This window comes from Acinetobacter sp. YH16051 (assembly GCF_013417135.1).
GTDB lineage: Bacteria > Pseudomonadota > Gammaproteobacteria > Pseudomonadales > Moraxellaceae > Acinetobacter > Acinetobacter towneri.
Window position 1 is genome coordinate 227,905 of sequence record NZ_VPEN01000001.1, and the last position, 57,671, is coordinate 285,575.

General features: G+C 41.0%; 49 protein-coding genes and 1 tRNA gene (1 of these 50 running past the window's edge). 21 read left to right on the plus strand and 29 right to left on the minus strand.

Features of this window, described 5'->3' with window-relative positions:
• Nucleotides 1-10 precede the first annotated feature (10 nt).
• Together FTV41_RS01160 and FTV41_RS01165 are read right to left on the minus strand one after the other, a co-directional pair.
• The gene (locus tag FTV41_RS01160) at nucleotides 11-796 is read right to left on the minus strand and encodes a crotonase/enoyl-CoA hydratase family protein (protein WP_179995949.1); all 786 of its coding nucleotides are present in this window, start codon (nucleotides 794-796) and stop codon (nucleotides 11-13) included.
• A 196-nt stretch (nucleotides 797-992) separates the two neighbouring features.
• Nucleotides 993-3,809: an ATP-binding protein gene (locus FTV41_RS01165; protein ID WP_131260559.1), complete on the minus strand. Its 2,817-nt coding sequence runs from the start codon at nucleotides 3,807-3,809 to the stop codon at nucleotides 993-995.
• A 163-nt stretch (nucleotides 3,810-3,972) separates the two neighbouring features.
• Here FTV41_RS01165 and FTV41_RS01170 point away from each other — a divergent pair, with 163 nt between their 5' ends.
• The 6 genes from FTV41_RS01170 to FTV41_RS01195 all read left to right on the plus strand — a co-directional run bounded on the left by FTV41_RS01170 (nucleotide 3,973) and on the right by FTV41_RS01195 (nucleotide 11,614).
• Entirely contained in the window at nucleotides 3,973-5,034 is a 1,062-nt protein-coding gene (locus FTV41_RS01170; protein ID WP_179995950.1) for an RNA-guided endonuclease TnpB family protein, read from the plus strand.
• Between the two features lie 273 nt (nucleotides 5,035-5,307).
• Nucleotides 5,308-6,240, plus strand: coding sequence for a cysteine synthase CysM (gene cysM / locus FTV41_RS01175; RefSeq protein WP_179995951.1), 933 nt, complete (start codon nucleotides 5,308-5,310; stop codon nucleotides 6,238-6,240).
• Between the two features lie 35 nt (nucleotides 6,241-6,275).
• Complete coding sequence (locus FTV41_RS01180) at nucleotides 6,276-7,151, plus strand: 3'-5' exonuclease (protein ID WP_004974933.1); 876 nt, start codon at nucleotides 6,276-6,278, stop codon at nucleotides 7,149-7,151.
• Between the two features lie 6 nt (nucleotides 7,152-7,157).
• On the plus strand, nucleotides 7,158-8,549 hold the full coding sequence (rlmD, locus tag FTV41_RS01185) for a 23S rRNA (uracil(1939)-C(5))-methyltransferase RlmD (protein WP_179995952.1): 1,392 nt from the start codon (nucleotides 7,158-7,160) through the stop codon (nucleotides 8,547-8,549).
• A gap of 29 nt (nucleotides 8,550-8,578) precedes the next feature.
• The gene (locus FTV41_RS01190; protein WP_004974935.1) at nucleotides 8,579-10,885 is read left to right on the plus strand and encodes a bifunctional (p)ppGpp synthetase/guanosine-3',5'-bis(diphosphate) 3'-pyrophosphohydrolase; all 2,307 of its coding nucleotides are present in this window, start codon (nucleotides 8,579-8,581) and stop codon (nucleotides 10,883-10,885) included.
• Nucleotides 10,886-10,960: 75 nt separating this feature from the next.
• Nucleotides 10,961-11,614 (plus strand): 4'-phosphopantetheinyl transferase superfamily protein, encoded by a 654-nt coding sequence (locus FTV41_RS01195; protein ID WP_179995953.1) that lies wholly within the window; start codon nucleotides 10,961-10,963, stop codon nucleotides 11,612-11,614.
• Between the two features lie 90 nt (nucleotides 11,615-11,704).
• On the opposite strand, the gene secF is transcribed toward FTV41_RS01195, so the two are convergent.
• The 6 genes from secF to FTV41_RS01225 form a co-directional block, all read right to left on the minus strand.
• Nucleotides 11,705-12,682, minus strand: a complete 978-nt coding sequence (gene secF, locus FTV41_RS01200) for a protein translocase subunit SecF (RefSeq protein ID WP_171525035.1) — start codon at nucleotides 12,680-12,682, stop codon at nucleotides 11,705-11,707.
• Nucleotides 12,683-12,690: 8 nt separating this feature from the next.
• A complete protein-coding gene (gene secD / locus FTV41_RS01205) occupies nucleotides 12,691-14,586 on the minus strand; it encodes a protein translocase subunit SecD (RefSeq protein ID WP_179995954.1) in 1,896 nt (631 codons plus the stop codon).
• Nucleotides 14,587-14,637: 51 nt separating this feature from the next.
• A complete protein-coding gene (yajC, locus tag FTV41_RS01210; protein ID WP_004974939.1) occupies nucleotides 14,638-14,967 on the minus strand; it encodes a preprotein translocase subunit YajC in 330 nt (109 codons plus the stop codon).
• 103 nt (nucleotides 14,968-15,070) lie between these two features.
• Nucleotides 15,071-16,201 carry a tRNA guanosine(34) transglycosylase Tgt gene (gene tgt, locus FTV41_RS01215; RefSeq protein ID WP_004974942.1) on the minus strand — a complete coding sequence of 377 codons (1,131 nt, stop codon included), beginning with the start codon at nucleotides 16,199-16,201 and terminating at the stop codon, nucleotides 15,071-15,073.
• A gap of 291 nt (nucleotides 16,202-16,492) precedes the next feature.
• The gene (locus tag FTV41_RS01220) at nucleotides 16,493-17,551 is read right to left on the minus strand and encodes an RNA-guided endonuclease TnpB family protein (protein ID WP_179995955.1); all 1,059 of its coding nucleotides are present in this window, start codon (nucleotides 17,549-17,551) and stop codon (nucleotides 16,493-16,495) included.
• Nucleotides 17,552-17,625: 74 nt separating this feature from the next.
• Complete coding sequence (locus FTV41_RS01225) at nucleotides 17,626-18,381, minus strand: DUF4303 domain-containing protein (protein ID WP_179995956.1); 756 nt, start codon at nucleotides 18,379-18,381, stop codon at nucleotides 17,626-17,628.
• Nucleotides 18,382-18,557: 176 nt separating this feature from the next.
• Between FTV41_RS01225 and FTV41_RS01230 the strand changes: the two genes are divergently transcribed.
• Nucleotides 18,558-19,508, plus strand: a complete 951-nt coding sequence (locus FTV41_RS01230) for a sensor domain-containing diguanylate cyclase (protein WP_179995957.1) — start codon at nucleotides 18,558-18,560, stop codon at nucleotides 19,506-19,508.
• 80 nt (nucleotides 19,509-19,588) lie between these two features.
• Here FTV41_RS01230 and FTV41_RS01235 read toward each other — a convergent pair whose 3' ends face one another.
• From FTV41_RS01235 to queA, 3 genes are read right to left on the minus strand one after another with little or no spacing between them, the layout of a single operon-like run.
• Nucleotides 19,589-20,155, minus strand: coding sequence for a LemA family protein (locus FTV41_RS01235; protein ID WP_163141230.1), 567 nt, complete (start codon nucleotides 20,153-20,155; stop codon nucleotides 19,589-19,591).
• 22 nt (nucleotides 20,156-20,177) lie between these two features.
• A complete protein-coding gene (locus FTV41_RS01240) occupies nucleotides 20,178-21,206 on the minus strand; it encodes a hypothetical protein (protein ID WP_178867885.1) in 1,029 nt (342 codons plus the stop codon).
• Between the two features lie 25 nt (nucleotides 21,207-21,231).
• Nucleotides 21,232-22,269 carry a tRNA preQ1(34) S-adenosylmethionine ribosyltransferase-isomerase QueA gene (queA, locus tag FTV41_RS01245; RefSeq protein ID WP_179990699.1) on the minus strand — a complete coding sequence of 346 codons (1,038 nt, stop codon included), beginning with the start codon at nucleotides 22,267-22,269 and terminating at the stop codon, nucleotides 21,232-21,234.
• A 177-nt stretch (nucleotides 22,270-22,446) separates the two neighbouring features.
• On the opposite strand from queA, the gene FTV41_RS01250 reads away from it, so the two are divergent.
• A tRNA-Leu gene (locus tag FTV41_RS01250) sits at nucleotides 22,447-22,533 on the plus strand.
• A gap of 270 nt (nucleotides 22,534-22,803) precedes the next feature.
• On the opposite strand, the gene FTV41_RS01255 is transcribed toward FTV41_RS01250, so the two are convergent.
• Both FTV41_RS01255 and FTV41_RS01260 read right to left on the minus strand, forming a co-directional pair.
• Entirely contained in the window at nucleotides 22,804-23,106 is a 303-nt protein-coding gene (locus FTV41_RS01255) for an HNH endonuclease (protein ID WP_167846288.1), read from the minus strand.
• 191 nt (nucleotides 23,107-23,297) lie between these two features.
• On the minus strand, nucleotides 23,298-25,532 hold the full coding sequence (locus tag FTV41_RS01260) for an NADP-dependent isocitrate dehydrogenase (protein ID WP_179995958.1): 2,235 nt from the start codon (nucleotides 25,530-25,532) through the stop codon (nucleotides 23,298-23,300).
• An 809-nt stretch (nucleotides 25,533-26,341) separates the two neighbouring features.
• On the opposite strand from FTV41_RS01260, the gene FTV41_RS01265 reads away from it, so the two are divergent.
• A complete protein-coding gene (locus tag FTV41_RS01265) occupies nucleotides 26,342-27,610 on the plus strand; it encodes a sensor histidine kinase KdpD (protein WP_179995959.1) in 1,269 nt (422 codons plus the stop codon).
• A 96-nt stretch (nucleotides 27,611-27,706) separates the two neighbouring features.
• Here FTV41_RS01265 and FTV41_RS01270 read toward each other — a convergent pair whose 3' ends face one another.
• Genes FTV41_RS01270 through FTV41_RS01280 form a run of 3 tightly spaced genes read right to left on the minus strand, consistent with a single transcriptional unit; the run spans nucleotide 27,707 to nucleotide 32,475 of the window.
• Nucleotides 27,707-29,143: an efflux transporter outer membrane subunit gene (locus FTV41_RS01270; RefSeq protein WP_179995960.1), complete on the minus strand. Its 1,437-nt coding sequence runs from the start codon at nucleotides 29,141-29,143 to the stop codon at nucleotides 27,707-27,709.
• A 22-nt stretch (nucleotides 29,144-29,165) separates the two neighbouring features.
• Nucleotides 29,166-31,139: a MacB family efflux pump subunit gene (locus FTV41_RS01275; RefSeq protein ID WP_179995961.1), complete on the minus strand. Its 1,974-nt coding sequence runs from the start codon at nucleotides 31,137-31,139 to the stop codon at nucleotides 29,166-29,168.
• 1 nt (nucleotide 31,140) lies between these two features.
• The gene (locus FTV41_RS01280; protein WP_179995962.1) at nucleotides 31,141-32,475 is read right to left on the minus strand and encodes an efflux RND transporter periplasmic adaptor subunit; all 1,335 of its coding nucleotides are present in this window, start codon (nucleotides 32,473-32,475) and stop codon (nucleotides 31,141-31,143) included.
• Between the two features lie 413 nt (nucleotides 32,476-32,888).
• Between FTV41_RS01280 and FTV41_RS01285 the strand changes: the two genes are divergently transcribed.
• The gene (locus FTV41_RS01285; RefSeq protein ID WP_004974971.1) at nucleotides 32,889-33,338 is read left to right on the plus strand and encodes a bacteriohemerythrin; all 450 of its coding nucleotides are present in this window, start codon (nucleotides 32,889-32,891) and stop codon (nucleotides 33,336-33,338) included.
• Between the two features lie 50 nt (nucleotides 33,339-33,388).
• Here the strand turns inward: FTV41_RS01285 and holA are convergent, their stop codons facing one another.
• From holA to FTV41_RS01305, 4 genes are all read right to left on the minus strand, one after another.
• Nucleotides 33,389-34,387 carry a DNA polymerase III subunit delta gene (holA, locus tag FTV41_RS01290; RefSeq protein WP_179995963.1) on the minus strand — a complete coding sequence of 333 codons (999 nt, stop codon included), beginning with the start codon at nucleotides 34,385-34,387 and terminating at the stop codon, nucleotides 33,389-33,391.
• 21 nt (nucleotides 34,388-34,408) lie between these two features.
• Nucleotides 34,409-34,939 (minus strand): LPS assembly lipoprotein LptE, encoded by a 531-nt coding sequence (gene lptE, locus FTV41_RS01295; RefSeq protein WP_179995964.1) that lies wholly within the window; start codon nucleotides 34,937-34,939, stop codon nucleotides 34,409-34,411.
• A 196-nt stretch (nucleotides 34,940-35,135) separates the two neighbouring features.
• Nucleotides 35,136-37,757 (minus strand): leucine--tRNA ligase, encoded by a 2,622-nt coding sequence (leuS, locus tag FTV41_RS01300; protein WP_179995965.1) that lies wholly within the window; start codon nucleotides 37,755-37,757, stop codon nucleotides 35,136-35,138.
• Between the two features lie 130 nt (nucleotides 37,758-37,887).
• Nucleotides 37,888-38,259, minus strand: coding sequence for a DUF4124 domain-containing protein (locus tag FTV41_RS01305; protein WP_373682945.1), 372 nt, complete (start codon nucleotides 38,257-38,259; stop codon nucleotides 37,888-37,890).
• A gap of 730 nt (nucleotides 38,260-38,989) precedes the next feature.
• On the opposite strand from FTV41_RS01305, the gene FTV41_RS01310 reads away from it, so the two are divergent.
• The 3 genes from FTV41_RS01310 (at nucleotide 38,990) to ilvC (ending at nucleotide 42,349) form a co-directional block, all read left to right on the plus strand.
• The gene (locus FTV41_RS01310) at nucleotides 38,990-40,717 is read left to right on the plus strand and encodes an acetolactate synthase 3 large subunit (protein ID WP_096902629.1); all 1,728 of its coding nucleotides are present in this window, start codon (nucleotides 38,990-38,992) and stop codon (nucleotides 40,715-40,717) included.
• On the plus strand, nucleotides 40,714-41,205 hold the full coding sequence (gene ilvN / locus FTV41_RS01315; protein WP_004974986.1) for an acetolactate synthase small subunit: 492 nt from the start codon (nucleotides 40,714-40,716) through the stop codon (nucleotides 41,203-41,205). The genes FTV41_RS01310 and ilvN overlap by 4 nt, the downstream gene beginning before the upstream one ends.
• Before the next feature lie 127 nt (nucleotides 41,206-41,332).
• Entirely contained in the window at nucleotides 41,333-42,349 is a 1,017-nt protein-coding gene (gene ilvC / locus FTV41_RS01320; protein ID WP_004974988.1) for a ketol-acid reductoisomerase, read from the plus strand.
• Between the two features lie 221 nt (nucleotides 42,350-42,570).
• Here ilvC and FTV41_RS01325 read toward each other — a convergent pair whose 3' ends face one another.
• A complete protein-coding gene (locus FTV41_RS01325) occupies nucleotides 42,571-43,740 on the minus strand; it encodes a nucleotide sugar dehydrogenase (RefSeq protein ID WP_179990008.1) in 1,170 nt (389 codons plus the stop codon).
• A gap of 193 nt (nucleotides 43,741-43,933) precedes the next feature.
• Here FTV41_RS01325 and FTV41_RS01330 point away from each other — a divergent pair, with 193 nt between their 5' ends.
• The 8 genes from FTV41_RS01330 to rfbC all read left to right on the plus strand — a co-directional run bounded on the left by FTV41_RS01330 (nucleotide 43,934) and on the right by rfbC (nucleotide 50,925).
• Nucleotides 43,934-44,704 (plus strand): glycosyltransferase, encoded by a 771-nt coding sequence (locus FTV41_RS01330; protein ID WP_179990006.1) that lies wholly within the window; start codon nucleotides 43,934-43,936, stop codon nucleotides 44,702-44,704.
• A 16-nt stretch (nucleotides 44,705-44,720) separates the two neighbouring features.
• Nucleotides 44,721-45,464: a hypothetical protein gene (locus tag FTV41_RS01335; protein ID WP_179995966.1), complete on the plus strand. Its 744-nt coding sequence runs from the start codon at nucleotides 44,721-44,723 to the stop codon at nucleotides 45,462-45,464.
• Nucleotides 45,465-45,467: 3 nt separating this feature from the next.
• Nucleotides 45,468-46,283, plus strand: a complete 816-nt coding sequence (locus FTV41_RS01340; RefSeq protein WP_179995967.1) for a glycosyltransferase family 25 protein — start codon at nucleotides 45,468-45,470, stop codon at nucleotides 46,281-46,283.
• Nucleotides 46,284-46,402: 119 nt separating this feature from the next.
• Entirely contained in the window at nucleotides 46,403-47,473 is a 1,071-nt protein-coding gene (locus FTV41_RS01345) for a hypothetical protein (protein WP_168407034.1), read from the plus strand.
• A gap of 56 nt (nucleotides 47,474-47,529) precedes the next feature.
• On the plus strand, nucleotides 47,530-48,594 hold the full coding sequence (rfbB, locus tag FTV41_RS01350) for a dTDP-glucose 4,6-dehydratase (RefSeq protein ID WP_179995968.1): 1,065 nt from the start codon (nucleotides 47,530-47,532) through the stop codon (nucleotides 48,592-48,594).
• On the plus strand, nucleotides 48,594-49,487 hold the full coding sequence (gene rfbD, locus FTV41_RS01355; RefSeq protein WP_179995969.1) for a dTDP-4-dehydrorhamnose reductase: 894 nt from the start codon (nucleotides 48,594-48,596) through the stop codon (nucleotides 49,485-49,487). The genes rfbB and rfbD overlap by 1 nt, the downstream gene beginning before the upstream one ends.
• Nucleotides 49,484-50,368, plus strand: a complete 885-nt coding sequence (rfbA, locus tag FTV41_RS01360) for a glucose-1-phosphate thymidylyltransferase RfbA (protein ID WP_179995970.1) — start codon at nucleotides 49,484-49,486, stop codon at nucleotides 50,366-50,368. The genes rfbD and rfbA overlap by 4 nt, the downstream gene beginning before the upstream one ends.
• Entirely contained in the window at nucleotides 50,365-50,925 is a 561-nt protein-coding gene (gene rfbC / locus FTV41_RS01365) for a dTDP-4-dehydrorhamnose 3,5-epimerase (protein WP_179995971.1), read from the plus strand. Before rfbA ends, rfbC begins: the two co-directional genes overlap by 4 nt.
• An 18-nt stretch (nucleotides 50,926-50,943) precedes the next feature.
• Here the strand turns inward: rfbC and FTV41_RS01370 are convergent, their stop codons facing one another.
• The 8 genes from FTV41_RS01370 to FTV41_RS01405 form a co-directional block, all read right to left on the minus strand.
• A complete protein-coding gene (locus tag FTV41_RS01370; protein ID WP_179995972.1) occupies nucleotides 50,944-52,002 on the minus strand; it encodes a glycosyltransferase family A protein in 1,059 nt (352 codons plus the stop codon).
• On the minus strand, nucleotides 51,986-53,101 hold the full coding sequence (locus FTV41_RS01375; protein WP_179995973.1) for a DegT/DnrJ/EryC1/StrS aminotransferase family protein: 1,116 nt from the start codon (nucleotides 53,099-53,101) through the stop codon (nucleotides 51,986-51,988). Before FTV41_RS01375 ends, FTV41_RS01370 begins: the two co-directional genes overlap by 17 nt.
• Entirely contained in the window at nucleotides 53,094-53,564 is a 471-nt protein-coding gene (locus tag FTV41_RS15320) for an acyltransferase (protein ID WP_179995974.1), read from the minus strand. The genes FTV41_RS01375 and FTV41_RS15320 overlap by 8 nt, the downstream gene beginning before the upstream one ends.
• A 3-nt stretch (nucleotides 53,565-53,567) precedes the next feature.
• Complete coding sequence (locus FTV41_RS15325) at nucleotides 53,568-53,966, minus strand: FdtA/QdtA family cupin domain-containing protein (protein WP_179995975.1); 399 nt, start codon at nucleotides 53,964-53,966, stop codon at nucleotides 53,568-53,570.
• A gap of 36 nt (nucleotides 53,967-54,002) precedes the next feature.
• Nucleotides 54,003-54,878, minus strand: a complete 876-nt coding sequence (locus FTV41_RS01390) for a lysophospholipid acyltransferase family protein (RefSeq protein ID WP_179995976.1) — start codon at nucleotides 54,876-54,878, stop codon at nucleotides 54,003-54,005.
• A gap of 30 nt (nucleotides 54,879-54,908) precedes the next feature.
• Nucleotides 54,909-55,127: a hypothetical protein gene (locus FTV41_RS01395; protein WP_034686420.1), complete on the minus strand. Its 219-nt coding sequence runs from the start codon at nucleotides 55,125-55,127 to the stop codon at nucleotides 54,909-54,911.
• 114 nt (nucleotides 55,128-55,241) lie between these two features.
• Nucleotides 55,242-57,026, minus strand: a complete 1,785-nt coding sequence (gene aspS / locus FTV41_RS01400) for an aspartate--tRNA ligase (protein WP_179995977.1) — start codon at nucleotides 57,024-57,026, stop codon at nucleotides 55,242-55,244.
• Between the two features lie 193 nt (nucleotides 57,027-57,219).
• Nucleotides 57,220-57,671, minus strand: partial view of a DUF4184 family protein gene (locus FTV41_RS01405; protein WP_168418557.1) — the 3' portion only. It continues 313 nt past the right edge of the window; the window shows 452 of its 765 coding nt (coding positions 314-765); the start codon falls outside the window, past its right edge; its stop codon occupies nucleotides 57,220-57,222.

Below are 57,671 nucleotides of genomic sequence, written 5' to 3' on the forward strand. Positions count from 1 at the left end.
TTGAACTGAATCAAAACTGACGCGGTGCAAAGGTCACTTCAGGGTTCTTGTCCTTTTTACGTGCCAGTTGGCTATTTTTACCCAGCAATAATTTTAATTGCCAAATTTTTTCTAAACGTAAAGATTTATTTGGCGCATGTTCCATAGCATCCAGCACTTGTTTGGCTGCAGCCAATGCATCAGGAGAGCGTTGTGCAATTTCTTCAGCAAGGTCTTGTGCTTTTTGTAAAGGTGTTGCATCTAAATGCGTGACCAAGCCAATTTCTTTGGCATAGTTGGCATCAAAAATACGTGCAGTTAAGGTCAGTTCTTTGGCAAGGTCTAAACCAATTAAACCTTTTAATGAACGGCTTAGCCCCATATCAGGCACTAAGCCCCAACGGCTTTCCATAATCGACATTTGCGTGTCAGGATGCGCGATACGAATATCTGCAGCCAAAGCCAATTGCATCCCTGCGCCAAAACAATACCCTTCAATTGCAGCAATTACAGGTACAGGCAATTGTTGCCAAACGAGAAATGCTTTTTGAAACAGGCTTTGCCCTGGCTTAATTAATTCCCAAGCCGCAAATGCACGGTTTTGTGGATTGTTGAGGTCGGCCAAGTCAATGCCTGCACTAAATACCTTTGCTTCGCCTGTTAAAATTACACAACGTAAGCTGCGGTCTTTTTTAAGTTTTTCGGCAGTCCGCACCAATTCTTTAAGTAGGGCAAAACTCATGGCATTGCGTTTGTCTGGGCGGTTCAGGGAAACTGTGGCGATGCCATTATTTTTTTCGATACGAAGTAAGGTCATGATGTGAGCTCTTGTTTTTACTGGGCAAAGCATAACATGGGCAGCAGTGCGATAAATGACAGCAGAGTCACGGCAAAGCCTTGCGACCTTGCCTTTGATTACGTGACTTTTTTTTGTGAATAGTGCTGGGTGAGTCGTGCTTACAAACTGTATCTTCTCGTTGAGGCGTTCGCGGTGAATGTCACTTTGATGTTGGCTAACTCACCGCATTGTGTTTGGTAAAAATGTGTTCTGCCGCATGTTCAACTTGCTGTATACAGGTTTGTAATTCCTGATAACGGTTTAAGACCTCTTGCACAAACAGATCATCGGCTTTACGACGTTCTTTACGTAAGGTCGAAACAAACTGTTCAAATGAGCCTGTTACTTCTTGCAGGTTCGGTGTGCCAACATAGCGGGTCGCACCATACAGACGATGCAACACATGCTCGAGTTGTGGGAAATCTTCCAGTTCAATCAGCTGTTCAATTTCATGTAATTCTGTGGCAAAGCTATCCACTAGCATTTTCAGTAAATCCACTGCAAGGTCTTCTTTGTTGGCTGCCAGCATTAGGCTTTGTTGCCAATCCAACACCTGTGGATCTAGCGCTTCAATCACAATGGCTTTATCGACTGCAGGTGGCTTATTAAAACTTTGCGTGGTCCAATGGGTTAAAATTTGGATGATTTGTTCAATCTGAATCGGTTTGGTGACATAGTCATCCATACCGACTTTGAGTAATTTTTGCTTTTCATCGGCAAGAGCATGCGCGGTGAGGGCAATAATAGGTAAGCGTTTGTGATTTTCCAAAGTCGATTCTAAAGAACGAATCGCACGGGTGGTATCTACCCCCGACATCACAGGCATTTGAATATCCATAAAGATCAGGTCAAATGGTTGCTGTCCCTGCTCAATGCGTTGCTGCAAAATCCCCAAAGCTTCCTGACCACTTTGCGCTTTGGTAGTGGTCACATTCAGTTCGCCCAACAAGGCTTCGAGTACAATCAGGTTGGGTAGATGGTCATCCACCGCTAAAACGTGCAGGCCTTTACCATCAAATGATGCAGACTCCTGTTCATCAAAACTGTTTTCATTGTTGAGTAAGTCAATTAAGGCTGAACGACTGAGCGGTTGATACAAAGCGCGCGCACGATATTCATTTAACAGACTTGGGTCTAGCGCCATTTGATAGCCATACACTGCCAAGTTACCTTGATAACGGGTACGAATTTCTTTTAATAAAGCTTCGGTGTCGCCACTATGATCAACAATCAACCAAGTATTGTCTTGCAGGTCGGATACATCTTTTAAGCGGCTAAATAAATCTAAAATTGAAGCGGCTTCAATATGTCGCACCGCATAATTTTCAAGATAATGACGCAAGACATTCGCTGTGGCAGGGTGCGCCAAATACGACACCACCTGAATCTCTTTAAAGTTTGGATGCTGCTGTGCATGCGCTTCATCTACCGCAAACATGGCAGTAAACCAGAAGGTCGAGCCTTTTTCGGTTGGGGCGCGTTCCTGATTGTCTTCAAAGCCAATTTGACCTTGCATCAAATGCACCAACTGTTTGGAAATGGCCAAACCTAAACCTGTACCACCAAATTGACGCGTGACCGAAGTATCACCTTGAGAGAAAGACTCAAACAATTTTTTACGGTCTGTACCGCTTAAGCCAATGCCACTGTCTTGGACGCTAAAGTGAATTAAGCATTGTCCAATATCGTCATGTTCTACCCGCGCCCGTACAATAATTTCACCATCGGGGGTGAATTTAATCGCATTGGAAATTAAATTGGTTAAAATTTGCTTGAAACGTAAAGCATCGCCCAGCACATATTGCGGCACGTTATCGGCAAAATAAAAGGCCATGTTGATGTGTTTTTGCGCAGCCAAAGGCGAGAGCATATCCATCACATCAAAAATGGCTTCTTCTAAATCAAAGGGTGCGGTATCCAGTTCCAGTTTGCCTGCATCAATTTTAGAAAAATCCAATACGTCATTAATGAGTGCTAAAAGATGCGCCGATGATTTACGAATGGTCTGTAAATATAAATTCTGTTCATTGCTAAGATTTTCCTGACGCAATAACAGGTGAATAAAGCCATCAATACTGTTCAGTGGTGTTCTGAGTTCGTGACTGATGTTGGCTAAAAATACCGATTTAGACTGGTTGGCAGAAATCGCTTGGTCACGTGCCTGACGATAAGTGATGTTTTGCACTTCCAAAGTATCGAGGGTGCGGCGCAAGTCATCTTCGGTTTGTTCGGTATGTTCTTTGAGTTCTAAAAAGCTGAAATGCAGGCGTTTTACCACATTGGCAATATCCCGCTGCAGTAAGCGTAATTCGCCAGTACTGTTAATGACCATGTGTTGATCGAGCGTATCGGCATTCAGGCGTTGTAGCTGCATGCGAATTTCATACATGGGTGCAATCCAGCGTCGTGAATAGAAATTCAGACACAGCAATAACAACAACAGGGTCAGCAAGCCTGTGGCAATTAATACAATCATGACCCGATAACGGGCAATTTGTAATGGCTGATTGTCCAGTTCAATCAGCAACCATGCAGGACGGTTGATGTCTTGCTGAATTTGCATGCCATACACATGATTATTTTTATACAGAATTGGGCCAAAAAAATCGGCATTTTTAGGGAATTTGGGCCATTCGGCTTGGTCTTGAAAGCCCATGCTTAAACGGCGTGTACCAGAAGCATCAATCAGTGCAGTACGAATCAAGTGCTTTTCGTTCATCATGTTTTGCATAAAAGTACGTGCTTCTTCGTACTTCCACGGAAAGCTAGCCAGTTGATGCAAAGCTGCTTCAGATGGCAACTCAAAACGGGTCAAAATCGCAATTGCCATTTGTCGCTGCTGTGCTTTTGCGGCATTCGAGGTTTCAGATAAAACTAGCATCGTGCCGACGCATGCCAAAACCATAATTGGCACAAAAATAAGTGCAATCAGCTGTCCATAAGCATGATTTAAATGTAAGCGCTTAAATAACTTTTTATTGATATTTGACATGGTTAACGCAGTTTAATCCCTATGTTTGGCAGTTTAGCATGCTTTATCAAATGGAGCGTAAAACTCAGTCCTTCAGGTCAGAGATATAAGCGACACGACATGAAGTGTCGTTTGATTTAACTAAGGACTATTTTCCTTGAGTTTTGATTGTTAATATAAGTACATGAAAACCCTTAAATTACGTATAAAAGACAAACATTGCAAGGTGTTAGACCAACTAGCATCAGAAGTGAACTTCGTCTGGAATTATGTCAATGATTTAGGGTTTAGGCATTTGAAGCGGAAAGGTGAATTTCTCTCTGCTTTTGATATTGCCAAATATACGAAAGGCACATCCAAAGAATGTAATTTACATAGTCAAACCATTCAGGCTGTAACTGAAGAATTAGTCACCCGAAGAAAGCAATTTAAAAAGGCAAAGCTGAAATGGCGTGTCAGCAATAAAAAATCAGCAAGGCGCTCTTTGGGATGGGTTCCCTTTAAAAAGGTGGCTATCAAATATGCCAATGGATATGTCCAGTATGGAAAACACCAATTTAAGCTTTGGGATAGCTACGGTTTAAGCAAATACACGTTAAAAACAGGTTCATTTGTAGAGGATAGCCGTGGGCGTTGGTATGTATGTCTTGTTGTTGAATCGCCTAAGCAAGATAAATCGACAGCAACCAAAGCGATTGGTATTGATCTAGGCTTAAAAGATATTGCCACCTGTTCTGATGGCACTGTAATTTCAAATCCAAAATTCTATCGAAAATATGAGCAGACATTAGGTATTGCTCAGAGAGCCAGGAATAAGAAGCGTGTTCGTGCATTACACGCCAAGATTGCAAATAGTCGAAAAGATCATTTGCATAAAGCAAGCACCAAGCTTGTGAATGAAAATGCATTGATTATTGTAGGTGACTTGAGTGCTAAAAAATTAGTAAAAACCAAAATGGCAAAATCTGTTTTGGATACAGGATTTTCGGCACTAAAAACAATGCTCAAGTATAAATGCGAGAACGCAGGCGTATTGTTTGAAGAAGTCCAAGAAGCCTATACCACCCAAATCTGTTCGTGCTGCGGTGAGATCACCTCAAGTAGTCCCAAAGGTAGGACAGATCTTGGAATAAGAGAATGGGAGTGCATGAGCTGTGGTACAGTTCATGATCGAGATATAAACTCAGCTCTAAACATTCTTGCGCTTGGGCATAAGCGTCTAGCTGTAGGAATCACCCTCTTTTAAGGGGGGGGAGGATGTCAATTCTCCTGACTGTGTTTTCATCTGTTTGGTGCGAGTGGTTCAGCTGCATCTCGCAATCAATCGGTGTGCATTTTTTTGCATCCATCCCGCAAAAGACAATCTGAAATTGTGTTCATCTTGCCTAGAATTGTGTAGGCAGTAAGTGATGCATAAATTGTCGGCAGACTATTGCTGTTTTGATAAAAAGCCTGTGAAAAACGTGCAGGAAGGTGCAAATTTTCATACAATAAGCCCACCTTGATATTGGTGCAGACCATGCTTGATACCCAACCAGATTTCCAAAGTGATGAATTTTTGTTAGATCATTATGTGGGCAAAACCCCATTGGTGCGTTTACAGCGTTTGGCAAGTCATACGCAGGCAACGGTTTTGGCAAAACTGGAAGGCAATAACCCTGCGGGTTCTGTTAAAGATCGTCCTGCCTACAACATGATTATGCAGGCAGAAAAACGCGGTGAAATTCAACCAGGCGATACTTTAATTGAGGCAACCAGTGGCAATACCGGTATTGCTTTGGCGATGGTTGCAGCTATGCGTGGCTATAAAATGCAGCTGATCATGCCTGATAATATGAGCCAAGAACGTAAAGATGCCATGCGTGCCTATGGTGCAGAATTGATTGAAGTGACCAAAGCACAAGGTATGGAAGGCGCACGCGATTTGGCTTTGCAAATGCAGAGAGAAGGCAAAGGCTTGGTGCTGAACCAATTTGGGAATCCAGATAATGTTGAAGCACATTACCTGACCACAGGGCCTGAAATTTGGCAGCAAACGGGCGGTAAAATTAGCCACTTTGTCAGCTCTATGGGCACAACAGGCACCATTATGGGTGTGTCTAAATACTTAAAAGAACAAAACCCAGAGATTCAAATTATTGGTTTACAACCATCAGATGGTTCAAGCATTGCGGGGATTCGCCGTTGGCCTGAAGCATATTTACCAACCATTTTTGACCGCAGCCGTGTTGACCGCATTATTGATATTCCGCAAATTGAAGCAGAAAAAACCATGCGCAAATTGGCGCAAAAAGAAGGCATCAGCGCAGGCACATCATCGGGCGGCGCGGTATGGGCAGCTTTAAAAATTGCCGAAGAAAACCCAGAAGCAGTCGTCGTTTGTATTATCTGTGACCGTGGTGATCGTTATTTGTCGACAGGTTTATTCTCTGTTCAAGATGCTGAATCGTGATATTCATTTTTCTATCACCCATTGAGTAAGATTTTATGCGTTTACCTGTGCTGATTTTCGATATAGAAACCGTTACCGATTTGAAGTCAGGCGCGCATTTATATCAACTTGATTTACCCGAAGCAGAGCTTGAACAAGCGTTAATGAAGTTGCGTCGCCAAGAGGCGGGCACCGATTTTCAGCGTTTGCCTTTGCATGAAATTGTGTGTATTTCAGGCTTGTGGATTGATGAACACGGCATGAAGCTGTTTTCCTTTAGCCGTGAACACGACAGCGAAGCGACAATGCTGAAAAAGTTTTTGTCTATTTTTGATAAGCGTCATCCGACTTTGGTCAGTTGGAACGGTTCGCAGTTTGACTTGCCAGTGATTTTATTCCGCGCCATGTATCACGGGCTCTCTGCACCAAGTTTATTTGATCAGGGCGAGATTGATCAGCAAAAGCGCTATAACAATTATCAAAACCGTTACCATCAGCGTCATGTCGATTTAATGGATGTGATGGCAATGTTTAATGGTCGTCATTTTCAAAAGTTGGATGACATTGCGTATTTGCTAGGTTTTCCGGGTAAACGTGTAGATGCGGGCTATCATGTTCCTGCATTTATGCAAAGCGGCGAATGGTCAAGGCTGACGCGTTATTGTGAAGGCGATGTCTTAAATACTTGGTTGATTTATTTGCGTTGGCTGCTGCTCAAAGGGCAATTGCTGCTTGAAGAGCATACTTTATGGGTACAGCATACCATTCAATATTTGCATACTCAGCCGCAGCATGCAGACTTTTTAAGCGTGTGGCAGCACAGTTCGCAGCAAACTGAATTTACCCGTACAGATTTTCCTGAACAAAGTGTCACCACGCCTTCAAATGAATCCGTGATGCCTTTTCAATCTTCCCCATCTTCCGATATTTAGACTGATATGAAACATCGCAGTAAAAACCGTACCACGCAGCAGGCTGAATATTGCTTTCAGGTGGAATCGTTGTCACATGAAGGGCGCGGGATTGCACACTACACAGCTCAGTCGGGTCATCCAGCCGAGAAGCAGGGGAAAACAGTTTTTATAGAGGGCGCATTGCCTGGTGAAACAGTACGCGCCAAAATTACGCATAGTAACAAACGCTTAGAAGAAGCCGAGTGTCTAGAAGTGCTGGGTGAGCCTTCGACATTACGGGTTACGCCACAATGTCCACATTATCAGCGTTGCGGTGGTTGTAGCATGCAGCATATTCAGTTGGATGAGCAGATTCATCTCAAACAACAGGTGTTGCAGTCGCATCTGCAACATTTTGCGCAAATTCAGCCTGAAGAATGGTTAGCGCCTTTGCGTTCACAGCGTGAAGATTATCGCTGCAAAGCCCGTGTTGGGGTGCGTTATATTGCCAGTCAAGACAAATTGGTGGTCGGTTTTCGTGAGCGCAATAGCAATAAACTGACCTCAATTGACCGCTGTATGGTGTTGGATCAGGCATTTGGTTCGTTAACACGAATCAAGCAGCTACTCCAAAGTCTAACAGGCAAGGCCCATATTGGTCATATAGAATTGGCGATGGGAGATCAAGAGATTGCTTTGGTGGTGCGGCATACAGAACAACTATCTGCAGCCGATATCAACCAGTTACAGCAGTTTGCGCTACAGAAACACTGGCAATTGTATTTGCAGCCTGAAGGTCCAGACAGTTTGCATCGGGTTGATGATCCGCATGCAGCAATGCGTTTGCATTATCGTTTAGATGATTTTGATGTGAATTTTGGCTTTCATCCCCAAGACTTTACCCAAGTCAATTCTACAATTAATCCACAAATGGTTAAGCTGGCATGTGATTTGCTTAACTTAAAATCAGGTGATCGGGTACTTGATCTGTTTTGTGGATTAGGCAACTTTTCATTGCCGCTTGCACGTTGTGTAGGTGCAACAGGAAAGGTGGTTGCTGTAGAGGGTTCAGAGCAAATGGTGCAGCGTGGTGCAGAGAATGCACAACGTAATGATTTAGACAATGTTAAGTTTTATTCACAAGATTTAACAAAAGATTTTTCGCATCATTCTTGGGCAAATCAAGGATTTGAGGCATTATTAATTGACCCTCCGCGTTCAGGCGCAGAGGAAGTGATGTATTATGTGCCCAAATTTGGCGCAGATAGAATCGTTTATGTGTCTTGTAATCCAGCCACACTCGCAAGGGATGCAGGTGTATTGGTCAAGCAGGGCTATCAATTGAAAAAAGCAGGCGTGATGGATATGTTTCCGCATACGGGGCATGTCGAATCCATTGCCTTGTTTGAGAAAGAAAAGCAAATAAACGATTTATAATATGAAGTACATAGAGGTAGGAGAAGGGTATGGTCACAGTACGTGAACAACTTCCTGGACGTTTAAATGAACTGTCTGAGGAAACGACTGTAGAACATGCCGAGCAAGCCCGACAGGATTTAGCAGAATGGCTAGACCGAGTACGCGGGATTTACGATGGGGCGGCACTTGAACAATTAGAACGCGTTGCCAATTACACCCTGAAAAAAGAGCTGGAAACAGACGTCAGTCATCCATCGCATACCTTATATACAGGTATTGAGATGGCGAATATTTTAGCGCACTTGCATGTCGATGAAGACACTTTGTCTGCAGCCATGCTCTATCGTAGCGTGCGTGAAAATGTCATGCAGTTAGATGAAGTGCGTGAAGAATTTGGTGAAGCAGTTTATGGCTTGATCAAAGGCACCTTGTCGATGGGTAAGTTGTCTGAACTGATTGAGAAAAATAAGCGTTTAGAAGACCATTTTAATAATAACCAGCGTGAACATTTAACAGGCATTTATAAAATGCTGATTTCCATGACGGAAGATGTGCGCGTGGTGCTAATTAAACTGGCAGAACGTACCTATTCATTACGTGAGTTGGCAACCGCTTCCAAAGAACGTCAGGAGCGTGTGGCGCGAGAAATTTTAACCATTTACTCGCCATTGGCACACCGTTTAGGCATTGCCCAACTGAAATGGGAACTCGAAGATTTAGCCTTCCGTTATTTGGCGCCAGACCGTTATAAAGAAATTGCGACGTTACTGAATGAAAAGCGTTTGGAGCGTGAAAACTACATTCAGAACGTAATTGAGCAATTGCGTACAGAGCTGGGCAATAATGGTATTCATGCCGAAATTAGCGGGCGGGTGAAACACATTTATTCGATTTATCGAAAAATGAAGAGTAAAAACCTCAGCTTCGATCAGCTCTATGACATTCGTGCTGTACGTGTTTTGGTGAAAACCATTCCAGAGTGTTACCACTCTTTGGGCATCGTACATCAATTGTGGCGGCATATTCCGCACCAGTTTGATGATTACATTACCAATCCAAAAGCCAATGGTTATCGCTCATTGCATACTGCCGTAATTGCAGAAAACAAGTCGCTTGAAGTGCAAATTCGTACCCTAGATATGCACGAAGAAGCCGAGCTTGGGGTATGTTCACACTTTAATTATAAAGAAGGTTCTAAAGCCACAGACCATTCGTTTAATCATCGTTTACATTCTTTGCGTTCTGTTTTGGAGCATTATCAGGAACGTAACGATGCCAGCGCACATAAAGAAGATGATGATTCTGAAAATTTTGAACAAATCCAAGAGTTTGAAGATTTTGAGAAAATTTATGTGTTCAGCCGTGATGGTGATATTAAAGAATTGCCACGTGGCTCAACGGTGCTGGACTTTGCTTATCATGTGCATACCGAAGTCGGCAATAAATGCTATGCCGCACGGGTCAATCAGCGCTATGTGCCGCTCACCTATACTTTAAAAACAGGCGAGCAGGTCGAGATTTTGACCAAAAAAGACCGTGAACCGAACCGTGATTGGTTGGTGAATTCTTTAGGTTATATTAAAACAGCACGTGCGCGCGATAAGCTGCGTCATTGGTTTAGACAGCAAGACCGCAGTAAAAATCTGGAAGTCGGGCGTGAAGTGCTCAACAAAGAACTGTCACGTTTGGCGATTCATCCAAAAAGTATTGATTTAAATGATTATTGCAATCACTTTAACGTCAAAACAGGTGAAGACATTCTGATTGGTTTGGTGAATGGTGATATTAGCCTGCATGCCTTAATTAATCAGGTCAATCGTCACATGCACTTAGATCAGGATGAACCTGAACTGGTGTTGAAGCCAACCTTGAACCCACGTGCCAGCCATACCTTATCGGCACATGGCATTTTGATTGATGGTTTGGATAACGTTGAACTGCATATCGCACAATGCTGTCAGCCTGTGCATGGTGAAGCGATTGCGGGGTATATTACCCTGAACCGTGGTGTGAGTATTCACAAAGTGGCGTGTTCGGACTATGTGCGTATGATTGGCAACGAACCTGAACGTGCGGTAGAAGCCGATTGGGAAATGCAGCCAACCCGTGGTCAAAGCGTGCAAATTGTGGTGGAAGCCTATGACCGCCGTGGTTTGCTCAAAGACTTAACCCAAGTGATTTTTGCCGATCAAATTAACATTCGTCAGGTGAATACTATTTCTGAAAGTGATGGTATCGCCAATATGAAATTGTTAATTGAGGTTAAAGGCTTGGCGCAACTTTCTCGTTTGTTGGCACGTTTAGAGCAGCAACCAGGGATTATCAGCGCACGTCGTTTGGTGCAAGGCAGCTAAGCGAGCACGCTTTAAAAAACCAGCATGTTTGCTGGTTTTTTTCTATCGTATTTCAGCCAAAATGGAGAAGGGCGGATGAATAAAACACCTAAAAAAATTTGTGTGAATGTTAGCCGCATTCAGCAGATTTTTAGCCCCGATCCAAGCACTGCACGCAATGAACAGATTCAGCAACAAAAACAGGCGATTTATCGGCATCGGAATCAATTGTTGTCTGGATACTTAGAACACGATATTCAAAACAGCGATATTGAGCGTAACCTACATGGCAAACCATTTTTGACGGCATTCCCTCAATTGCAGTTTAACCATAGCCATAGCCGTCAACATTACGCTTTGGCAAGCAGCTTACAGGTACAAGATCTAGGTATAGATGTTGAAGACTTAGAACGTAAGGTACGTTTTGATGCTTTGGCACAGCATGCGTTTCATCCCAATGAACTCAAATACTGGCAAGATTTGGAACACGATGCTGACTATTGGTTTCGAGTTTGGACCACCAAAGAAGCTGTGCTAAAAGCTTCGGGTTTAGGCATTCGTTTAAGTCTCAATGAGCTGGATACCCGTATGCATCCCAATGCACAGGGCGGCATTTGTCATCATCCACAGATTGGGCATTTTGCCTATCAAAACTTTCGTTTAGCAGATTGTATGCTGACCGTGGCATGGCGAGCAGCACCATCTTGCGCAGGCTTTCAATTTCCACAGATTCATATTATTCAGCATTAACATCGCAACGTCAGCGTAAATATCGCAATGCTAAGGCACAAAAAAGCCTATCCGAAGATAGGCTTGAATGTTGGTGTCAGCAGAAATGCATTAAGGAATTTCTTGCTCTTCACCTTCAAATTCAGGTTTGACTTGAACAATGAAGTCCTGACGGTTCAAACCGCGCCATAAGGCAAAGGCTGTACCAATGTAAATAGATGAATATGTTCCGACAAAGACACCCACAAACATCGCAATCGAGAACCATTTCAGACCATCACCACCCATGAGCATCATCGCGACTACAACCAATAATAGGGTCATAGAGGTGTGAATGGTACGACGTAAAGTTTCTGTCAGCGCAATGTTTACCACTTCAAGTGGTGTTGCACCACGGATTTTACGGAAGTTTTCACGAATACGGTCAGATACAACAATGTTATCGTTGAGTGAGAAGCCAATAATCGCCAATAACGCTGCCAATACAGTCAGGTCAAATGGCCATTGCATCATGGCAAAAATACCCAGTGTCACCACAATATCGTGGAACAATGACAGTACCGCACCCATTGCCAGTTTGAATTCAAAGCGAATGGTGACGTATACCAACATCAATAACAGCGCTAAAGCTACAGCGCCCGCAGAACGTACGTACAGCTCATTACCGACTTGACCACCAACCACATCTACCTTTGGCACAGTTGCCGTGTTATTTGGTAGTTGTACCGCAGCAGTAATTGCTTTGGTTAAGTCTTCTGCTTCAACATCTTCTTGCACAGGCATACGTACCATTAGGTCGCGGTCTGAACCAAGCGTTTGTACCACAGGGTCGTTAAAGCCTGCTTTGACCAATGCGTTAGAAACATCGGTGGCTTTTACTGGATTGCTATAGTTGAGTTCTGCAGCAATACCCCCAGTAAAGTCCAAACCTAAGTTTAAACCTTTGGTGGCAATGAAGAAGATACTGGCAACCGTTAATAGAATAGAAAGCAATGCCGCAGGCAAAGCAATCTTCATAAACGGAATCACGCGCTCATCATCAGGGCGGCCATATTTTTTTGAAGGCAGTTGAGTATTCTCAGTCATCAGTGATCTCCTTAAATGCTCAACTTTTTCAAGTTACGTTTTTTGCCGTAGATGATTTGTACAATTGCACGGGTCACTGTAATTGCAGTAAACATCGAGCAGACAATACCAATCATGAGCGTCACAGCAAAGCCTTTGATTGGACCTGTACCAATCGCAAACAGAATGAATGCCACCAAGAATGTGGTTAAGTTCGAGTCGAAAATAGTGTTATACGCTCGGTCATAACCCGCCACAATGGCTTGTTTGGGCGAGGCCCCCCACTTAATTTCTTCTCGTATTCGCTCACAAATCAAGACGTTGGCATCTACCGCCATACCAATGGTAATTACGATACCCGCAATACCCGGCAAGGTGAGTGATGCACCAATCCAAGACATGACGGTTAAAATCATGGCTAAGTTAAACACTAAAGCGAAGTTGGCAATCAGACCAAACAGACGGAAGAACACCACCATCCAGATTGCAACCAAAATGAAGCCAATCTGAGTCGACAATACGCCTTTATCAATGTTTTCTTGACCCAAGCTTGGACCAATCACACGTTCTTCGACAAAGTACATTGGCGCTGCCAAGGCACCTGCACGAAGCATTAAGGCCAATTCAGAGGCTTCTTGTGGAGAATCTAGACCTGTAATACGGAACTGTGAACCCAATACTGCCTGAATGGTTGCAGCATTAATGACTACAGATTCTGTGTATGGAGTACGTACTTCAGTTTGTGTGCCATTTTCATCGGTCACATAGCTAATACGTTGTTTGTTCTCAATAAACAATACCGCCATACGTTTACCCACAGCATTACGCGTCGCATCTGCCATGAGCTTACCACCCGCAGCATCTAGGGTAATGTTAACTTCTGCACCGCCTGTATCTTGGCTAAAGCCACTTGACGCATTTTGAACGCGTTCACCCGTTAAAATACGGCTGCGGTTCAATAATAATTGGCGACCACTGTCTAACGATTCAAAGGCAAACGCTTCTGTGCCAGGTGGTACTGTACCTGTAGTCTGACCTGTGTACGGATCAATATATTGATCATTTAAGTCAGACACCAAACGGAATTCGAGGTTCGCAGTACGACCGAGTACACGCTTCGCTTCAGCAGTATCTTGTACGCCTGGCAATTCCACTACAATACGGTTGCTACCTTGAGTTTGTACCAAAGCTTCAGCCACACCTAACTCGTTAATACGGTTACGTAAAGTAGTTAAGTTCTGATTGACCGCATACGACTGAATTTCCTGTTTACGGACATCGGTATAGTTCAGACGTAAGCTAGAGCCTTCTGTGGTGGCTACAGCTTGCTGTGTGTATTCATTGCCGTTACGACGCAAGAAATCCATCACTGCATCACGGTCTGCATTATTGGCAAACTGTAGGGTGATGGTGTTGTTATTCAGCGAAAGGCTATTAAATTTCAGCTTGTTGTCACGCAATTGACGGCGTAAATCGGTGGCTGAAGTTTCCATACGCTGGCTGATGGCCTTGTCCATATCCACTTCTAATAAGAAGTGCACACCACCACGTAAGTCCAGACCGAGTTTCATTGGTTTTGCACCAATTTTTTGTAGCCATTCTGGTGTGGTTGGCGCAAGGTTCAGCGCCACGACATAGTCATCACCTAAACCGCGACGTAAAGCTTCTTTGGCTTTGAGTTGGGCTTCTGAGGTGTCTAAACGCAACAATGCAGCATTGTTGGTAAAGCTGTTGTCATGACTGGCAATATTTTCTGATTGTAAAATTTGCTCTGCTTTTTGTATGATGCTTTGATCAATTTGGGTACCAGCTTTGGCACCTGAAATTTGAACAGCAGGTTCATCTGGATACAAGCTAGGCAGGGCATATAATGTACTCACCACAAGAACAACGAGGATGAGCAGATATTTCCATGCTGGGTAACGCATTTATTTTCTTCTTAAAATGAAAAAGTCGTGCGTGAGCACGACTCTTTTTGATTAGAGGTTGTTTAATGTGCCTTCAGGAAGAACTGAAATGACACTCGCGCGTTGTACTTTTACTTCTACACCACGGTTCAGCTCTACCACTGCAAAATCACCTTCAATTTTCGTGATTTTACCCATAAGACCACCTGCGAATACCACTTCACTGCCTACGCCCAAGCTTTCAATCAGTGTACGATGCTCTTTGGCACGCTTTGATTGTGGACGCCAAATCAGGAAGTAGAAAATTGCAATGAAGACTGCAATCATTAAAAGGTTAGCCACAAGGCTTGGTTGTTGTGCAGCTTCACCTGCTGCGTGAGCGGTCGAAATAAAAAGGCTCATTTCATTTTCCTAAACTAAAAACTGGCGATCAGTGATCTGATAATAAATTGGGTTTGTTCTGCAATTTACCTTGTCTTTTTACTCAGCGCAAATACTGAAAAGACTAATCTTCAGGACAAGGCGGTACTTCTAGGCCACGACGGGCATAAAAGTCCTGTACAAATTCATCGAAAGTGCCGTTATCTAAGGCATTGCGAATATCTTGGGTAAAGCGTTGGTAATAACGTAAGTTATGAATAGTGCCCAACATTGACCCCAACATTTCGCCACATTTTTCTAAATGAAACAAATAAGCGCGGGTAAAGTTCTTGCAAGTATAGCAATCACAATGCGGATCGAGCGGGCTTTGGTCATGACGATACTTACTGTTACGAATACGCACCAAGCCATCGGTTACAAAGTAATGACCATTGCGCGCATTACGGGTTGGCATCACGCAGTCGAACATATCGACGCCACGACGAATTGCTTCCACAATATCTTCTGGCTTGCCGACGCCCATCAAATAACGTGGTTTATCTTCTGGCATTTTAGCTGGCAAATAATCCAGTACTTTGATCATTTCTTCTTTCGGTTCACCCACCGAAAGACCGCCAATGGCATAACCATCAAAACCAATTTCAAGTAAGCCGTTTAAAGATTCAACACGTAAATCTTCGTACATACCGCCTTGAATAATCCCGAACAGCGCGTTGCTGTTTTGTAGTTCATCATGGTGATGGGTTTTACAGCGTTTTGCCCAGCGTAAAGACAATTGCAAAGATTTTTGTGCTTCTTCATGCGTTGCAGGATAAGGCGTACATTCGTCAAAAATCATCACGATGTCAGAGTTCAAAGTTTTTTGAATTTCCATCGAGATTTCAGGCGAAAGAAAAACCTTTGAGCCATCAATAGGCGAACGGAAGGTCACACCTTCTTCTTTAATTTTACGCATTGCGCCTAAGCTAAACACCTGAAAGCCACCAGAGTCAGTCAAAATAGGCTTATCCCATTTGATGAATTCATGTAGACCGCCGTGTTGCTGAATCACTTCTAGCCCTGGACGCAAATATAAATGAAAGGTATTGCCTAAAATAACCTGTGCCTGAATTTCTTCAATATCGCGTGGCAGCATGCCTTTGACTGTGCCATACGTCCCCACAGGCATAAACACAGGGGTTTCTACCACACCATGAGCAAGTGTTAAACGACCACGACGGGCGCGCCCCGACTGACCTAATTTCTCAAACTTCATATATGTTCCAAATCAAGGCGAAAAAACAGTTCGCTGATTGTTCATGCTAAAAGTGCAATATTTTCCTAGATTCTGCACGGAATTGCCAGTTGAGATACGTTTTCCTTGGTAAAAATTGCGAGTAAATATTTTGTTCAAATCCATTGTGCTTACATGGCGTAAAATTGCTGAATACGTTGGGTAATTTCTTTATGTAAGGCAATTTCACCTTGTTCATGATTGTCCATTGCAGCAACGTGCTGAATTAAACGCTGAATATATAAATTACTGTCATTGACATCCTCACCTCCCTTAAACGGAGGTGATTCCTACAGCTAGACGCTTATGCCCAAGCGCAAGAATGTTCATGGCACTATTTAAGTCCCTATCGTGAGTGACACCACACTCACATGACCATTCTCTTATTCCAAGACCTGTCCTACCTCTCGGACTACTTGAGGTGATCTCACCGCAGTACGAACAGATTTGGGTGGTATAGGCTTCATTGACTTCTTCAAACATTACCCCTGCGTTCTCGCATTTATACTTGAGCATTGTTTTTAGTGCTGAAAACCCTGTATCTAAAACAGACTTTGCCATTTTAGTTTTTACAAGCTTTTTGGCACTTAAGTCACCTACAATTATGAGTGCATTATTTTTAACAAGTAATGTACTTGCCTTATGCAAATGGTCTTTACGGCAATTTGCAATCTTGGCGTGTAATGCACGTACACGTTTTTTATTCCTTGCTCGTTGAGCAATACCTAATTTCTTTTCGTATTGGCGATAGAACTTGGGGTTTGAAATAACCGTACCATCAGAACAGGTTGCAATATCTTTTAAACCTAGATCAATACCTATGGCTTTGGTTGCTGTTGGTTTTTCTTGATTCGATGAATCGACCACAAGGCACACGTACCAACGCCCACGGCTGTCCTCAACAAATGAACCAGTTCTAACAGCATATTTGCTTAATCCATAGCTATCCCATAGTTTGAATTGATGTTTACCATATTGAACATATCCATCAGCGTATTTGATCGCTACTTTCTTAAACGGTATCCATCCAAGTGATTTTCTTGCTGACTTCTTGTTGCTAACACGCCATTTGAGTTTGGCTTTCTTAAACTGCTTTCTGCGTGTGATTAATTCTTCGGTGACAGCCTGTATGGTTTGGCTGTGCAAACCACACTCTTTAGATGCGCCTTTGGTGTATTGAGCAATATCAAATGCAGATAGAAACTCACCTTTTCTTTTTAGGTGCTTAAAACTTAAATCATTCACATAATTCCAAACAAAGTTCACCTCAGATGCTAATTTAATCAGCACCTTTGCGTGTTTGTCTTTTATGCGGAGTTTAAGTGTTTTCATGTGCTTATTTTAACAATAATATTTTAAGTAATGAACAACAAAGATATTTAATACGACATTCCATGTCGTATGGCTTACGCCAGTCGCTTATATCCTCGTGCTGAACCACGAGGTTTTACGCTCCAAGTGATAAAACTCGGTTCTAATGTGAGCAAATAGGCTTCATGTGCAATGCTCAAATAATCATACGGTTCCACTTCTAAAAGTTGTGCCAGATCAATCAGCAAGTCTTTATCCACTTGTTGTAGTTTGAGCTTGGGTTGTGCGGTGGATTGTTCCATCGTGGTTTGAGGCGCTTTGTTGTGCAGGAATTCATCGAGCAAAGCACTTGGAGTGTTTAGAAATTGCGCTGAGTGGATTTCTACATCGACCTGTTTGGGCACATGAATAAAAAACAGAATTTGGCTTAAATCTAAGCCATAAGCGCCCGATAAAGATTGTTTAGCCTGCTGAAATATATCCAGTAAAAGTTCAAGATGGCTGTATTGCAGCGTGTCATTGGAATTCAGCAGAGGATTGCCATAGATATGTCGCTGTTTAAAATAATCTGCAAAAATATTTTTAAATTGATGCAGACCGCTAGAATTGTTGGCTTGAGTGCGATAACGCCATTTTTCTATATTCCATTTATTTACTTCAGATAAATATTGTGCTTCATCTTCCTGTTCATTAAACAGGTTGCGTTGGCTTGAAACAGCTAAATAATCGACCCCAAGATATTCATTAAAGACCAGTACAAAGGCATAAATTTGGTCTTGTTCATATTGCTCATAGAGTTGGAAAAACTCTTGAATGAGGGTGTTTTTCAGGTTCTGAATATGTTCTAACATTTTATCGGCTTACTTTTTATTTTGGGATTTATGTTTTGAGCAATTGTTGTTTATATTTTGCTCAACCTCATGATTGTGTCAAAGCTGAGAAAAATGTCAATAAGACAAAACAAATTGTAGTCAAAGCTCACTTAAGTTGTTAAATTGTAATTAAAATCAATTCATAGAGGTGGGCTATGAGTGAATTAAACAGTGCACTAAAAGAAGACCAATTCTATAAAACACTTTTGGAAACCACGAATGCAATTCCGTGGCAGATTAACTGGAAAACCAAAGCTTTTAGCTATATTGGCCCACAAATTGAGTCTTTACTGGGTTGGACGCAAGACAGCTGGAAAACTGCACAAGATTGGATTGATCGGATGCATCCTGAAGATCGGGACAAGACCGTGAATATGTGTGTGAGTCTGTCCGATCAAGGCACAGACCACGAAGCGGATTATCGTGCCTTAACCGCTACAGGAGATTATGTCTGGATTCGTGATGTTGTGCATGTGATTCGTGAAAATAACGAAACTGTGGCGATTATTGGGTTTATGTTTGATATTTCTGCGCGTAAACAAATGGAGTTGGAACTCGAAGCGTTGAGTCGCAAAAATCTGGCTTTGAGCTTACAAGACCCGCTGACCTTGGTTGCCAATCGAAAGGCGCTCAGTGAGCGTATAGAAAACGAATTTAAACGTGCTGTGCGTCATCAACATGCATTGTCTCTCTTGTTTATCGACATCGACCATTTCAAGCCTTATAACGACAATTATGGACATTTACAGGGTGATCATTGTTTGATTAGTGTGGCGCAGTTGCTTAAACAACACTTTGAGCGTGCATCTGACTTTGTGGCTCGCTTTGGTGGTGAAGAGTTTGTGGTGCTATTGCCTGAAACACCATTGGCAGATGCTGTACAACTTGCTGAAAACTTTAGGCAGGCAGTATATGCGCTGGAAATTCCACATACCAAGACAGGGGAGACGACCCAAGTTACTGTGAGTATTGGTGTAAATAGCTATCACCAAAATCAGCAGTATCACAATGTGGTCGATTTTCTGCATTCAGCCGATGAATTGTTGTATTTGGCAAAAAACAAAGGACGTAATCAGGTGCAGTATCTGACACAGTCTTGTGTTTAGTCGAAATCTGAAAAAACAGCAAGCTTCGTGCTTGCTGTTTTTATAAATAATTTCAAAGGAGCGGCTTAGAATTAAATGGCTTAAAAGTTTGGACGATAATCAAAACTTTGTGCTGCACTGTTGTCCCGAAAGGCGCGCACAGGTTTTTTCGCTGTGGTTGCAGTGTTAATCATGTTGTTAGGAAAGACCTGAATATAGTTATTAAACAACTCGACATTGCGGTTATAAATAGTAATCGCAGCACCGACATTTTCGTTCTGCTCATCAATTTCATGCATCATTTTTAAATACAATTGGTCGGCTTTGAGTTCAGGATAATTTTCGACCACCACATTCAAGCTGCGCATCAATTCTTTGCTCAAGGCTTCAACACGTTGTAATTGGCTGACATCGGCATTGTTGATGTTTAGGTTCATAATATTTTGGCGCAGTTCAGTCACTTTTTCTAAAGTGCCTTTTTCCATACCTGCATATTGTTCGACCACTGGCGCAAGTTCTTCAAGCGTTTTTAACTTCTGTCGTTCAAAACTGGTCACATCTGCCCAAGCGCGGATGGTGGCGTTGTGGTGGCGTACGATGTTGTTACGAATCATGATGCCCAGCATCACCAAGACGATGACAACCAAAAGAAAAATTGCGATACCCATGTTTTGCCCCAAGACGATTTTCTTAGTCCAGAAAATCAATCAAATCTGTCTGTAATTGTTCCAAATAAGGTAATTTAAAAGTGCGTAAGTGTCCACGTAATGCTGAAATATCTTGAATATTTTTTGCTTTACTGGAAATTTCAAACAGGTTGCGATTGCCTAAAAAACAGAGCGTGTTCCGCTCAGGGTGAAATAACAAATCACCTTGCTGATGCTGAAAAAAATCATCCAGTTTTAACACCATTGCAGGGCTGAGGGTGCGCGCCAGTTGAATTGCATCACTACCAAAAAAGTTGAGTTTTTGATTCAGGCGAATGTCACTGGTATGCCACGGCACATGATAAGGAGCACCAAAAGTTTTATTATTTGAGGTAACGGCTAAACCTTGTAGCTGCACATCAAAGACAAATACGCCCGATAAATGCCGCACCACTTCACGCACTTTATAGTCATTGCCATTTTGATCTTTAATGCGGGTTTCACTGACATAGCGATATTCAAAGACCAAAACCTGATGTTGCTTGCCTTGTTGATCTTGCCAAACAGTACTGGCGTAACGGCGAATTTCATTGGACAGATTCCCCAAATTAAACAAGGGAAACAGACTTTTTAAATGAGCAATCAAATAAACGGGTTGTAGGGTTCGGGCAAGATGTTGCGGTGGTTGCTGCCATGCCAGTTGATAGCGCTGTGCAATGCTTTCTTGTTCTAAAAAAGTGATGACTTCTTCAATGGGGTCGTCTTGTTCATAGGTAATAAATGCCCAGAAGATACAGCCTAACCCAATCAGCAAGCAGAATTGCAGCCAAATATTACTCGGTTGAATCAAGAGCAATAAACAGAACAACACACCTATAATGCCAAGCAGGACAGGCAAAACATTTTCAAACTTGAGGGTGATGTCATCTTGCCAAGGGTGTAAGCCATCTAAAATATCTTGATGGCTTTGTGCTTTTTTTCCAATATCCCATAACCGCGCGATATTACGAAATACCCGCTGATTCTTCTTGCGTCGAATATGAATGGAGTGTTGCACGGTATCGAGCGGCATGGTGGTTTCTTTTACAGTTTGAAAATTAAGTTTGAGCTTGATCAATCAGCATGGCATCGCCATAACTAAAGAAACGATAGCGTTCAGCCACAGCATGTTGATACGCCTGCATGACATTTTCACGGCTTGAAAGCGCAGATACCAACATTAATAAGGTGGATTCAGGCAAGTGGAAATTGGTGATTAGACGATCCACCACTTTAAACTGATAACCTGGGTAAATAAAAATTTGCGTATCACCCGACCACGCTGCAAGTTTGCCTGCATGGGCTTGGGCAGCACTTTCCACGGCACGGGTAGCAGTTGTACCCACTGAAATAACTTTATTACCTCGTGCTTTGGTTTCACGAATCAGCGCTACGGCAGCTTCAGAAACTTCACACCATTCACTGTGCATGATGTGATTGGCAATATCATCGGTACGTACAGGCAGGAATGTACCTGCGCCCACATGCAAGGTCACAAAGGTTTTTTGAATGCCTTTATCTGCTAGCTGTTGCAGTAAGGCTTCATCAAAGTGCAAGCTGGCAGTGGGTGCGGCAACACTAGCGAGTTTTGTTGGGTCGTTAAATACGGTTTGATAACGCTCGGTATCAATCGCTTCTGCTTCACGGTTAAAGTAGGGTGGAATCGGTAACTGACCGTAGGCATCCAATACGTCTAAAATAGGCTGCGAAAACTCGACAATAAATAAGTTTTCATGGCGACCTTGTACGGTCACTTTTACAGCATCAGGCCCAATAAACAGTTCTGCACCTGCTTTTGGTGAGTTGCTGGCTTTAATATGGCAATGGGCAATAAATTGATCTTGCAGACGTTCTACCAAGACTTCCACTGCACCGCCTGTGGCACGTTTACCTTTAAGACGCGCTTTCATGACTTTGGTATCGTTAAGTACCAGTAAATCGCCCGCTTCGAGTAAATTCAGTAGGTCGGTAAATTGATGGTCATGATACTGACCTTGAGCATCAAGATGCAGCAGACGAGAGGCGCTACGACTTGCTAGTGGGTAACGAGCAATGAGTTCATCGGGGAGATTAAAATTAAAGTCAGAAAGCTGCATGATAAAAACAAGTTAGAACACTGGGAAAACTGCGCCTAGTATATGCTTTTTTAGGTTTTATGGATGAAATTGGTCGATTATAAATCAAAAAAATGACAGCTGATTTAATTTTAAACAATTGCAAAAAACTTGCGTTGACAAGCTGTCAAAAAAGTTTATTATACCCATCAACACCTACCCGAGGTGGTGAAATTGGTAGACGCGGCGGACTCAAAATCCGCTGTCAGAGATGACGTGTCGGTTCGAGTCCGACCCTCGGGACCATATAAAGGAAAAGCCCTCAAGCATATTAAGACTTGGGGGCTTTTTTATTGTCTGTATATTAATGGGTTGTGCCATTTTTTAGCTCCAGTCTTAATGATTCCATTAGCCACAATTCAGGTGGTCACTTTGGAAAATGAGTACCCAAATGAGTACCTGATTTTTCATTGGTACTCATGGTGGAATCAGATGCTAAGCTTAAATTATTAGATCAATACAATAATCAAATGTGATTGATCGGGTGTCTTATAGGGCTTGTAGTACTTAAAAGCTTTATTCACTATCTAAAGCTACTTTGATGACATCTGCAATTGTCTCAGTGGTGACGCCTCTTTTTCGAGCATTCTCAGAATGGAGCCAAGTTGCTAAGTCTTTATTGCCTTTAGATGCATTGCAGCCAATACAGCACAATGCAATATTGGATAAGGTTGTAATTCTTATATCGTTGATAATGTGTTCCCAAGACTTCTTATTAGCTCTTTCAGTGCCAAACTTTTTGCCGCAATATACACAGCACAGGTCTCGCTCCGAGACCGCATCTTCTATGTGCTTTGGTATTCCCCACGAATTTGCCATTTTAGGTTTTCCTTATTTTATGGCTCTAGTTGAATGAAAAATCCTAACCTTTGATAACTCACATTCATAAAATTTAGATCTAAGCATTAAATGAAATAGTTGTCATAACACTATATAAATGAGGGTGTAAAAAAACCAGCACCGAAGCGCTGGTTTTTTACATCACTAACTTAGGTTAGTTTTGCATCAACTTATTGAGCTGCATCAAGAGCAGCATTGAATGTTGGGCTTGGACGCATTACGGCATTCACTTTGGCTTGATCTACTGCGTAGTAACCACCGATATCAACCGATTTACCTTGTACTTCCGCAAGTTCAGCAACAATTTTGTCTTCGTTTGCAGCTAAAGCTTGTGCAAGTGGTTCAAACTTCGCTTTCAACTCAGCATCTTCATCTTGAGCAGCAAGTGCTTCTGCCCAGAATTTTGCCAAGTAGAAGTGGCTGCCACGGTTGTCCAGTTCGCCAGTACGACGTGATGGAGACTTGTCGTTATCAAGTAATTTGCTGGTCGCTTGATCAAGAGTTGATGCAAGTAATTTCGCACGAGTATTATCTTCTTTAATACCCATTTCTTCTAAAGAAGCAGCAAGCGCAAGGAACTCACCTAATGAATCCCAACGTAAGTGGTTTTCTTCAACAAGTTGTTGTACGTGTTTAGGCGCAGAACCACCCGCACCAGTTTCGTACATACCACCACCCGCCATTAACGGAACGATAGATAACATTTTCGCAGAAGTACCAAGCTCCATAATTGGGAACAAGTCAGTGAGGTAGTCACGTAAGATGTTACCTGTTACAGAAATGGTGTCTAAACCACGCGCAACACGCTCAAGTGTATAACGCATCGCACGAACTTGTGACATGATTTGAATATCTAAACCAGTCGTGTCGTGATCTTTTAAGTATTTTTGAACTTTCTTGATCACTTCGTTTTCGTGTGGACGGTACGGGTCTAACCAGAAAATTGCTGGCATACCAGAGTTACGTGCACGTGTTACTGCAAGTTTAACCCAGTCGCGAATAGGTGCATCTTTCACCTGACACATACGCCAGATGTCGCCTTCTTCTACGTTTTGAGTCATCAACACTTCACCCGTGTCAATGTCGGTGATGTTTGCAACACCTGCAGCAGGAACTTCAAAAGTCTTGTCGTGTGAGCCGTATTCTTCAGCTTTTTGCGCCATCAAACCTACGTTTGGCACAGTACCCATCGTACGTGGGTCGAAGTTACCATTCCACTTACAGAAATTGATCATTTCTTGGTAAATACGCGCGAAAGTAGATTCAGGCATTACTGCTTTACAGTCGTAAGGTTTACCGTCAGCACCCCACATTTTACCGCCACCACGAATCATTGCAGGCATAGAAGCATCTACAATTACGTCGTTTGGAGAGTGGAAGTTGGTGATGCCTTTTGCAGAATCCACCATTGCAAGTGCAGGGCGGTGTTCTTGGCATGCGTGTAAATCTTCGATGATTTCTTCACGTAAAGAAGTTGGTAAGGTTTCGATCTTTTCATAAAGACCTGCCATACCGTTGTTGACGTTAATGCCAAGTTCTTCAAACAATTTACCGTGTTTTTCAAACGCTTCTTTATAGTAAATTTTCACACAGTGACCGAATACAATCGGGTGTGAAACTTTCATCATGGTCGCTTTTACGTGTAAAGAGAACAAAATGCCTGCTTCTTTACAATCATCCAATTCTTTTTCATAGAAGTCGCAAAGCGCTTTCTTGCTCATGAACATAGAATCGATGATTTCGCCATCAAGTAACGCTACTTTTTCTTTCAATACAATGGTTTCACCAGAATGAGTGATGAGTTCCATTTTTACGTTACGTGCGCGGTCAAGCGTCATTGATTTTTCGCCATGGTAGAAGTCACCTTCATCCATGTGTGAAACGTGAGTTTGTGACCATTGCTTCCATTCACCCATAGAGTGAGGGTGTTTTTTTGCATAGTTTTTCACTGCAGCAGGTGCACGACGGTCAGAGTTACCTTCACGTAATACAGGGTTTACTGCTGAACCTAAGCATTTACCAAAACGAGCGAGTAAAGCTTTCTCTTCTTCAGTATCCGCATTTTCAGGATAGTCAGGAATTGCATAGCCTTTTGCTTGTAATTCCTTGATACATGCAATTAACTGAGCAACTGAAGCACTGATGTTCGGAAGTTTGATGATATTGGTATCTGGATCTTGCGTGAGACGTCCAAGCTCTGCGAGGTTGTCGGCTACCTTCTGTTCTTCGCTTAGGTATTCCGAGAATTCAGAGAGTACGCGTGCTGCGACAGAGATATCACTCTTGACAATCTCGATGCCAGCAGGCTTAGTAAAGGTCTCAATGATCGGCAGTAGAGAGTAGGTCGCCAACAATGGCGCCTCATCGGTCAGTGTATAAATGATTTTTGACTTTCCACCAGCCATATATAGCCCCTTGCTTTGATTGAGTTTTTTAGGAGCGAGATAATGACTCAGCCCCTGCGAACCGATTTGCCTAATTTAACCTTGAGAGTATCGACTCTCTATGCATTTCAGTCAACGTAATTACAGTGATGACGCCATTTCGCTACGAAATGATGTGTCGCATTTGTGCGAATCAAGACACGGTTTAATGTAAAAACGAGCCTATTTAAACCTAAAAATCGCCTTGAGTATTTAGTGTTGAAATACTAATCAAATCGTATGATGAAGATATGACATCAAAAATATATGTATATTTTATTATAAATTAACCAGTTGAGGGTTCGACTTAAGTCGTATGTTTGATAAATAATCGATGAAAATGATACGTAGATATATTTAGTTTATTTATTTTGTAAATTTATCAATATTTTACATTATTTTTTTACAGTATGAGGTAATGTAAATTCTTGTATAGAAGTTTAGATTTTCTTCAAAAACGGAGGGAAATCTACAGATAAAAAGCCTGATTGATATTTTAAAAGTTTAGATCTATTTTTATGGTCTAAATTTTACAAAAAACGGCGTATTTTTTGGTGCTTTGAAGCAGTTCGATTCCTCTGAAAGCGTGGTTCATCATGATCTCAACTCTTATTCATGCATAGATGAAAAAAAAGCATGAAAGAAGAGGCAGCGATTTGTTGCACAGTTTTTAAATTGGTTTGAAAGCTTATGTTTTGTGTTAAAGTTTGTAGGTTAACTCTGAGTTCAATGGACGAATTTTGAAGAGAAAATAATTCATAACGTGTCAAACTTTAATTAACGAGGCAAAAATGAAAATACAGTTGCTGGAAATTGGTCCCGAAACGGAGCAACTCAGTGCTTGCACACTCTCATTATTATTAGGCGTACATACGCCAACTAACCAAATTGATGGTTTTTTGAAGTTTGCCCGTCAAATATTGCAAGTCGATCATGCCATTTTGACTTTTAAAAATGAGCCATATATCTGGTATTCCACCAATCAAGTTTTTAAAGCTTTTCATGCCAATCCAACCGCACAGTTAGAAGCTTTCTTTCAAGGTCAGCAACTGATTGAACCTCAACATCCTCAATATGCGAATTTTGTGCAGCATATTGCAAGTTTAGGGATAGAAGCGGCTCGTTTAATTGCACTGGATTTACTCAAAACGGATGGTGAGTCGATTGGGCAGTTGTTGTTATTTGATCATCGTGAAGAAGCGTTTAGTTTAGGTGCTTTGCCGACAGTGGCGGAGTTTGCTGCAGGTTTGGTGCGTTATATTGAATTAAAAGTTGATTATGCAAGCTTAAAAGAACTGTATGAACAGCAGTCTGCATTGAATTTTAGTAAAACGAAATTTTTCCAAATTATTGCGCATGATTTGCGCGCGCCATTTCATGGCTTATTGGGGTTTTCGGAAGTTTTAGCGCAAGAGCGCGAAACTTTGGATGATTCTAGTATTCAAAATATTGCCGACTATTTATTCGACACAGCACAATCGACCTATAACTTGCTAGAAAGTTTATTGAATTGGGCGATGGCAGAGGGTGGACGCTTTGTGTATCACCCAATTAATTTTGAGTTAAAGCAATCGACCAAAATTGTTTGCGATGTGTTGAAAAGTTTGGCAATCAAGAAAAATATTGAACTGATTGATCAAGTTGAAGAAGGCATTAAAGTTTATGCCGACATCAATATGATTACCTCGGTGATTCAAAATTTGGTGTCGAATGCGCTGAAATTTACCTTTACCGATGGCACAGGCAAAGTCATTTTACGTGCAGAGCAAACAGAAACCAGTGTGGATATTTATATTCACGATACGGGTTTGGGCATGACTGCACAACAACTCGAAACGCTGTTCGAGCCTAAACTTACTGTTAGTTTTAAAGGCACTGCAGGTGAAAAGGGTATTGGTTTAGGTTTGGTGTTGTGTAAGCGTTTTGTCGATTTGAACCACGGGCAAATTGTGGTGGAATCGAAAGAAGGTGTTGGAACGACTTTTAAAGTCAGTTTGCCAATTGCGACCAGTAGCCATCAAGTATTAAGTAAAGAAGCGTTATTATCTGAGAAAACTTAATTTCAAAGTTTATATACAAAGCAAGCAAAAGCCTGTGGATGTTTAAAATCATCCACAGGCTTTTTTTATCGTGATCAATTTAGATCAACTCTTGCATTATTGAATGTTTTGAATCGGACTACCACCCAACGCTTGCAATAAAGTCACATAGGCGTTGTATTGGTTTTGCTTGGTCTGCAATAAACTTAAACGTGCATTGCGGGTGGTTTCTTGTGCATCTAGCAGGTTTTTTAAGGCAATCGCACCATGCCGATAACGCACCTCAGTTAAGCGTTCAGTTTTCTCTGCCAGTGCTAAATTGCGGCTTTGCAGCGCGACTTGTTGATTCAGCGCGGTTCGTGCTGACAGTGCATTTTCGACATCGGCAAAGGCTTTATATAAAGTTTGTCGATATTGCACAATGGCTTTTTCATATTCCAAAGCATTCACTTTTAGATCGCGCTGCATATCATTCCATTGCAAAAATGGCAGGGTTAAACCTGCACCTAAAGTGGCAATTGGGTTTTTTAGGGCATCGCTTAAAGAGGTATGCGCGCCTGTACCGACACCTGTACTGAGTGTGCCTGTAAGACTGATGGATGGGTAATAACTGGCTCGATTGGCATCTTTATTGGCCAAGGCTTTACGTAAACGTAATTCGGCTGCACGTAAGTCGGGACGACGTGACAGCAGTTCTGCAGGTAAGCCAGCAGTAATATTCGGTAAACGAACAGCGGCTAAACTCTGTGGTTCATTGATATTCAACATTTGCACAGGTTGATGCAGTAAAACTGCCAAGGCGGTGCGTGTTTCAACTTTTTGCTGTGCAATTTGGCTCAAGGTTGATTTTTGACTTTGCAGGGCTTGTTCGGCTTGGTTTAAATCCAATCCTGAAACTGCACCCGCGCGATATTGCGCACTGACCAATTGATACGTTTTTTGCGTACTGGCAAGGTTTTGTTGTGCGACAACATAGCGTTCATTTAAATAACCCAATTGCCAATATAAGTTGGCAGTGGTTGCAATCAGGCTTTGTGCGGTGGCTTGTAAGTCTTGTTCGGTGGCTAAGGCTTCCCAACGTGCAGCTTCAGTCTGATTGGCAAGTTTACCGAATAAGTCCAATTCATAGCTCAGTCCGGGATAATTCAGCGAAATCCCACGCGCTGTATCACCATTGCCCTCTAAACTAAATTGATGCCCTGTAGAAATACCTGCATTGCCAATCCGGACACCTTGCTGACTTTGGCCTTGTTTTGCTTGTAATCTGGCTTGTTGTAAATTCAGTCCTGCAACCGCGAGGTCACTGTTACGCGCCAAGACTTGTTCAACCAATTGATTTAAAGCAGCATCGTGAAAGAGTGTCCACCAACGGTCTGTATTTAGTTGTGCAAGGACTTGCTGGCTTTTTTGCTGCTGCTCAAACTGTTGAGGAATATTTACAGCAGGTGCCTGATAAGGTGTTTTGACTACGGCTGCACAACCCACTAAGCTGCTGCCAAGAAAAAGCGCAGTGACGAGTTGGCTGAATTGTCGTGACTTCTGGTTAAATCGCATCATCATTCCTTACTCTAATTCCTTATTCTCTAGATAGCGCATCGACAGGGTTCAGTTGGGCAGCATTACGTGCAGGAATAAAACCGAACACAATTCCAATCAGGCTTGAACAGACAAAAGCGGCTACAATCGAGGTGGTGGAGTACGCCATTTGAAAGGTTCCACCTGCCACATGATTAATCAATTGCCCAATTCCGAGTGCGAGCAAGACGCCAAGTACACCGCCTAAAATACACACTAAAATGGCTTCAATTAAAAATTGCTGCAAAATATCGCTTTGTCGTGCGCCGACTGCCATGCGTACCCCAATTTCTTGGGTGCGTTCTGTGACAGAGACCAACATGATGTTCATTACGCCAATTCCACCGACCACCAGTGAAATCACTGCAATAGCAGAAACCAGTAAGGTCATGGTGGCGGTAGTTTGTTGGATGGTTTCACGGATACTGTCGGCATTTTGAGTAAATACATCCTGCGCACCATGACGCTGTACCAACAGACTTAGGATGGCATTTTCTGCTGCAGCACTTGGATATTCATCTTTGACTCGTACAATAATGCTGCGCACATGGCTTTGGCCAAGCATGCGGCTCATTACCGTAGAGTAGGGCAAATACACATTTAAGCTGTCGGCATTGCCCATCATGCTTTTTTGTTCTTCGACCACGCCAATAATACGGCTGGGTACGCTGCCCAATAAAATTACTTGCCCGACAGGGTTGCTGCCATCACTAAAAAATGTATTTTTGGTGTTGTGATCAATCACCACATCTTGCGCTTGTTCCAGCACGCTGTGTTTGTCAAAAGGCTGACCCGACTGGAAGTTTATGCCGCGCACATAGAAAAAGTCTTCGCTCACACCATTGACTGTGGCAGAAGCCTCGGTGTCTTTAAAACGTACTGTGACGTTGCTATTGACCGATGGGCTGACCCCATCCACATAAGGTTGTTCTGCCAAAGCATCGGCATCGGCAGGAATTAGGGTTTTAAGCTGAGATGAGCGCGAGGTATCACCAAAACCACGCCCCTGAAACACGGTAATGGTGTTGGTACCTAAACTGCTGATGTTCTCTAAAATTTGTTTCTGTGAACCATTGCCAAGTGCCACAACAGATACAACCGAAGCGATCCCGATAATAATCCCGAGCATGGTTAAAAAGGTGCGCATGCGATGCGCATTCATCGCCAGTAGCGCCATGCGGAAGGCTTCACCTAAACGATCAAATACAGAACGCCAAGCTGAAGTTCTTTTTTGTGGTGAATGTTGCAAAGTTTGTTGGGTAATATCATCTTGATCGGCAGGTGTGTTGGGCTGATCAGAAATAATAAGCCCGTCACTGATTTCAATAATCCGTGTGGCATTTTTAGCGACATTATGGTCATGTGTGACCAAGATGATGGTGTGACCTTTGGTATTTAGCTCACGCAAAATCCGCATCACTTCAATACCGCTATTCTTGTCGAGTGCACCTGTGGGTTCATCGGCAAGAATCACATCGCCACCATTCATCAAGGCACGTGCAATGGATACACGTTGTTGTTGTCCACCTGAAAGCTGACTTGGGCGGTTTTGGGTTTTATCGGCTAGACCTAAGTCACTGAGCAGCGCAGTCGCGCGTGTTTGTCGCTCTTCAACATCGGCACCTGCATAAATTGCAGGCACTTCGACGTTGCCCGCAGCGCTTAAATCACCCAATAAGTGATAGCGCTGGAAAATAAAACCAAAATATTCACGACGTAGCTGTGCCAATTCATCGGCTTCAAGTTGTCGGGTTTCGCGTCCTTTGACTTTATAGCTGCCCGTGGTGGGTTGATCCAAACAGCCCAAAATATTCATGAGGGTGGATTTTCCCGAACCCGACTGACCTACAATCGCAACCAATTCACCTGGGTAAATCTTCAGGTCAATGCCTTTGAGAATCTGCACTGTAGATTCACCCGCAGGGAATTCACGGGTCAGATTGGTGACCTCTAACAGAGGTTGTGACTGACTCATCTTACATTCTCACTGATGGGCCAACACGACCACCACGCTTCGCCGCATCATTTGAGGTATCAGAACCATCGGCAATAATGACTTGATCGCCCAGTTTTAAGCCACGAATGACTTGTACCGTTGCACGGTTGTTTAAGCCAAGCAATACCGATTGTGGACGAGCTGAGCCATCGGCTTGCAGTACACGTACCATACCTAAAGAGGCTTTACCTTGATCAATCAAGGCTTTTTCATTGGCAGTCAACTCCAAGCGGGCAGGGCGTTTGGCAGAGCTAGCATTGGTATTGTCGCGCTCAGCACGTACGTTGCTGTCTGAATTATTGCTGTTGCCACGACTGCGTGAACGGTTTGCACCTTGTACCGCAGCAGCAGGAATGGTCAGCACATTGCGTGCCTCTGCCAATACAATGGACACTTGTGCGGTCATATTGATGCGTAGCTTGCCGTCTTCATTTGGTACGTCAAATAAAGCGTTGTAGTACACGGCAGAACTTGAAGATGATGACGTATTGTTATTGCTTTCGGTATTGATGGATTTGGGTGCAGGTTCTACCTGACGTAAAGTAGCGTAATGTTTTTTCTCACTGTTGCCCAAGGTGGTGAAATAGACCGTTTGTCCCTCTTCGACCTTCATTACATCCGCTTCAGAAATTTCTGCTTTTACAGTCATGGTGTCAAGTTTGGCTAATTTAACAATCGTGGGCGCACTTTGATTGGCGTTCACGGTTTGACCTTCTTCGGTCACAATTGCGACGACAGTGCCATCCATTGGGGCAAGAATACGGGTATAACCTAAATTTTCTTTAGACGTGTCTAAAGTTAGGCGTGACTGTTCAATTTGAGCGTTAATGGCAGCAATTTCTGCTTGTGAAGTTTTATAGTTGGCTAAGGCAGTTTCAAGTTCAGCACGTGAGGTCGCATCTTGCGCATACATGGCTTGTTGACGCTGATATTCTGCTGCGACTTTGGCGAGATTGGCTTGTCGAACCGCCAATTGTGCCTGTTGGTTTTTAATACTGGCCTGCGCTGTTTTAAACTCATTTTCCTGTCGTACGGAGTCAATTTGGGCAATCAACTGTCCTTGTTTGACTTGATCGCCTAACTGAACATACATTTTTTTGACTTGACCTGAAACTTGCGCACCAACACTGACCATTTTGGTGGCTTCAAGTACGCCTGTTGCCAACACCGCACTTTCAATATCTCCACGGCTCACTTCGGCAGTAATGTATTGCGGTTGTTGTTCTTTGGGTTTTAAAAAATACCAAGCGGCAAATGCCAGCATCAGCGCAATGATAATTCCCGCAATAAGTTTGGTCGATTTTATTTTTGGCATGAGTCAAAAAACAGAAAAAGAAATTAAAAGGATTATAGAAGTGAAATAAGGATAAATCGTGAATTTTTTGAAGAAACTGCAAATGAGAATTATTTATTAGTGGTTTGAGCTAGATTTAATACAGTCTGAGTACAGTATTACATCCATAAAAAAAGTGAAAATAGCATCTGTTAACGAGGTGGGGTAGTTTGTTTCATCTCTATGATAATTTTATGAATTTTTATGATAAATGCTGAAAAATACAACTATGGTCTAAGTTGCTTAAAAAACCTTATTTTCTATATGGATTTAAGAATTAAAAGCAGCTAGTATTAAATTCCATAAAATAATTATGGATTTAATCATTAGGATAATACGGCATCGGGACGATGCAATAAAACATGACTTTAAGCAAAAAATCTGAGGGGTAAATCATGGAGTGGAGTGAGAAATTTAATATCGGAATTGATGTGATTGACAATCAACATCGACAAATTCTGGACTATATTAATGCGCTGGAAAAAATTCGGGCGACAGGTGCGCGGGAGCAAATCAAAGAAGTCTTGGATGACTTGATTGACTATACGCAATCGCATTTTAGCTTTGAAGAAAACTTGTTGTCACAGGTCAATTATCAATACTTACCATCACATCGTGGTATTCACGAACTCTTTGTGAAGCGTTTGAATGATTGCCGTCAGCGTTTTGCCAATGGCGAATCGGTAGAACATGATTTGTATCGTTTGTTGTCTAAATGGTTGATTAACCATATTCAGCATGATGATCAGGATTATGTCGATGCGGTACGCGACAATATGCTGCATTATTTGCGTTCACAGGAACAGAAGAAAGGCAAAAGTTGGTTTGCACGTTTCTTTAGCTAATCCTCGGAAAAGCAGATGATTTTAAAAATTATTTGATGAAGTCTGCTTAATTAAGCCGAGTGAGAAGCAAACAGCGTTTTACCACAGAGTTCTGTAATGGCTTGTAGCACCAAATGTTCAGGGTTTTCCTTGGACATCCCTTTGATGGCGGCATCAATACGCAATAATAGGGCGGGCCATTGCAAGAAACTATTTGGATTTAAACGTCGCAAAGCTTGCTGATAAACACTGACTTTGTTTTTCCAGATACCCAGTTGCAAAGCATTTTGTGGTTGTTCAAATAATTGCATCAGCAGGCGCATTTCTTTGCTGATGCTCCACAAAATTAAACTCATGGCTTCACCCGAAGCCATGAGGTATTGAAAAATTTTCATAGCTTGCGCTAGATTTCCCGTCAGTAAAGCATCATTTAAATCATAAGTGCTATAACGAGATTGATCTTGTAAACAGGCATGTAAATGTTCAATCTGAATCTGCTGAATTTCAGGAAAGGTGTCACTGACCCGCATTAAGCTATTTTTGGCAGCCAAAAGGTTGTGTTCATGATGTTGTTCCAACCATTGCCACGCATCATGTCCTAATTGAATGCCAAGCTTTTCTGCTTCCAAACCTAAAATCTGCTGCCGATCTTTAGGATAATTCGCCGTAAGCGCAACATTGACCCCATTGGCATCAATCAACTGAAAAAAACTGGATTTCAGACTATTGTTGTCTTGTTTCGGCATTACCACCAACAGCAAGTTTTGTTCATTGTGTTGAATATAACTTTTCAGTTGTTTTAGTGTGCTGGCATCAGGCTTGATATTGCCGTGTACTTCAACCGCCAATTGACTCGAAAACAGTGACAGACTGTTTAAGGCATTGAATACATTTTTCCAATCGCTAACGCTATTTAAATCATAACGCTGACGTTCAATATCCTGTTTTTGCCAACTGGCACGAAAAGCATCCAGCAAGTTTTGTTCGAGTAAGGGTTCTTGACCATGCAAAATCCATACGCCACGTGCTTCATCGACACGTTTGAGGGCTTGTAGATAGTCAATTTTCATAAAAAATTCGCACTCGAAAACTTATTTAGGGTTTGAATACACAGGTGGGTTGACCAAAGGTAAACGATTAGATGAAATTTGACGCACAATTTGCTGTGCTACATCATCAATAATGACTTCTTTTAAGAATTTTTGTTCCTGATCATCGGTATTCACAGTTGCTACATCGTATTGATAACTGCGCGTTGCCATGACGGTACGAGGTTCGGTGATCGGGTTGCCTTGCGCATCTTCAATACGGAAAGTCACACTCAAACGTAATAAGGTTTCTACCAGTTTGCCATTCAATTCCAAGCGACGTGGCGTATAGTCAAGTACACGCAGTACATAGGCATTAGGGTCATTGCTGAGTTGTACGCCCGCTGTACCCATCTGAATGGAAAGTTTTTCTTCTAATTCTTCAGCATTGCTCGGTAAAGCCAGACTCATTTTTGAATAAGCCACAGGTGCAATGCTTGGATTGGTGCCTTTAAGATGAAAACCACAGCCGACTAAGCCAGCACTGAGTCCACAAGTTAAAACAATGACTGCTAGACGTTGGCTAAAGTGCATGTGCTGTCCTCTGTAATATTCTTGAAAGTTTAAAAGCGGAAGTTGAGAAGATCTTGATTGTAGGTGCAAAGCCCATTGACTGACAACGGGCTTTGTTAGGAAATTGTTTTAATTCCTTTTTTGTAGGAGGGTTTAGGGGGATTGTTTTATAAAATCCCTCCAAACCTCCCTTTAAAAAAGGGAGGTTTAAAAGCACTTAAACCACCAAATTCACTAACTTATTCGGTACCACAATTTCTTTCTTGGTTGGCCCAGTCAAGAATGGTTGTACTTCAGGTAAGGCTTTGGCAAGTGCAAGAATGTCTTCTTTAGATGCATCTACTGCTACATCAAGCTTGCCACGTAATTTACCATTTACCTGCACCACAATCGTTTGAGTATTGCGGGTTAATGCAGACTCATCGACCACAGGGAATAGGGTGGAGGTTAATTCAATTCCGAACTCTACCAATAAGGTTTGGCTCAAGTGTGGTGCAAATGGCGCAAGCAAGGTCAATAACGTCACAATTGCTTCACGTTCAACCGCAAGGTCTTGTTCGTTCTGCGCTTCAAACTTGTTGCAAGCATTCAAGAGTTCCATCAATGCTGCAATTGCAGTGTTGAACGCATGACGACGCTCAATATCATCGCCCACTTTTTGAATGGTTTCATGGGTTTTGCGACGTAAGTCTTGTGCTGCTGTAGCAAGTTTGCTGCTGTCAATTGCAGTTGCATTGCTGCCTTTTTCAAGGAAACCTGCCGCCAAACGCCAAACACGTTTTAAGAAGCGGTTCGCACCTTCAACGCCTGCATCTGACCATTCTAAAGACTGATCTGGTGGTGCAGCGAACATCATAAATACACGTGCAGTATCTGCGCCGTATTGGTCAATAATGGCTTGTGGGTCGATACCGTTATTTTTCGATTTCGACATTTTTTCCTGACCACCAACAATCACAGCTTGACCATCGCCTATGTATTTAGCCGAAAGAACGCGACCTTTTTCGTCTTTTTCAAGCTCAATATCGGCAGGGTTAAACCAAGTTTTCTTGCCGCTTTCTGCTTCGCGGTAGAAGGTGTCAGCCAAGACCATGCCTTGAGTCAGCAAGTTGGTAAATGGCTCATTGCCTTGTACCACGCCTTCATCACGCATAAGTTTGTGAAAGAAACGCGCGTACAATAAGTGCAAGATGGCGTGTTCTACACCACCAATATATTGATTAACTGGCAACCAAGTTTGCGCAGCTTCAGGCTTGACCATACCACCTGTAAAATCTGGAGATGCATAACGTGCATAATACCAAGATGATTCTACAAAAGTATCTAAGGTATCGGTTTCACGACGTGCTTCGCCACCACAGCATGGGCAAGTAGTTTGATAGAATTCAGGCATTTTATTTAACGGGTTGCCTGAGCCATCTGGCACAACATCGGTAGGTAAAATGACAGGAAGCTGATCTTCTGGAACTGGAACTTGTCCACATTTTTCACAGTTGATCATCGGAATTGGGCAGCCCCAGTAACGTTGGCGTGAAACACCCCAGTCACGTAAACGGAATTGTACTTTTACATTGGCTAAGCCTTGTGGCTCTAATTTCGCTAAAAGTGCATCAAAAGCCGCTTGGAAATCTAAACCATCAAATTCGCCTGAATTGACCAGTTTACCTTCTTTAGAACCGTACCATTCTTGCCATTGGGTTGTGTCAAAGTCCGCATCGTCTGCACCTTTGGCATCAATCACCTGAATAATTGGCAATTGGAATTTATTGGCAAACTCAAAATCACGCTCATCGTGTGAAGGTACAGCCATCACCGCACCAGAACCGTAAGACATCAACACATAGTTGGCAATCCACACTGGCAATTCTTTACCCGTTACTGGATGCTTCACAAATAAGCCAGTCGCCATACCTTTTTTCTCGGCAGTGGCAAGGTCAGCTTCTGCCACAGAACCCATGCGGCATTCTTCAATAAAGGCTTTTAATTGTGCATTGTTTTCTGCTGCTTTTAACGCCATTGGATGTTCTGCAGCAACAGCCACATAAGTTGCACCCATTAACGTGTCAGCACGCGTTGTAAATACAGTCAGACCATCTGCATAAATTTCAGGATTTGCCGATGGGAATGTGATTTCCATCCCTTGCGAACGCCCAATCCAGTTGCGTTGCATGGTCAAGACTTGCTGTGGCCAGCCATCTTTTAAAGTTTCTAAATCGTCTAATAATTCTTGGGCATAATCGGTAATGCGGAAGTAGTACATTGGAATATCGCGTTTTTCTACCAATGCACCTGAACGCCAACCACGGCCATTTTCGACCTGTTCATTGGCCAAAACTGTTTGATCGACAGGATCCCAGTTGACTGTCGAGAGTTTGCGATAAATTAACCCTTTTTTATACAGTTGCACGAATAACCATTGTTCCCAGTGGTAATACTCTGGAGTACAAGTGGCAAATTCACGATCCCAATCTATTGCCAAACCTAGTTTTTTCAATTGGTCGCGCATGTAGGCGATATTTTCAAAAGTCCATTTAGCTGGGGCAACCTGATGCGCAATCGCTGCGTTTTCTGCAGGTAAACCAAAAGCATCCCAACCCATAGGTTGTAAGACGGTTTCACCTTTTAAACGGTGAAAACGGCTAATTACATCACCAATGGTGTAGTTACGCACGTGACCCATGTGCAGTTTGCCGCTTGGGTAAGGGAACATCGAGAGGATATAACGATGTGGACCTTCGACTGTGTCGGCAACTTTAAAGGCTTTGCGAGATTCCCAGTCGCTTTGGACTTGGGGTTCAATCGCACTGGCTTGATATTCAGGGTCAATGTGAGTAGTCATAAGGTTAAATCAGGAATAAACGGTTAAAAAAAGTGTGTCACACAGCATAGCGCAAAATGCAGCTAAATTGAATTTTGCGCGTTGGATTGTGCAGGAAAATTTAAGCGAGTCGTACTTTATGGCTTAAAACTTAAAAAACTTGTGGGTTGGCACGTTCTTGTTGTGCCTGATTTAAAGCTGCATTGGCTTCACGTTGTTGCTGATCCATAGCTGGATTTCCTGCAGGATGATTTGTGGTAGGTGTCGCATGTTGGTTTGTTGTATTTGCAGCAGTAGGTGCAGGGTTGTCAGCAGGATTTGCAGGAGTGGCAACGGTTGGTGCTGAATTTCTCCAGCCATAGGTATCGACTTTGCCTTTTTTCTTGGCAGTTTTTGGCGGCGGTGTCGTGGTGTAATGGGTTGAACCATTTGCATCGACCCACTTGTAATATTGTTTTGCAGAAACTGAGCTAGTGGCAAAAATTAAAATCAAGCTTGCAGAAAGACAACTCAAGCGGATCATTGGCGTTTTCATGTTTGGAAGTCCTGAGCAAAAAGGGTAAATGGCAGAAAACCAATTACAAAAAATCATGTTGGCTAAATTTTAGCAATAATTCCCCATGAAGCTAGGATTTATTGACAATTTTTCGATGATTTTTATCTGCAATAGTGCCTATTCAAAATTGGAGCATTGGCTTGTCTATTTGCAAGTTAAAATAAGCTGAAATGCGTTGCTGAATCATAACCAAGCGATTTATATATTTTTTAATTCATTCTTTATTTTTATGTATGTGATATGAAAAAATTATAAAAAATTCAGCAAATATCTGAAAGTTATTTGTTTTATATGGAAATATTGGACTTGGGATTAAATTGTGATGGATGACACAAAGCGTAAAAAATACCCAGTTTATAAATAAAGCAGAAAAAGCCGATTTTTAAACTTGACTTTAGTCGGGTAAACTACAAAAATGCACACTTTAGTTTTATGTGCCTTAGATCGATCACCCTTCGAATAAGTGTCATGTCATGCAATGGGCAACTTCTCTAGCCGAGAAGCTGAACAAAGCTTATAAAATGTGTTTACCCCAACACATTTTAGATCTCATATTGCTTATACGGTAATCAGATCAGAAATTTTTCCTATTGCCATGAAAACTATGAAATATGTGTGCTATAACAGTGCAGGAATTAATGAACAAAACACTGCAGGTGTCTCCCATTTTGCAGTGACAAGACTAGGGTGAATCACGTTGGAACTTTTATCTGGTGGTGAAATGCTCGTTCGCGCATTGGCGGACGAAGGCGTTGAACATGTTTTTGGATACCCAGGCGGCGCAGTACTTCATATTTACGATGCGTTCTTTCAACAAGACAAAATTAATCATTACCTTGTGCGCCATGAGCAAGCTGCTGGTCATATGGCAGATGCCTACTCGCGCGTAACAGGTAAAACAGGTGTGGTACTGGTGACTTCAGGTCCAGGTGCAACCAACACGGTAACTCCAATTGCAACGGCTTATATGGACTCAATCCCAATGGTGATTTTGTCTGGTCAGGTTGCAACACACTTAATTGGTGAAGATGCCTTCCAAGAAACCGATATGGTGGGTATTTCACGTCCGATTGTAAAACACAGTTTCCAAGTGCGTCATGCAAGCGAAATTCCTTCAGTGATTAAGAAGGCATTCTATATTGCATCTTCAGGTCGTCCTGGTCCTGTGGTGGTTGATATTCCTAAGGATGCAACCAACCCAGCAGAAAAATTTGCTTACGAATACCCAGAAAAAGTGAAGATGCGTTCGTATCAACCACCGCATCGTGGTCACTCAGGTCAAATTCGCAAAGCAATTGATGAGCTATTAAATGCCAAACGTCCTGTGATTTATTCAGGCGGTGGTGTTGTACAAGGCAATGCTTCTGAGCAATTGACTGAACTTGCACACATCTTGGGCTTCCCTGTAACCAATACATTAATGGGCTTGGGCGCGTTCCCGGGTAATGATCCACAATTTATTGGTATGTTGGGCATGCATGGTACGTATGAAGCCAACATGACCATGCACAATGCCGATGTGATTTTGTGTATTGGTGCACGTTTTGATGATCGTGTAACCAATAACCCTGCAAAATTCTGTCCAAATGCCAAAGTCATTCATATTGACATTGACCCTGCGACAATTTCAAAAACCATCATGGCACACATTCCAATTGTAGGTGCGGTTGAACCTGTACTTCAGGAAATGTTGGTTCAATTGAAGCAATTAAATGTGTCCAAGCCAAACCCTGAAGCGATTGCTGCATGGTGGAATCAGATCAATGAATGGCGTAAAGTTCATGGTTTGAAATATGACAAACCAACCGATGGCACGATGAAGCCGCAACAAGTAGTTGAAGCTTTAGACAAAGTGACCAATGGTGATGCGATCATTACTTCTGACGTAGGTCAGCACCAAATGTTTGGCGCGAACTACTATAAGTACAAGCGTCCACGTCAATGGTTGAACTCTGGTGGTCTAGGTACTATGGGTGTAGGTTTACCGTATGCTATGGCGGCTAAACTGGCTTATCCAGATCAACAGGTTGTATGTATCACGGGTGAAGCATCGATTCAGATGTGTATCCAAGAGCTTTCTACCTGTAAGCAATATGGTTTAAACGTTAAGATCTTATGCTTGAATAACCAAGCTTTAGGTATGGTTAAACAATGGCAAGATATGAACTATGAAGGTCGTCACTCAAGTTCTTATGTTGACTCATTGCCTGACTTCCCTAAATTGATGGAAGCTTATGGTCACGTTGGTATTCAAATTAACCATGCCGATGAGCTTGAGTCTAAGCTTGCAGAAGCGATGGCGATTAATGACAAATGCGTATTCATTAACGTAATGGTTGACCGTACAGAGCACGTTTATCCGATGCAAATTGCGGGTCAATCCATGAAAGATATGTGGTTAGGTAAAGGGGAGCGCACAGAATGAGACACATTATTTCCGTTCTCGTTGAAAACGAATCAGGTGCGCTTTCTCGTTTAGTGGGTTTATTCTCTCAACGTGGTTATAACATTGAGACTTTAAACGTTGCACCAACCGAAGACCCAACACTTTCACGTTTAACGCTTACAACTTATGGTGATGATCATAAAATTGAGCAAATCACCAAACAACTGAATAAATTGGTTGAAGTGGTTAAAGTGGTCGACCTGTCAGAAGGTCCACATATTGAGCGTGAATTGATGCTGATTAAAGTAAAAGCGTCAGGTGCTGCACGTGCCGAAATTAAACGCACAGCAGACATCTTCCGTGGTCAAATTGTGGATGTCACACCAACGACTTATACGGTGCAGCTTGCGGGTACAACTGAAAAACTAGATGGTTTTATTGACGCGATTGCTGAAAACACCATTTTAGAAGTTGTGCGTTCAGGTGTGTCAGGTATCGCACGCGGCGAAAAAGTTTTAACCATTTAACTAAATTTCATAGTTAATTTTACTCATCGAATTCATTCCATCTCAAAGGATGGAGAGCTTACTCAAGTACTGAATAGACAAGTACTTGAGTAAGATAGGAATCCAAAGCATTTTAGCGGAGACAGCAATGCAAATTTTTTACGATAAAGACTGCGACTTATCTATCATTCAATCTAAGAAAGTAGCGATCATTGGTTACGGTTCACAAGGTCACGCGCACGCGCTTAACCTTAAAGATTCTGGCGTAGACGTAACTGTAGGTTTACGTGCTGGTTCTGCTTCTTGGAAAAAAGCTGAAAATTCGGGTCTTAAAGTTTCTGAAGTTCCTGCTGCTGTTGCTCAAGCTGACTTAGTTATGATTTTGACTCCAGATGAGTTCCAATCACAACTTTATCGTGACGTGATTGAGCCAAACATCAAGCAAGGCGCAACTTTAGCATTTGCTCACGGCTTCTCTGTACTTTATAACCAAGTTGTTCCACGTGCAGACTTAGATGTAATCATGGTTGCACCTAAAGCACCTGGTCACACTGTACGTTCTGAATTCCAACGTGGTTCAGGTGTTCCTGATCTTATCGCGATTCACCAAGATGCTTCTGGTAACGCGCGTAATGTTGCACTTTCTTACGCTTCAGGCGTGGGTGGTGGTCGTACTGGTATCATCGAAACTTCTTTCCGTGAAGAAACTGAAACTGACTTATTTGGTGAGCAAGCGGTTCTTTGTGGTGGTGCTGTTGAATTGGTTAAAATGGGCTTCGAAACTTTGGTTGAAGCTGGTTATGCGCCAGAAATGGCTTACTTCGAGTGCTTACACGAACTTAAATTGATCGTTGACTTGATGTTCGAAGGCGGTATCGCAGACATGAACTATTCAGTTTCTAACAACGCTGAATATGGTGAATATGTCACTGGTACTGAAGTGATTAACGAACAGTCTCGTGAAGCAATGCGTAATGCGCTTAAACGTATTCAATCTGGTGAATATGCGAAGATGTTCATCCAAGAAGGTGCGTTGAACTATCCATCTATGACTGCACGTCGTCGTCAAAACGCTGCACATGGTATCGAAGTAACTGGTAACAAGTTACGTGCAATGATGCCTTGGATTCAAGCAAACAAGATTGTAGATAAAGAAAAGAACTAAGTTACGTGCCTTAAGAAAAGTAAAGCAGTGCTTTACTTTTCTTTCGTACCTTGGATCCAAGCGAACAAGATTGTAGATAAAGAAAAGAACTAAGTTTTAATTTAATCTTTATCTTGAAAAGCCCTTATTTTATATAAGGGCTTTTTTATGGGGGGAGTAATTGCTGGAGCGTACCTTATATTTAAAATTCGTGTGCTGAGGGATGAGTTGTATGAGTGTTCTTAATCATCCATTCCAAATACATCACGCGTATAAACCTTATTTTGTACATCTTGCAACAATGAACATTTACGGTTACAGACAATTAAATCGGCACGTTGTTTAAACTCGGCTAAATCATGAATGATTTTAGAGTTGAGAAATTTTTTCTGCTGTAGCCCCGGTTCATAAATAATTACTTTAATCCCGTAAGCTTTGAGATATTGCATAACGCCTTGTATTGCCGAGGCACGAAAATTATCTGAACCGCTTTTCATAGTAAGTCTATAAATTCCGACTACTTTGGGTTCACGCTTACGAATGGATTCTGCAATAAATTCTTGACGGGTTTGGTTGGCGTCTACTACTGCTTTAATCAAGTTGCTAGGAACTTGCGCATAATTTGCAAGCAGTTGTTTGGTGTCTTTAGGGAGGCAGTATCCGCCATAACCAAAGGATGGATTGTTGTAAAACTGACCAATACGTGAGTCTAAACATACACCATCAATAATTTGTCGCGTGTCTAGATTATAAATTTGGGCATAAGTGTCCAATTCATTGAAGTAGGCAACACGCATGGCCAAGAAGGTGTTAGCAAATAACTTGATGGCTTCGGCTTCAGTGGAGTCTGTAAAAAGGATAGGACAGTCCTTTTTGATGGCGCCTTCTATAAGCATATTGGCAAATTGTTTTGCACGTTCAGATTTTTCACCTACGATAATCCGTGATGGGTAGAGATTGTCATGTAGGGCTTTGCCTTCACGTAAGAATTCAGGCGAAAAAATAATATTTCCAGTGTGATATTTTTTCTTAATCTGCTGGGTAAAGCCTACAGGTACAGTGGATTTGATCACCATGGTTGCCAAAGGATTAATAGCCAATACATCCTGAATGACTGCTTCAACACTTTGCGTATTGAAGTAATTGGTATCTGGGTCGTAGTCAGTAGGCGTAGCGATAATCACAAAATCTGCATGCTGATAGGCATCGACTTTGCAATGTGTGGCTTGAAAATTTAATTCTGATTTTGTTAAAAACTCAGAAATTTCAGGATCACGAATAGGAGATATTTTTTGATTAAGTAATTTAACTTTTTCTTCTAAGAGATCATAAGCCACGACCTGATGATGTTGAGCAAAAATCATGGCATTAGATAAACCGACGTAACCTGTACCTGCAATCGCAATTTTCATATTTAATATAGATTTTTGTAGATTTTATATGCCTTTAATGTGGTGAAAAATTATTCAAGCTCGATGACGGTTTGGTGAAGTTTATATTTCTATGAAAGATTTGCGTTAAACTGTGCAGAAATGAAAAGCAAGCATCTCAGTTATGCCGTGTTAATGGTATGATATTGAAATTGCACGGGTGGATAATGGATGCATGAACATGAATCAAAATGACCTAAAGGCTCAGGTAGATAATTTGACTGAGCAGAATGTTGTGATCTGTATGAAATGGGGCACAAAATACGGGTCTGAGTATGTGAATCGTCTTTATAATATGGTGAAGCGACATACCACAGTCGATTTTAAAATGGTGTGTTTGACGGATCGTACTGAAGGTATTGATTCAAATGTAGAATGTTTCCCGATTCCGCCACTTGCATTGCCTGAGGGCGCACCTGAACGTGGTTGGAACAAGCTTTCGACCTTTGAGCCAGATTTATATGGCTTAACAGGCAATGCCCTGTTTTTAGACCTAGATGTGGTGATTGTTGATAATATTGATAGTTTCTTTACCCATCCAGGTGACTTTTTGATTATTCATGACTGGAAGCGTCCGTGGCGTATTACGGGTAACAGTTCAGTATATCGTTTTAAGTTGGGGGCATTTCCTGGTTTATTGCCATATTTTCGTGAACATTTTGATGAAATTCGTCAAAAGTTCCGTAATGAGCAAGCATATTTATCTTGGTATGTGGATCAAGAGAAAAAGTTAACTTACTGGCCAGACAGTTGGTGCAAAAGTTATAAATATCATTGTTTGCAAAAAATTCCGATGGCTTATTTTAAGCCACCTGTAAAGCCAGATGGTGTAAAAATTATTATCTTCCATGGTGAAATTAACCCGCCTGATGCAATTCATGGTGGTGGGGGGAAATGGTATCGTTATGTATTACCATCGGATTGGATTAAAGAGGCTTGGCAGTAAGCTTTAGAGAATACTTATGCCTGTAAGAAAGAAAAGTAAGTTTGAGCAATGGTTTTCATTCAGTCGTCATCAACGCCGCTTTGGTGCAGATAAAGTATATGCACAATTCAATGATGTAGATCTGGATAAACTAAAGACGATAAGAATTGAAGGCACTGAGTTAACGTATACACATGGCTCAGCAAAAGATTTAAACGAGCATATCGAGCAATTGAAACAGGAATTTGTCGGGCAGCCTCAACTGAATCATTATCATGCCAGTTTGATTGTGCTGATTCGCCGTGAAGTCGATAGCCAAAATAATTATGCAAAATTTAAGGCTTTATGGCTGGCTGAACGAGATTTCCTGTTGCGTTCCTTAAATATTCGCTGGCTGATTTCTGCCTGCGATACTTTTATTGATTTTGATGAAGATGCCTGTTTAAAGGCAACGTTAATGAATGCTGTGGTTTTAATTAACACACTCAAGTTGCAAGAAACAGAGCGCTTTTTGTGTGATCAATCCATAACGGAGAATCCAAAACATCAGCAGTATTTACAGCATCAGCGTTATGCCTTGTTTGATGGGACCTCTGCATTTGCGGTAGGTACTGATGATACCCTGCGAAATATGCGCTGGCGTTTGGAACAGGTCTGTGAAATTCATCCACTTGGGCAAATTGTGATTGAGATTTTTGACCGTGTACAACGTAATGAGAATGACAATGTGTATTCACGTTTTAAGCAACGACATACGCGTGAGCGAACACGCTGGTGGTGATTTATGAATGTTTTTGTTATCAATTTGCCACAGTCAAAAGATAGACGTGAGTTTCAAGTAAAGCAGTTAGAGTGTTTGAAACTAGAATATACTTTTTTGGAAGCAGTATCTATTCATGATATTTCTGATGCTCAATATGAAGCACAAGGCTTTGGATGGCAGAGACCTCTAAAGAAGGTTGAGTTGGCTTGTTTTTTGAGCCATAAAAAAGCGTGGGAAATGGTTAGTCAGAGTAATACGGCAGCTTTAATTTTGGAAGATGATGCGATATTAGTGGCGGATATACAAAAAATATTAAAGGAGTTAGACGCGAGTTTTAATAATCATCAGCCAGATTTAATTAATCTCGAGGTCAGAAGCCGAAAAAAAATAATCGGAAAAATGCCCGTTTATAGTTCAAAGGAACTTAAATATAATTTATTTGAGTTATTTCAAGAGCGAACTGGTACAGGTGGCTATATTCTCTTTCCAACAGGCGCAAAGAAACTATTAGATAAGACAAAAAGAGTTGCACCAGCAACAGCAGATGCTTTTATTTTTAGTACGTATGAATTAAATGCTTATCAAATTGAGCCGGCGGCACTTATTCAAGAAGATCAAATGCCAATATATGGTTTAGTAGCACATGAACAGTTTGAATCTGTGATAGGGCGCTCAGAGCATTTTAAACCCGAGTATAAATCTATAGTAGAAAAGTTAAGCTTTAAAAAAAGACGCTTAATGGGGCAATTAGCAATGGCGATTCGTTATGTTCAGGTCATGTGGAAAGCAAAAAAGCGTGATATTCGTTTAGATCAGGATAAATTTAAGGTTGAATAAATGTGAGGTTGGTGATTTAACTTTTAAAATATGAGTGTATGCAAGAGCATGCTTTAAATGGCTAAAGATCATGCATATATAGTTATGCAACAACCTGAGTGTTATTTTGAGAAATTAATATGTCAAAACCTAGAATTATTTTAGCCATGCCAGATCATTTAGGGTTTAGCTACTTGATCTCGAAGAGTTTGGTACATCATGGTTTTGAAGTATTATACTTTGACCAAATGGTGTCACCTGAACCATTTAAATATCCAAATTTATTTTCACGTGTTTATAAGGGTTATCGTAAAACAATTTATAAAGATACTTCCTATAAAATAACTTTACGTGACGCAATCAACACCCAATATATAGATCAGCAGCTTAAGGCATGGGGGGGGTATACTGATTATACCTTGGTAATTCGCCCAGACATGTTTAGTGAAGGTGTGTTGGCCTTGCTGAAAGCACGTACACACAAAACCTTCGTTGGCTATCAATGGGATGGTTTAAATCGCTTTCCAAATGTTTTAAGCCATATTAAGCTATTTGATCGCTTCTTTGTGTTTGATCCGCAAGATTATCAAGACAATTACAATGCACGTATTTTACCCATCACGAATTTTTGTTTGGATGATGTATTGATCAATGAAAAAAAATTGTCAGATGATCGACGGCCTATCGTCTATTTTGTCGGGTATCATAATTCAAGTCGGCAACAGGCAGTTGAGCAGTTAGTGGGAGATTTGACTAACTACGATGTTGTGGTGAAGTGTTTTATTAATCACGCACCAGCCAGTGCATACAATGATTTGCCGATTACTAAGATTAAAGAAAAAATTGAGTTCAATGATAATTTGGTCAATGTACAGCAAGCTGATATTTTGATTGATTTAGTGATTAGTGCGCATACAGGTCTATCTTTCAGAACGTTTGAAGCACTGTTTTTTAAAAAGAAACTGATTACAAACAATGTATCAATTGTGCATTATGATTTTTATCACCCTGATAATATTTTAGTGTGGGATGGCAAAGATAATGCAGCGTTGGAAAGCTTTTTAGCACTACCTTATAATACGGCAATTGATGAAATTGCACGTAAATATCACTTTGGTAATTGGATTCGATATGTTTTAGATATGGGAGATTATATTCCAATTGATTTGCCTCAGATAAAGCCAATATTAAATGAACCATGTGTGCTTTGATGTCGGCATTGAGTGTACCAGAATGACCTCAGATATAAATTATTGAAGGATTGAACGTGAATATTATTGTTACTGGCGGTGCTGGCTTTATTGGATCAGCGGTAATTCGTCACATTATACAAAACACAGAACACCAAGTTTTGAATGTTGATAAGCTTACTTATGCTGGAAACCTTGAATCTTTAGAGGAAATTTCGAATAGTGAAAAATATCAGTTTTCCCAAACTGATATTTGTAATCGCGTGGCATTAGATCAATTATTTGAAGGCTTCCAGCCGGATGTGGTGATGCATCTTGCTGCTGAGTCACATGTAGATCGTTCAATTGATGGTCCAACAGCATTTATTCAAACTAATATAGTTGGAACCTATACTTTATTAGAAGCCGCTCGAAAGTATTGGATGAATCTTAATGCTGAAGCTCAACAAAATTTTCGCTTTCATCATATTTCAACAGATGAGGTTTATGGTGATCTTGAAGGTACTACAGATCTATTTACTGAAACTACTTCATACTCACCAAGCTCTCCATATTCTGCATCTAAAGCCAGTTCGGATCATTTAGTGCGTGCTTGGCATAGGACCTATGGTCTACCTGTAATTGTAACTAACTGCTCGAACAACTATGGCCCATATCATTTTCCTGAAAAGTTAATTCCATTGGTGATTCTAAATGCATTAGATGCTAAACCTTTGCCTGTATATGGTAATGGTCAGCAAATTCGGGATTGGTTATTTGTAGAAGATCATGCACGTGCTTTATATAAAGTGGTCACTGAGGGTGTTGTGGGGGAAACTTACAATATTGGTGGTCATAACGAAAAGCAGAATATTGAAGTGGTCAAAACTATCTGCAAAATTTTGGATGAGTTAAAGCCACAAGCCAACGGTCAAGCTTATGAGTCACTGATTACTTTTGTAAAAGACCGTCCTGGACATGATTTACGTTATGCAATTGATGCTACAAAGATTAAAAATGAACTGGGGTGGGTCCCTTTGGAAACGTTCGAAACTGGTATTCGAAAAACAGTAGAATGGTATTTAAATAATCAAGAATGGGTTGCTCATATTCAAAGTGGGGAATATCAAGCTTGGTTGGAAAAGCAATACAAGGCTAAGTAATGAAAATCTTATTGCTTGGGAAAAATGGACAAGTTGGTTGGGAGCTTCAGCGCTCTCTTGCGCCACTGGGTGAGGTGATTTCACTTGATCGAAATGGTTTAAGTCAATGGTGTGGTGATTTAAGTAACCCTGATCAAATCTATAAAACTATTTTGGAAATAGCGCCAAATGTTGTTGTGAATGCGAGTGCTTATACTGCTGTAGATTTGGCTGAAACAGAACAAGATATGGCTAATCTCATTAATCATGTGGCGGTAGGGAAGATAGCTGAGGCTTGTGCTCAAATTAAGGCACTTTTAGTGCATTATTCGACAGATTATGTTTTTGATGGTGAAGGTACATCCATATTTAATGAAACAGATGCACTGAAACCCTTGAATGTATATGGTAAAACAAAGGCTTTAGGTGAGCAGGCTATTAAAAATGCTCAATGCAATTTTTTAATATTCCGGACATCATGGGTTTTTGCTCAAAAAGGTAAAAATTTTTTAAAAACAATGCTTACTTTGGCTCAGCAGCGCGAAGAGTTATCTGTTATTAATGATCAAATTGGTGCTCCGACGTCAGCAGAGCTCATTGCTGATGTGAGTGCTCATGCTATTGTGCAGACATTGCGTGATCAGACTAAAATTGGTATTTACCATTTGGTTGCTGGTGGGGAAACATCATGGTTTGAGTACGCACAATATATATTTGAGCAAGCAAGAAAATTAGGTGTACATTTAGCTATTCAGAAAGTTAAACCAATACCTACAACAGCGTATCCGACACCCGCACAACGTCCACTTAATTCACGATTAAATAATCAAAAAATTCAACATGCTTTTCAAATTTATTTGCCAGACTGGAAAGTACATGTACAAAGAACTGTAACAGAGGTACTTCAGAAATGAGTATAAAGCGTAAAGGTATTATATTGGCAGGTGGTTCAGGAACCCGTTTGCATCCAATCACTAAAGGTGTATCTAAGCAACTCTTGCCAATTTATGATAAGCCAATGATTTATTATCCGTTATCTGTTCTGATGTTAGCAGGTATTCGTGAAGTTCTGATTATTTCAACTCCAGAAGATTTGCCTAATTTTGAGAAGTTGCTGGGTGATGGTTCACAATTTGGCATTGAATTAAGCTACAAGGTACAGCCCTCACCAGATGGTTTAGCGCAGGCTTTTTTAATTGGTGAAGAGTTTATTGGTGATGATCATGTTTGCTTAATCTTGGGGGATAATATTTATTATGGACAAAGTTTTGGCAAGCAACTGCATGCAGCCAATGACCTTGAAAGTGGTGCAACAGTTTTTGGTTATCATGTTACTGATCCAGAACGTTTTGGTGTAGTGGAATTTGATTCAACTGGTAGGGTGCTGAGTATTGAGGAAAAACCAACTCAACCAAAATCACCTTATGCTGTGACTGGTTTATATTTCTATGATAATCGCGTAGTAGAGTTTGCTAAACAGGTAAAACCGTCTGCACGTGGTGAATTAGAAATAACCGATATTAATAATGCCTATTTAAAAGATGGTTCACTTAATGTTGAATTGCTTGGGCGTGGTTTTGCATGGTTAGATACTGGAACACATGAGTCGCTACTTGAAGCGGGCCAGTTTGTGTACACGGTTGAAAAACGTCAATCATTAAAAGTGGCTTGTTTGGAGGAAATTGGCTTTCAGCAAGGTTGGATTTCTAAAGAACAGCTCAAAGAAAGTGCTGAAGCATTGAAGAAAACAGATTATGGCCAATACTTATTTAAATTATTGGATGAAGCAAAGTGAAGGTAGAAACAACTAAACTCGAGGGTCTACTGATTCTTCATCCCCAAGTTTTTGGAGATGAACGTGGTTGGTTTATGGAAAGTTTTAATCAGCAACGTTTTGAATCTGTATTTGAAGGATTGAATTTAGCAGTTCCAACTTTTGTGCAGGATAATCACTCACTATCTCAAAAAGGGGTATTACGTGGCCTGCATTATCAAAAACATCCATATTCTCAAGGTAAATTAGTTCGTGTAGTACAAGGTAGAGCCTGGGATGTCGCTGTAGATATTCGCCCTAATTCAGAAACTTATGGTGAATGGGTTGGGATTGAGTTGAGTGCAGAAAATAAAACGATGTTTTGGATTCCTGAAGGGTTTGCACATGGATTTATTGCACTAGAAGATAATACTCAGTTTCTTTATAAAACGACTAATTATTATCATAAAGAAAGTGAAGGTGCTATTATTTGGAATGATCCAACCCTGAACATTCAGTGGCCATTAGACCAAGTAGGTAAAGTTGTGGTGAGTGAAAAAGATAGATGTTCACAGTATTTTGATAAAAAAAGCCTTTAAGAATAAAGGCTTTTTAAACTAATATTTTGTGAAGTGAATGTTGTTAGTTGGCCTTTTTTTACTTTTGATATAACTAAATTGTATAAATGAAAATAAAGTTATAACTCTTTTAAATTCATTTAATCTTTCACGATGAAATATAAATTTAGTGAAAGATGTAATAAAATCATTGCGAATAGACTTTTTTATAGAAGTTTGAACTCTAATATTGTCTAACATTTCTATAGATTTTTTGTTTGTAGTAAATAGGCGAATAATTTGTTCAAAATTGGCATTCTTTACGTAACCGCAGACCCAATTAACTAACAAAGGAGGGATTTCCTTGTTTGGCCAATATCTTTCCCAAACTTCAGTTACAATTTTAATTTGTCTAGCTGAATTTTTATGAATATTGTTGTCGTGAAGACGGTAAAAAATATTATTATTGTTAATTATTTTAAAAGACCAATCAGAATGTATTTTTAAGTAGTTAAACAGTTTTATTCTTAAAACTATGTCATCACCAGTCATGTCGATATCAAAACCATGAATTGAGTCAATTATAGATTTTCTAAATATTGATCCTTGTAGATAAAAGGCTCCCAATTGCTCATATTCTAGACGGATTAAATCTTCGATTTGAGGGTTTTTAATTTTACTTAGTTGTAACTCACCTGGGCGAGTTTCATCAACATATCCTAAGTGATTAATTGAGAGTGCTTTACTAGAAGCTATAAATGCGAGATTTGATTTGCTATTTAACTCATTTATTTGCTGTAACATAACCTTTGAGTGAAATACATCATCAAGAGATATAAATGTAATTAAATCCCCCTTAGATTCTCTAATGGCATTATTAAAGTTTAGACCAATATTTCCAGTATTATGTTGACTAATGATTTTTAATGGAAGAGGATAAGTTTCTTTTATATCCTCTAAAACTTTGATACTGTCATCACTAGATCCATCATCAATAACTATAACTTCAATATTTTCATAATGAATATTGAGAATTGAGTCTAGATTGTCTTTGATAAAATCTGCATGATTAAATCCTAAACAACAAATTGACAAAAGACTTTTATTTATGGAAGGCATTTATATACTCAATAATTCGTAGTGTTTCATTAAGGGTTAAAGTTGGTCCAATTGGTAAGCTTAAGACCTCGCTATGTATTAATTCCGAAATAGGTAAACATATATTATTCCATTCTTTATATGCTTGTTGTTTGTGAGGGGGGATTGGATAATGAATTAATGTTTGAATACCGTGATCTAATAAATAGCTTTGTAATTCATCACGTTTATTGGAGCGGATTACAAATAAATGCCAAACATGCTGTGTATACGATTCAGCATTAACATTGCTTAAAGGAAGTTGAATTAAAGGATTTTTGATTCCATTTAAATATAGGTTAGCAATGTAGCGTCTATGATTTATTTCATGGTCTAGATATTTTAGCTTGACATCTAGCATTGCTGCCTGGATTTCGTCTAGTCGGCTATTCACACCAGGAACTAAATTTTTATACTTTTCATGCGACCCATAATTACGCAATGCTTTTAACATGTTAGCCAATTCAGCATCATTGGTCGTAACCGCACCCGCATCACCTAATGCACCTAAGTTTTTCCCAGGATAAAAACTAAAGCCAGATGCAGTTCCCCAGTTACCTGCTTTTTTCCCTTGTAGTTGTGCACCATGGCTTTGTGCTGAATCTTCTAAAACTAATAGATTATGCTGTTTGGCAATTTGCATAATTTTTGGCATATCTGCAAGTTGCCCATATAAATGTACAGGTAAAATGGCACGAGTTCTAGTTGAGATTGCTTGTTTAATTTTAACAGGGTCAATATTATAGGTATTAATATCGGGTTCGACCAATACAGGCATTAAGTTATTAGCTGTAATAGCAAGAATACTAGCAATATAAGTATTTGATGGAACAATAACCTCATCACCATCTTGAAGTTTACCTAACTCTTTCCATGCACGTAATGTAAGAATTAGTGCATCTAAGCCGTTTGCTACACCTACAGCGAACTGTGTGCCACAATAATTAGCAAAGTTGTTTTCAAAACTCTCTAACTCTTTACCACCAATATACCAACCAGAATCTATAACACGTGTGCAAGCATTAATTAATTCTTCACGATGTTCTGCATTAATTGTTTTTAAATCCAGAAAGTTAATCACCTTGTACGTATCCTATAATTTTTGCAGGATTACCTGCTACAATGGAAAAAGCAGGTACATCTTTTGTTACTACAGCGCCAGCACCAATCAAGCTATATCGCCCAATTTTCAAGCCTGGCAAGATAGTGGCATTAGCTCCAATAGAAGCTCCTTTCTCTACAAGTGTTGATAAAAAGTGATCAGGATAATGTTTTGATTTGGGTTTTTTATCATTAGTAAAAGTAGCATTAGGACCAATGAATACATCATCTTCTATACGAATACCATCCCAAAGAAAGACTCCAGATTTGATAGTGACATTATTTCCAATAACAACATCATTTTCAATTAATGTATGAGCACAAATGTTGCAATTTTCACCAATTATTGATTGTTCTAAAATAACTGAAAATTGCCATATTCGTGTATTTTCTCCAATATTTTTTGTGCTTACATCACTTAATGGATGAATAAAGAAACTCATTATTTATCCTTTAATAGTTTTTAAAAATTCTTCATAGTCACGAATATAATCATTTTCGTTATAAAAATTATCCGCTAGAACCATTAGGACACAGTCCTCAGAAAAATCTGACATTTCTCGCCATATGCAAGACTCAATTAGTAAACCTTGTGCTGCATTATCTAAAAGAATCGATACTTTTTCATTTCCATCATCTAAAAGAAATCGACAAGACCCTTTTACAGCTATAGCAACTTGTTTTAGCTCTTTATGTGCATGAAAGCCTCTTATTACACCTTCTTTTGTGTTAAAAATGTAATATACGCGTTTGATTGGAAAAGGAATATTTTTATCTTGCTCTAGAGCAATTAAAGCCCCGCGGTCATCACCATGGGTTTGTAAAGGAATAAGTTTGATTTGCATATGATTCCATATTTAAACAGAGGAATAAAAATATATTTAGGTGGTTGTAAGGTAAAAAGTATTTTTTCCTCCCTCAATCTTCCTAAACCGCTTATACCCCCACAAATACTGCTCCGGAGCGTAATTAATCATGCGCTCCATTTCTTTGTTTAAGGTATCTACTGACAGTTGTAAATCTTTAGATAAAATATCAGCTGATAATTCAGTTACATAGATATCATAACCCGATAAATCATCACGTCTTAAACAACTTAACCCGATCACGGAACATTGGGTTTTTGCGGCTAGCTTAGAAAGCAAAGTTGAGGATAATGCATTTTGACCATAAAACGGAGAGTAAATTCCTCCAGACTCTTTAGGTACATGATCAGGTAAAATTGCAGAAAAACCACCTTGCTTCAAATGCTTAAATAGAGCACGTACACCTGTATCATCGGTAGGGACTAAAGTTGCATTCAAACGCTGACGAGCCTCTAACATAAAACGATCTAAATCTTTATTTTTGCTGGGTTTATACATAATGACAGGTGCAGTGTGTTGATTTACCCAAACATTTAGTAATTCCCAAGTTCCAAAATGAGGAACAACAGCCAAAGTGCCATTTGGGTTTTCTAAAGCTTTTAAAAATAAATCAGCACCATGAATATCCTGAATCAACGAGAGGGCATATTCTGTAGATGAGCCCCAAATTTTTACAGATTCCGTATACGTCATGCACTGACTCTTAAGACTTTTTTTAGTTAGGCTTTGTCTTTCCACATCTGTAAGTTCGGGATAAGCCGATTTTAAATTGATTTCGGTTGTGGTTCTTGCGGAAGAGTTTGAATAATACAGCAGGGAACCTACAGCTTTTGCCATAGATTGAATGATTCTTAACGGAAGACGAGAAAAATTCTTCAGCAAAGCATACATAAATAGAAATCTGAGTGCTATATATAGAAATTATTGTTTATCCGCATTCCCTGCCAACACCATATAAATCAGCCCCACAAAAATCACAAATGCACCGCCAATAGAACTTAAGCTAAAGTACAAAATACGGTCATTGGTGTCTAAGGCAAACAGATTATTGGCCAGAATATAACGCATGAATAACCATTGAGCGACAGCAAATACAATTAGCATAATGCCACGATTACGAACTGCAGGACGCATAGCCATAGTAACGCTCAACTAAAAATTCAAAACGAAGCGCTATTATGCCACTAGCTTAGCTTTATCTCAATTCATAAAAAACCCTGCAAATTTGCAGGGTTCTTCTCACATTCTCAAAACTTATTCTTGAGATTCTGCTTTTGGTTTTTCACGTAAACGAATACCTAAATCACGCAATTGAGTCGCTTCAACTGGTGCAGGTGCTTGAGTCAATGGACATTCAGCCGTCTTGGTTTTCGGGAAGGCAATCACATCACGAATAGACGATGCGCCTGTCATCAACATCACCAAACGGTCTAAACCAAATGCCAAACCACCGTGCGGAGGCGCACCGTATTTCAATGCATTCAACAAGAAACTGAATTTCTCTTCGGCTTCTTCTTCTTCAATACCTAAAGCTTCAAAAATCGCTTTTTGCATTTCTAAAGTATATATACGCAGTGAACCACCACCAATTTCGGTACCGTTCAATACCATGTCATACGCAACAGATAAAGCTTCACCTGGGTTGCTCTTTACATCTTCAACGCTTGATTTTGGCAAGGTGAATGGGTGATGCACAGAGGTCCATTTACCATCATCTGTTTCTTCAAACATTGGGAAGTCAACCACCCAAAGCGGTGCCCATTCGCAAGTTGCAAGTTTCAAATCGTGACCTATTTTGACACGCAGTGCGCCCATCGCATCGTTGACTACTTTGGCTTTATCTGCACCAAAGAATACGATGTCGCCATTTTCAGCGCCTACACGTTTTAATAAATCAAGCACGATTGGCTCAATAAATTTCACAATTGGAGATTGTAAGCCTTCGATGCCTTTTTCAAGCTCATTGACTTTAATATACGCCAAACCTTTCGCACCATAGATGCCAACAAATTTAGTGTATTCATCAATTGCACTACGTGGCAATGAACCCGCACCAGGAACACGAAGCGCAACAATACGACCTTTCGGATCTTTCGCTGGGCCAGCAAATACTTTGAACTCAACGTCTTGCATCAAGTCTGCAACGTCTACTAATTTCAGTGGAATACGCAGGTCTGGTTTATCAGACGCATAATCACGCATTGCTTCTGAATACGGCATACGTTGGAATTTGTCGAATTTCACGCCTAGAAGTTCATCGAACATCTTCACGGTCATGCCTTCCATCAAATCCATAATGTCATCGTCACTCATGAACGATGTTTCAATGTCGATTTGAGTAAATTCTGGCTGACGGTCTGCGCGTAAATCTTCATCACGGAAACATTTAGCGATTTGGTAATAACGGTCAATACCACCCACCATCAACAATTGTTTAAATAATTGTGGAGATTGTGGCAGCGCATAGAAGCTACCGTTAGATACACGGCTTGGCACTAAATAGTCACGCGCGCCTTCAGGGGTTGCACGTGTCAAAATTGGAGTTTCAACATCCAAGAAACCATGATCGTCTAAATAGTTGCGAATCAGGTTGGTCACTTTGGAACGGAAACGTAAGCGATCTAACATTTCTGGACGACGGATGTCCAAGAAACGGTATTTCAAACGAATTTCTTCTGAAATGTTGGTATTTTCATCGTTCAATGGGAACGGAGGCGTTTCAGATGCTGCAAGAACTTCAATTTCCTTGCCTAAAACTTCAATTTGTCCACTGACCATATTGGCATTTTCTGTGCCTGCATAGCGACGACGTACACGACCTGTGATTTTTAATACAAATTCTGAACGTGCTTTATCTGCAGTTGCAAATGCTTCTGGGGTATCTGGGTCAATTACGACTTGCACAAGACCATCACGGTCACGCATGTCTAGGAAAATTACACCACCGTGGTCACGACGACGGTGTACCCAACCACACAGGGTCACGGTTTGATCAATTTGAGCTTCGGTTAAAGAACCGCAATAATGAGTTCGCATCATAGCGTTAAAAATCCAACTATATGGGTTAAGGAAGCGAATACGTAAACAGCGCACCGCCTTTAGCAAAGGTAGGATTATGCCTCTTTGGGCATGTGGCTACAAGAACCTGCTGCAAAAACAGTGGGTTTTTACATGGAATGTGTCTGAAATAGGATAATGCAGCTAGATTCAGGATAAAGTGATGAGCTTTGGTTTATTTCATCTGTCTTTGCCGATCCAAAAACAAAAATAACAGACAACCTAAACTGAACATGAGTAATGCCCTTTGGCTAAACTCATTGATGGCACGCCCTGTAAAGTAATACAGTTCTTCCTGCCAAAGTGCATCGGGAATATGCCGTGCATAATCCCAAAGCGAGAAACAGCCCAAAGCGACAGACAGTGTAATAAGACCAACTGCATAACCCAGAACTTTGATGCTTACAGGTTTGATTTGCCGATGCTTCTTATAATAATGCAGGCTCATCCAAAATAAAAAAGGCAGGGCTAAAATAGAACTACCAATTTGCAAAATTCGATGCATCGGGTAAGTCTGAGCGCCCCATTGCACCGACTGTGCTAAAAAATCCTGAAAGGCAAAGCTGCGAAAGTCGTGATGGGTTAAACCATCCCAAATTAAATGCGTGGCATTCCCCAGTAATAAGC

What these genes read in the sequence shown, in the direction of transcription:
- lptE (WP_179995964.1), bottom strand. Translation starts at nt 34,939, where the DNA reads ATGCACTTTAGCCAACGTCTAGCAGTCATTGTTTTAACTTGTGGACTC.
- FTV41_RS01235 (WP_163141230.1), bottom strand. Translation starts at nt 20,155, where the DNA reads ATGGGTATCGCAATTTTTCTTTTGGTTGTCATCGTCTTGGTGATGCTG.
- FTV41_RS01170 (WP_179995950.1), top strand. Translation starts at nt 3,973, where the DNA reads ATGAAAACCCTTAAATTACGTATAAAAGACAAACATTGCAAGGTGTTA.
- aspS (WP_179995977.1), bottom strand. Translation starts at nt 57,026, where the DNA reads ATGATGCGAACTCATTATTGCGGTTCTTTAACCGAAGCTCAAATTGAT.
- FTV41_RS15320 (WP_179995974.1), bottom strand. Translation starts at nt 53,564, where the DNA reads ATGAGTTTCTTTATTCATCCATTAAGTGATGTAAGCACAAAAAATATT.
- FTV41_RS01165 (WP_131260559.1), bottom strand. Translation starts at nt 3,809, where the DNA reads ATGTCAAATATCAATAAAAAGTTATTTAAGCGCTTACATTTAAATCAT.
- tgt (WP_004974942.1), bottom strand. Translation starts at nt 16,201, where the DNA reads ATGAAGTTTGAGAAATTAGGTCAGTCGGGGCGCGCCCGTCGTGGTCGT.
- rfbA (WP_179995970.1), top strand. Translation starts at nt 49,484, where the DNA reads ATGAGTATAAAGCGTAAAGGTATTATATTGGCAGGTGGTTCAGGAACC.
- queA (WP_179990699.1), bottom strand. Translation starts at nt 22,269, where the DNA reads ATGCAGCTTTCTGACTTTAATTTTAATCTCCCCGATGAACTCATTGCT.
- FTV41_RS01280 (WP_179995962.1), bottom strand. Translation starts at nt 32,475, where the DNA reads ATGCCAAAAATAAAATCGACCAAACTTATTGCGGGAATTATCATTGCG.
- rfbD (WP_179995969.1), top strand. Translation starts at nt 48,594, where the DNA reads ATGAAAATCTTATTGCTTGGGAAAAATGGACAAGTTGGTTGGGAGCTT.
- leuS (WP_179995965.1), bottom strand. Translation starts at nt 37,757, where the DNA reads ATGACTACTCACATTGACCCTGAATATCAAGCCAGTGCGATTGAACCC.
- FTV41_RS01230 (WP_179995957.1), top strand. Translation starts at nt 18,558, where the DNA reads ATGAGTGAATTAAACAGTGCACTAAAAGAAGACCAATTCTATAAAACA.
- FTV41_RS01395 (WP_034686420.1), bottom strand. Translation starts at nt 55,127, where the DNA reads ATGGCTATGCGTCCTGCAGTTCGTAATCGTGGCATTATGCTAATTGTA.
- FTV41_RS01335 (WP_179995966.1), top strand. Translation starts at nt 44,721, where the DNA reads ATGCCTGTAAGAAAGAAAAGTAAGTTTGAGCAATGGTTTTCATTCAGT.
- FTV41_RS01285 (WP_004974971.1), top strand. Translation starts at nt 32,889, where the DNA reads ATGGAGTGGAGTGAGAAATTTAATATCGGAATTGATGTGATTGACAAT.
- FTV41_RS01265 (WP_179995959.1), top strand. Translation starts at nt 26,342, where the DNA reads ATGAAAATACAGTTGCTGGAAATTGGTCCCGAAACGGAGCAACTCAGT.
- FTV41_RS01260 (WP_179995958.1), bottom strand. Translation starts at nt 25,532, where the DNA reads ATGGCTGGTGGAAAGTCAAAAATCATTTATACACTGACCGATGAGGCG.
- ilvN (WP_004974986.1), top strand. Translation starts at nt 40,714, where the DNA reads ATGAGACACATTATTTCCGTTCTCGTTGAAAACGAATCAGGTGCGCTT.
- FTV41_RS15325 (WP_179995975.1), bottom strand. Translation starts at nt 53,966, where the DNA reads ATGCAAATCAAACTTATTCCTTTACAAACCCATGGTGATGACCGCGGG.
- FTV41_RS01325 (WP_179990008.1), bottom strand. Translation starts at nt 43,740, where the DNA reads ATGAAAATTGCGATTGCAGGTACAGGTTACGTCGGTTTATCTAATGCC.
- FTV41_RS01180 (WP_004974933.1), top strand. Translation starts at nt 6,276, where the DNA reads ATGCGTTTACCTGTGCTGATTTTCGATATAGAAACCGTTACCGATTTG.
- ilvC (WP_004974988.1), top strand. Translation starts at nt 41,333, where the DNA reads ATGCAAATTTTTTACGATAAAGACTGCGACTTATCTATCATTCAATCT.
- FTV41_RS01190 (WP_004974935.1), top strand. Translation starts at nt 8,579, where the DNA reads ATGGTCACAGTACGTGAACAACTTCCTGGACGTTTAAATGAACTGTCT.
- FTV41_RS01370 (WP_179995972.1), bottom strand. Translation starts at nt 52,002, where the DNA reads ATGCCTTCCATAAATAAAAGTCTTTTGTCAATTTGTTGTTTAGGATTT.
- FTV41_RS01270 (WP_179995960.1), bottom strand. Translation starts at nt 29,143, where the DNA reads ATGCGATTTAACCAGAAGTCACGACAATTCAGCCAACTCGTCACTGCG.
- FTV41_RS01240 (WP_178867885.1), bottom strand. Translation starts at nt 21,206, where the DNA reads ATGCCGCTCGATACCGTGCAACACTCCATTCATATTCGACGCAAGAAG.
- FTV41_RS01225 (WP_179995956.1), bottom strand. Translation starts at nt 18,381, where the DNA reads ATGTTAGAACATATTCAGAACCTGAAAAACACCCTCATTCAAGAGTTT.
- FTV41_RS01220 (WP_179995955.1), bottom strand. Translation starts at nt 17,551, where the DNA reads ATGAAAACACTTAAACTCCGCATAAAAGACAAACACGCAAAGGTGCTG.
- FTV41_RS01390 (WP_179995976.1), bottom strand. Translation starts at nt 54,878, where the DNA reads ATGTATGCTTTGCTGAAGAATTTTTCTCGTCTTCCGTTAAGAATCATT.
- FTV41_RS01255 (WP_167846288.1), bottom strand. Translation starts at nt 23,106, where the DNA reads ATGGCAAATTCGTGGGGAATACCAAAGCACATAGAAGATGCGGTCTCG.
- FTV41_RS01195 (WP_179995953.1), top strand. Translation starts at nt 10,961, where the DNA reads ATGAATAAAACACCTAAAAAAATTTGTGTGAATGTTAGCCGCATTCAG.
- holA (WP_179995963.1), bottom strand. Translation starts at nt 34,387, where the DNA reads ATGAAAATTGACTATCTACAAGCCCTCAAACGTGTCGATGAAGCACGT.
- FTV41_RS01305 (WP_373682945.1), bottom strand. Translation starts at nt 38,259, where the DNA reads ATGATCCGCTTGAGTTGTCTTTCTGCAAGCTTGATTTTAATTTTTGCC.
- cysM (WP_179995951.1), top strand. Translation starts at nt 5,308, where the DNA reads ATGCTTGATACCCAACCAGATTTCCAAAGTGATGAATTTTTGTTAGAT.
- secD (WP_179995954.1), bottom strand. Translation starts at nt 14,586, where the DNA reads ATGCGTTACCCAGCATGGAAATATCTGCTCATCCTCGTTGTTCTTGTG.
- rlmD (WP_179995952.1), top strand. Translation starts at nt 7,158, where the DNA reads ATGAAACATCGCAGTAAAAACCGTACCACGCAGCAGGCTGAATATTGC.
- FTV41_RS01160 (WP_179995949.1), bottom strand. Translation starts at nt 796, where the DNA reads ATGACCTTACTTCGTATCGAAAAAAATAATGGCATCGCCACAGTTTCC.
- FTV41_RS01340 (WP_179995967.1), top strand. Translation starts at nt 45,468, where the DNA reads ATGAATGTTTTTGTTATCAATTTGCCACAGTCAAAAGATAGACGTGAG.
- FTV41_RS01275 (WP_179995961.1), bottom strand. Translation starts at nt 31,139, where the DNA reads ATGAGTCAGTCACAACCTCTGTTAGAGGTCACCAATCTGACCCGTGAA.
- FTV41_RS01330 (WP_179990006.1), top strand. Translation starts at nt 43,934, where the DNA reads ATGAACATGAATCAAAATGACCTAAAGGCTCAGGTAGATAATTTGACT.
- yajC (WP_004974939.1), bottom strand. Translation starts at nt 14,967, where the DNA reads ATGAGCCTTTTTATTTCGACCGCTCACGCAGCAGGTGAAGCTGCACAA.
- FTV41_RS01345 (WP_168407034.1), top strand. Translation starts at nt 46,403, where the DNA reads ATGTCAAAACCTAGAATTATTTTAGCCATGCCAGATCATTTAGGGTTT.